The sequence below is a fragment of the Paenibacillus sp. UMB7766-LJ446 genome (assembly GCF_030226665.1).
Lineage (GTDB): Bacteria > Bacillota > Bacilli > Paenibacillales > Paenibacillaceae > Paenibacillus > Paenibacillus vandeheii.
The window spans coordinates 576,714-634,384 of sequence record NZ_JASOYM010000002.1; the positions used below are offsets into that span (position 1 = coordinate 576,714).

49 protein-coding genes, 3 pseudogenes and 1 riboswitch (1 of these 53 only partly in view) are annotated in these 57,671 nt (G+C 45.1%); of the genes and pseudogenes, 41 read left to right on the forward strand and 11 right to left on the reverse strand.

Annotated features, from left to right (window positions below; genetic code table 11):
• The 4 genes in view from QP794_RS07355 to QP794_RS07370 are tightly spaced (at most 55 nt apart) and all read left to right on the forward strand, a layout consistent with a single transcriptional unit that may run on beyond the window.
• A protein-coding gene (locus QP794_RS07355) for a type 2 periplasmic-binding domain-containing protein (protein WP_285075620.1) crosses the window boundary here: on the forward strand, positions 1-570 show its 3' portion. Its footprint begins 1,170 nt before the window's first position; 570 of the gene's 1,740 nt are visible here — the last part of the coding sequence; the start codon falls outside the window, past its left edge; it ends in the stop codon at positions 568-570.
• 55 nt (positions 571-625) lie between these two features.
• A complete protein-coding gene (locus tag QP794_RS07360) occupies positions 626-1,534 on the forward strand; it encodes an ABC transporter permease (RefSeq protein WP_285075621.1) in 909 nt (302 codons plus the stop codon).
• A 15-nt stretch (positions 1,535-1,549) separates the two neighbouring features.
• Positions 1,550-2,443: a carbohydrate ABC transporter permease gene (locus tag QP794_RS07365; RefSeq protein ID WP_285075622.1), complete on the forward strand. Its 894-nt coding sequence runs from the start codon at positions 1,550-1,552 to the stop codon at positions 2,441-2,443.
• 44 nt (positions 2,444-2,487) lie between these two features.
• Entirely contained in the window at positions 2,488-4,431 is a 1,944-nt protein-coding gene (locus tag QP794_RS07370) for an endo-alpha-N-acetylgalactosaminidase family protein (protein ID WP_285075623.1), read from the forward strand.
• Positions 4,432-4,587: 156 nt separating this feature from the next.
• Here the strand turns inward: QP794_RS07370 and QP794_RS07375 are convergent, their stop codons facing one another.
• On the reverse strand, positions 4,588-5,442 hold the full coding sequence (locus QP794_RS07375) for a helix-turn-helix domain-containing protein (protein ID WP_285075624.1): 855 nt from the start codon (positions 5,440-5,442) through the stop codon (positions 4,588-4,590).
• A gap of 206 nt (positions 5,443-5,648) precedes the next feature.
• Here QP794_RS07375 and QP794_RS07380 point away from each other — a divergent pair, with 206 nt between their 5' ends.
• From QP794_RS07380 to QP794_RS07410, 7 genes are all read left to right on the forward strand, one after another.
• On the forward strand, positions 5,649-6,125 hold the full coding sequence (locus QP794_RS07380; RefSeq protein ID WP_285075625.1) for a glycoside hydrolase family 2 protein: 477 nt from the start codon (positions 5,649-5,651) through the stop codon (positions 6,123-6,125).
• Positions 6,126-6,460: 335 nt separating this feature from the next.
• Entirely contained in the window at positions 6,461-8,896 is a 2,436-nt protein-coding gene (locus QP794_RS07385) for a X2-like carbohydrate binding domain-containing protein (protein ID WP_285075626.1), read from the forward strand.
• A 121-nt stretch (positions 8,897-9,017) separates the two neighbouring features.
• Positions 9,018-10,256 carry an extracellular solute-binding protein gene (locus QP794_RS07390; RefSeq protein ID WP_285075627.1) on the forward strand — a complete coding sequence of 413 codons (1,239 nt, stop codon included), beginning with the start codon at positions 9,018-9,020 and terminating at the stop codon, positions 10,254-10,256.
• Between the two features lie 27 nt (positions 10,257-10,283).
• Positions 10,284-11,564, forward strand: a complete 1,281-nt coding sequence (locus QP794_RS07395; protein ID WP_285075628.1) for an alpha-L-fucosidase — start codon at positions 10,284-10,286, stop codon at positions 11,562-11,564.
• A gap of 150 nt (positions 11,565-11,714) precedes the next feature.
• Complete coding sequence (locus QP794_RS07400) at positions 11,715-13,397, forward strand: extracellular solute-binding protein (protein WP_285075629.1); 1,683 nt, start codon at positions 11,715-11,717, stop codon at positions 13,395-13,397.
• A gap of 67 nt (positions 13,398-13,464) precedes the next feature.
• Positions 13,465-13,641: a hypothetical protein gene (locus QP794_RS07405; RefSeq protein ID WP_285075630.1), complete on the forward strand. Its 177-nt coding sequence runs from the start codon at positions 13,465-13,467 to the stop codon at positions 13,639-13,641.
• Positions 13,642-13,659: 18 nt separating this feature from the next.
• A complete protein-coding gene (locus tag QP794_RS07410) occupies positions 13,660-14,424 on the forward strand; it encodes an alpha-L-fucosidase (RefSeq protein WP_285075631.1) in 765 nt (254 codons plus the stop codon).
• Positions 14,425-14,525: 101 nt separating this feature from the next.
• Here QP794_RS07410 and QP794_RS07415 read toward each other — a convergent pair whose 3' ends face one another.
• On the reverse strand, positions 14,526-16,166 hold the full coding sequence (locus QP794_RS07415; RefSeq protein WP_285075632.1) for a response regulator: 1,641 nt from the start codon (positions 16,164-16,166) through the stop codon (positions 14,526-14,528).
• Positions 16,163-17,908 carry a sensor histidine kinase gene (locus tag QP794_RS07420; RefSeq protein WP_285075633.1) on the reverse strand — a complete coding sequence of 582 codons (1,746 nt, stop codon included), beginning with the start codon at positions 17,906-17,908 and terminating at the stop codon, positions 16,163-16,165. The genes QP794_RS07415 and QP794_RS07420 overlap by 4 nt, the downstream gene beginning before the upstream one ends.
• A 114-nt stretch (positions 17,909-18,022) precedes the next feature.
• Between QP794_RS07420 and QP794_RS07425 the strand changes: the two genes are divergently transcribed.
• The 9 genes from QP794_RS07425 to QP794_RS07465 all read left to right on the forward strand — a co-directional run bounded on the left by QP794_RS07425 (position 18,023) and on the right by QP794_RS07465 (position 28,037).
• Positions 18,023-18,979, forward strand: a complete 957-nt coding sequence (locus QP794_RS07425) for an ABC transporter permease (RefSeq protein ID WP_483311878.1) — start codon at positions 18,023-18,025, stop codon at positions 18,977-18,979.
• A gap of 12 nt (positions 18,980-18,991) precedes the next feature.
• The gene (locus QP794_RS07430) at positions 18,992-19,870 is read left to right on the forward strand and encodes a carbohydrate ABC transporter permease (protein WP_285075634.1); all 879 of its coding nucleotides are present in this window, start codon (positions 18,992-18,994) and stop codon (positions 19,868-19,870) included.
• A 65-nt stretch (positions 19,871-19,935) separates the two neighbouring features.
• Positions 19,936-20,715 carry an SDR family NAD(P)-dependent oxidoreductase gene (locus QP794_RS07435; protein ID WP_285075635.1) on the forward strand — a complete coding sequence of 260 codons (780 nt, stop codon included), beginning with the start codon at positions 19,936-19,938 and terminating at the stop codon, positions 20,713-20,715.
• A gap of 23 nt (positions 20,716-20,738) precedes the next feature.
• Positions 20,739-21,836 (forward strand): mandelate racemase/muconate lactonizing enzyme family protein, encoded by a 1,098-nt coding sequence (locus QP794_RS07440; RefSeq protein WP_285075636.1) that lies wholly within the window; start codon positions 20,739-20,741, stop codon positions 21,834-21,836.
• A gap of 22 nt (positions 21,837-21,858) precedes the next feature.
• On the forward strand, positions 21,859-22,632 hold the full coding sequence (locus QP794_RS07445; RefSeq protein ID WP_285075637.1) for an SDR family NAD(P)-dependent oxidoreductase: 774 nt from the start codon (positions 21,859-21,861) through the stop codon (positions 22,630-22,632).
• 29 nt (positions 22,633-22,661) lie between these two features.
• Positions 22,662-23,561: a fumarylacetoacetate hydrolase family protein gene (locus tag QP794_RS07450; RefSeq protein ID WP_285075638.1), complete on the forward strand. Its 900-nt coding sequence runs from the start codon at positions 22,662-22,664 to the stop codon at positions 23,559-23,561.
• Between the two features lie 37 nt (positions 23,562-23,598).
• Entirely contained in the window at positions 23,599-24,438 is an 840-nt protein-coding gene (locus QP794_RS07455) for an NAD-dependent epimerase/dehydratase family protein (RefSeq protein WP_285075639.1), read from the forward strand.
• Positions 24,439-25,849: 1,411 nt separating this feature from the next.
• A complete protein-coding gene (locus QP794_RS07460; protein WP_285075640.1) occupies positions 25,850-27,040 on the forward strand; it encodes a glycine C-acetyltransferase in 1,191 nt (396 codons plus the stop codon).
• Positions 27,041-27,077: 37 nt separating this feature from the next.
• Positions 27,078-28,037: an L-threonine 3-dehydrogenase gene (locus QP794_RS07465; protein ID WP_024630055.1), complete on the forward strand. Its 960-nt coding sequence runs from the start codon at positions 27,078-27,080 to the stop codon at positions 28,035-28,037.
• 622 nt (positions 28,038-28,659) lie between these two features.
• Here QP794_RS07465 and QP794_RS07470 read toward each other — a convergent pair.
• Positions 28,660-29,559: pseudogene (locus QP794_RS07470) on the reverse strand (AraC family transcriptional regulator).
• A 196-nt stretch (positions 29,560-29,755) separates the two neighbouring features.
• On the opposite strand from QP794_RS07470, the gene QP794_RS07475 reads away from it, so the two are divergent.
• Entirely contained in the window at positions 29,756-30,595 is an 840-nt protein-coding gene (locus QP794_RS07475) for an SDR family NAD(P)-dependent oxidoreductase (protein WP_285075641.1), read from the forward strand.
• Between the two features lie 74 nt (positions 30,596-30,669).
• Here QP794_RS07475 and QP794_RS07480 read toward each other — a convergent pair whose 3' ends face one another.
• Entirely contained in the window at positions 30,670-30,972 is a 303-nt protein-coding gene (locus QP794_RS07480) for an alcohol dehydrogenase catalytic domain-containing protein (RefSeq protein WP_285075642.1), read from the reverse strand.
• An 83-nt stretch (positions 30,973-31,055) separates the two neighbouring features.
• Here QP794_RS07480 and QP794_RS07485 point away from each other — a divergent pair.
• From QP794_RS07485 to QP794_RS07500, 4 genes and pseudogenes are all read left to right on the forward strand, one after another.
• A pseudogene (locus QP794_RS07485) lies at positions 31,056-31,823 on the forward strand (cytochrome P450); the annotation flags it as partial.
• Between the two features lie 7 nt (positions 31,824-31,830).
• On the forward strand, positions 31,831-32,073 hold the full coding sequence (locus QP794_RS07490) for an alpha/beta hydrolase (protein ID WP_285075781.1): 243 nt from the start codon (positions 31,831-31,833) through the stop codon (positions 32,071-32,073).
• 3 nt (positions 32,074-32,076) lie between these two features.
• Positions 32,077-32,853, forward strand: a complete 777-nt coding sequence (locus QP794_RS07495; RefSeq protein WP_285075643.1) for an alpha/beta hydrolase — start codon at positions 32,077-32,079, stop codon at positions 32,851-32,853.
• Positions 32,819-33,325 carry an S-layer homology domain-containing protein gene (locus QP794_RS07500; protein WP_285075644.1) on the forward strand — a complete coding sequence of 169 codons (507 nt, stop codon included), beginning with the start codon at positions 32,819-32,821 and terminating at the stop codon, positions 33,323-33,325. Before QP794_RS07495 ends, QP794_RS07500 begins: the two co-directional genes overlap by 35 nt.
• 655 nt (positions 33,326-33,980) lie before the next feature.
• Here the strand turns inward: QP794_RS07500 and QP794_RS07505 are convergent.
• The 3 genes from QP794_RS07505 to QP794_RS07515 form a co-directional block, all read right to left on the reverse strand.
• The gene (locus QP794_RS07505) at positions 33,981-35,093 is read right to left on the reverse strand and encodes a GerAB/ArcD/ProY family transporter (protein WP_285075645.1); all 1,113 of its coding nucleotides are present in this window, start codon (positions 35,091-35,093) and stop codon (positions 33,981-33,983) included.
• 231 nt (positions 35,094-35,324) lie between these two features.
• Positions 35,325-36,518, reverse strand: a complete 1,194-nt coding sequence (locus QP794_RS07510) for a Ger(x)C family spore germination protein (RefSeq protein ID WP_285075646.1) — start codon at positions 36,516-36,518, stop codon at positions 35,325-35,327.
• Positions 36,519-36,526: 8 nt separating this feature from the next.
• Positions 36,527-38,113 (reverse strand): spore germination protein, encoded by a 1,587-nt coding sequence (locus QP794_RS07515; RefSeq protein WP_285075647.1) that lies wholly within the window; start codon positions 38,111-38,113, stop codon positions 36,527-36,529.
• A 186-nt stretch (positions 38,114-38,299) separates the two neighbouring features.
• Here QP794_RS07515 and QP794_RS07520 point away from each other — a divergent pair, with 186 nt between their 5' ends.
• From QP794_RS07520 to QP794_RS07565, 10 genes are all read left to right on the forward strand, one after another.
• The gene (locus QP794_RS07520) at positions 38,300-38,467 is read left to right on the forward strand and encodes a hypothetical protein (RefSeq protein ID WP_179283166.1); all 168 of its coding nucleotides are present in this window, start codon (positions 38,300-38,302) and stop codon (positions 38,465-38,467) included.
• Positions 38,468-38,499: 32 nt separating this feature from the next.
• A complete protein-coding gene (locus QP794_RS07525) occupies positions 38,500-38,949 on the forward strand; it encodes a PTS sugar transporter subunit IIA (RefSeq protein WP_285075648.1) in 450 nt (149 codons plus the stop codon).
• Positions 38,950-39,297: 348 nt separating this feature from the next.
• Positions 39,298-39,388: riboswitch (cyclic di-GMP riboswitch) on the forward strand.
• A 106-nt stretch (positions 39,389-39,494) separates the two neighbouring features.
• Complete coding sequence (locus QP794_RS07530; RefSeq protein WP_285075649.1) at positions 39,495-41,000, forward strand: S-layer homology domain-containing protein; 1,506 nt, start codon at positions 39,495-39,497, stop codon at positions 40,998-41,000.
• 68 nt (positions 41,001-41,068) lie between these two features.
• Positions 41,069-42,040 carry a WD40/YVTN/BNR-like repeat-containing protein gene (locus tag QP794_RS07535; RefSeq protein WP_285075650.1) on the forward strand — a complete coding sequence of 324 codons (972 nt, stop codon included), beginning with the start codon at positions 41,069-41,071 and terminating at the stop codon, positions 42,038-42,040.
• Positions 42,027-43,061, forward strand: coding sequence for a WD40/YVTN/BNR-like repeat-containing protein (locus tag QP794_RS07540; RefSeq protein WP_285075651.1), 1,035 nt, complete (start codon positions 42,027-42,029; stop codon positions 43,059-43,061). Before QP794_RS07535 ends, QP794_RS07540 begins: the two co-directional genes overlap by 14 nt.
• A 622-nt stretch (positions 43,062-43,683) precedes the next feature.
• The gene (locus QP794_RS07545; RefSeq protein WP_285075652.1) at positions 43,684-44,349 is read left to right on the forward strand and encodes a GntR family transcriptional regulator; all 666 of its coding nucleotides are present in this window, start codon (positions 43,684-43,686) and stop codon (positions 44,347-44,349) included.
• Positions 44,350-44,369: 20 nt separating this feature from the next.
• On the forward strand, positions 44,370-46,061 hold the full coding sequence (ilvD, locus tag QP794_RS07550) for a dihydroxy-acid dehydratase (RefSeq protein ID WP_285075653.1): 1,692 nt from the start codon (positions 44,370-44,372) through the stop codon (positions 46,059-46,061).
• A gap of 631 nt (positions 46,062-46,692) precedes the next feature.
• A complete protein-coding gene (locus tag QP794_RS07555) occupies positions 46,693-47,136 on the forward strand; it encodes an ASCH domain-containing protein (protein ID WP_285075654.1) in 444 nt (147 codons plus the stop codon).
• Positions 47,137-47,179: 43 nt separating this feature from the next.
• Positions 47,180-47,620, forward strand: coding sequence for a protein-tyrosine phosphatase family protein (locus tag QP794_RS07560; protein WP_285075655.1), 441 nt, complete (start codon positions 47,180-47,182; stop codon positions 47,618-47,620).
• A 546-nt stretch (positions 47,621-48,166) separates the two neighbouring features.
• The gene (locus QP794_RS07565) at positions 48,167-48,568 is read left to right on the forward strand and encodes a DUF3888 domain-containing protein (protein ID WP_024634414.1); all 402 of its coding nucleotides are present in this window, start codon (positions 48,167-48,169) and stop codon (positions 48,566-48,568) included.
• A 167-nt stretch (positions 48,569-48,735) separates the two neighbouring features.
• Here the strand turns inward: QP794_RS07565 and QP794_RS07570 are convergent, their stop codons facing one another.
• Both QP794_RS07570 and QP794_RS07575 read right to left on the reverse strand, forming a co-directional pair.
• Complete coding sequence (locus QP794_RS07570; RefSeq protein ID WP_285075656.1) at positions 48,736-50,091, reverse strand: PepSY domain-containing protein; 1,356 nt, start codon at positions 50,089-50,091, stop codon at positions 48,736-48,738.
• A gap of 194 nt (positions 50,092-50,285) precedes the next feature.
• Entirely contained in the window at positions 50,286-50,549 is a 264-nt protein-coding gene (locus tag QP794_RS07575) for a hypothetical protein (RefSeq protein WP_285075657.1), read from the reverse strand.
• Between the two features lie 493 nt (positions 50,550-51,042).
• On the opposite strand from QP794_RS07575, the gene QP794_RS07580 reads away from it, so the two are divergent.
• From QP794_RS07580 to QP794_RS07590, 3 genes and pseudogenes are all read left to right on the forward strand, one after another.
• A complete protein-coding gene (locus QP794_RS07580) occupies positions 51,043-51,687 on the forward strand; it encodes a hypothetical protein (RefSeq protein ID WP_285075658.1) in 645 nt (214 codons plus the stop codon).
• A gap of 85 nt (positions 51,688-51,772) precedes the next feature.
• Positions 51,773-52,636 (forward strand): YwqG family protein, encoded by an 864-nt coding sequence (locus QP794_RS07585; protein WP_285075659.1) that lies wholly within the window; start codon positions 51,773-51,775, stop codon positions 52,634-52,636.
• Positions 52,637-52,672: 36 nt separating this feature from the next.
• A pseudogene (locus QP794_RS07590) lies at positions 52,673-52,810 on the forward strand (IS3 family transposase); the annotation flags it as partial.
• Positions 52,811-53,804: 994 nt separating this feature from the next.
• Here QP794_RS07590 and QP794_RS07600 read toward each other — a convergent pair.
• Positions 53,805-54,443: a TetR/AcrR family transcriptional regulator gene (locus tag QP794_RS07600; protein ID WP_285075661.1), complete on the reverse strand. Its 639-nt coding sequence runs from the start codon at positions 54,441-54,443 to the stop codon at positions 53,805-53,807.
• A gap of 182 nt (positions 54,444-54,625) precedes the next feature.
• Here QP794_RS07600 and QP794_RS07605 point away from each other — a divergent pair, with 182 nt between their 5' ends.
• The 3 genes from QP794_RS07605 to QP794_RS07615 all read left to right on the forward strand — a co-directional run bounded on the left by QP794_RS07605 (position 54,626) and on the right by QP794_RS07615 (position 57,441).
• Positions 54,626-55,384 carry an SDR family oxidoreductase gene (locus tag QP794_RS07605; RefSeq protein ID WP_285075662.1) on the forward strand — a complete coding sequence of 253 codons (759 nt, stop codon included), beginning with the start codon at positions 54,626-54,628 and terminating at the stop codon, positions 55,382-55,384.
• A gap of 191 nt (positions 55,385-55,575) precedes the next feature.
• On the forward strand, positions 55,576-56,526 hold the full coding sequence (locus QP794_RS07610) for an NADP-dependent oxidoreductase (RefSeq protein WP_285075663.1): 951 nt from the start codon (positions 55,576-55,578) through the stop codon (positions 56,524-56,526).
• Between the two features lie 45 nt (positions 56,527-56,571).
• Positions 56,572-57,441 carry an SDR family NAD(P)-dependent oxidoreductase gene (locus tag QP794_RS07615; RefSeq protein ID WP_285075664.1) on the forward strand — a complete coding sequence of 290 codons (870 nt, stop codon included), beginning with the start codon at positions 56,572-56,574 and terminating at the stop codon, positions 57,439-57,441.
• Positions 57,442-57,671 lie beyond the last annotated feature (230 nt).

Sequence of the window (57,671 nt, forward strand, 5' to 3'; positions counted from 1 at the left end):
GCTAAAGATCCAGAGGAGATTCTTAAATTGCTTGAGTTTTCAATGACGCCAATGGGCACGCGTTTATTCGGCTGGGGAGTTCCTAATTTACCGGATTCGCTTTGGAATTTCGATGGAAGCAAATGGGATTTTAATACTAAACCGAAACAAGCTTTTATAGATGGAAAGCCGAATTACCCGCTTAATGAAACATTAGGTGGCACGGTTTACTCGCTTGCTTCTCCGATAGGATTATTGAGAGATGATAATAAATCGATGTTTTATTACAATCAAAATTTTAACGATGAAACCAAATGGACCAAGCTGCTGCAGGATAATATGAAAGATACGGTTTACGACAGCACGGATAGAAGAATTACATTTACTCCTGAAAATCCGCTAACGATTAAGAATCAACAAATCGAGGATGCAATTAAAGTTGGCATGGTTAAAGCAATCACGAGTAAAACGGAAGCAGATTGCATCGCTAATTTTTATGCACTGAGAGATAACCTGAATAAGCTGGGGCTTAAAGACATCGAGAAATTCAGAACAGACGAGTATAAAAAGAATTTGGCGTTAATGAAATAATGAGCGAAAGGAAGGTATCCAGTCATTGGTTTGCCTAGAAAGGAGATGTGGTCCAATGGGAGCGATGAAACGCAGACTATGGAAAGAAAGACAAATTTGGATTATAGCCATACCGATGCTAGTTTGGGTACTGGTATTTTGTTATTACCCCTTGTATGGATTAATTATCGCTTTTCAGAATTATGTGCCAGGTCATTCTTTGCTATCAGGTCCTTGGGTGGGGCTTGATAATTTTATTCGTTTTTTTCATGTGCCTGAGTTTAAGCATATTATCCGTAATACGGTAGCCATTAGTTTACTGACGATGTTGCTAAGCTTGCCTGCGCCGATCATTCTTGCTGTATTATTCAATGAAGTGAAAAGCAAATTATTCAAGCGATCGATTCAAACATTATCTTACATTCCCTACTTTATCTCTTGGGTTGTTGTCGCGAGTATCATTAATACGATTTTAGGCAGTGATGGAATTGTTAATGATATTCTACTGAGACTGGGCTTGATTGATAGAGCAATTCTTTTTATGGGAGAGGGTAAATATTTTTGGGGAATTCTTGCATCAGCTAATCTGTGGAAGGAAGTTGGATTCAGCACAATTATTTATTTGTCGGCGATTGCGGGGATTGATGGTGAGCAGTACGAAGCTGGCCGGGTGGATGGACTAGGAAGGTTCGGACTGATTTGGCATATAACACTTCCCAGCATACGTACTACCATTGTTTTACTATGGATCCTTGGACTTGGCAATATTCTCAATGCGGGCTTCGAGCAGCAATTATTGCTGGGCACACCCATGACACAAGATTATTATGAGGTCATTGACACCTATGTTTATAGATATGGAGTCCAGCTTGGAAACTACTCGTTTGGTACAGCAGTTGGTTTGATGAAAGCCATTATCGGGATTGTATTAGTGGTTACAGTGAATAAAATTTCCAAAAAAACCTTGGATACATCGATTTTTTAGAAGGGAGCTCCAGACATGAGCACATACCTTAGACCCACTTTAGGCAGCCGAATCTTCGATGCCTGCAATATTGTCTTCTTACTTATATTTGGTTTTTTGATGGTCTACCCCTTTATCAATCTACTGGCTATTTCTTTAAATGACGGGAATGATGCGGTAAGGGGAGGAATCTATCTATTTCCACGAAAATTCTCCCTCTCTGCGTATCAGTTGCTTTTTCAAAACGACAGCATGCTAAGAGGACTTAAATGGTCCGTACTTCGCGTCATTGCAGGTACTACAACATGCCTATTCGCAACAGGACTACTTGCTTATATTGTTACCATTCGCCATTTTTCTGGGAGGAAATATATCCGTCTCATTTTCTTTTATACGATGTATTTGTCAGGGGGGCTTATTCCAACCTATTTACTCATCATGAATTTAGGGTTGGGCAACTCTTTTTTAGTCTATGTGCTGCCTAATTTATTCAATGTGTATTTCATGCTGCTTATGGCTTCTTATATTCAGAACCTGCCTGAAGCGATGCTTGAATCGGCGCGAATGGATGGTGCTAGCGAGTTTATGATTTATTGTAGGATTATTATTCCTGTCGCTGTTCCCGTCTTTGCAGCTGTCAGTATTTATCTTGCAGTTAACCACTGGAATGCATGGTTCGATGTCATACTTTACAATTCAGACGGCAACTACGACACCATACAGGTTTATTTACGCCGGCTGTTATTAGAGGTTGAAAGCTTGCGTCAAATCAATGATCAGCAAGTGTTATACAACAAATATCAAGATCTTACTCCGGTTACATTAAGAGCTGCGACGACAATGGTTGTTGTATTGCCTATATTAATGGTGTACCCTTTTTTTCAAAAATATTTTGTTGGTGGTCTTACTATAGGTTCAGTTAAAGGTTAGCAGAAAGCAGCAGTTTTTCATCAATTTTATTGGGGGCTTCTTAAATGTTTTTAGAAAATGATATCTTGCGAGTTGAATTTGCTGATTTGCCTATCCCGTTGAATTACTTTCATAAACCGACAGGCAATAAAATAGCGGCTGGCGAAATTAGTATAGTCATTAATAATGAGCCTATTCCTTGGGAGCAATGGAACATTAGCCGCGAAGCTGAAGATAAGCTTTTATATTCCATTCAAAGAGAAGACGGTTTGAAAATCGTTTTTTCATATACGTTAAATGGCTGCGAGCTAGAATATGAAATGGAACATATTTCTGAAGGTGCAGTATTATTGAAATCAATCTCATGGCACGGCGCATTCATTAAGGTGGATGACAGCTATTCTTTTTTAAGAGATAAATATCAGCGGAAAAATTGGGACCAGCAAATTGGCAAAGGTTTATGGGAGCTAAATATTCAAAAAGGGACAGTGTTAGGTGCTTGGCCGGACAACGGTAAAGAGGATGCTGTTCATGCTTGTGCTTATAATGGCAGTGTTTGTTGTTTTATTAAGACGAATTGGCCGATTAATCCGCTATGGACTCAATTGGCTCCTCATGCTGAGTACCCTGGAAGAAGCGGTGCAATTAAACTGGGAATTAATAGCTGGCAATATAGGATACGCGATAAGGTGGCTACATTATTCCGTGCAAGTATCGGTTTTTTGAGTGATCTTAACGAGGATGGTTTGGCCGATGAGTGTGAATATCAGCTAGCTCTTAAAAAGAAGCTGCCAGAGCCTGATCGTTTATATAAAGATGCAATCTGGTACAAGGTTTTCTGTGGATCTCCAAGGGAAGTTAATACTACGTTCCTACAGGCACTGGAAATAGCAGAAAGAATCTCTTTGATATCTAATAGAGCTCCGCAGGTCATGTATCTGGTGGGGTGGCAGTATCAAGGGCATGATACCGGTTATCCGGCTATAGATCAATTAAATCCCAAGCTGGGAACGCATAATGATTTGAATTACTTAATCAAAGAAGCAATGGAAAAGTATAATTGCATTGTTAGTCTTCACACCAATGTCGATGATGCTTATATGGATAGCCCACAATGGGATGAATCGATTATTGGAGAAGATGTGGATGGCAAGCTGATGAAATGGGAAGTATTCAACCAAGTACAGAGCTATCACATAACTCATACCAAGGATGTTGAATCAGGTAGTGTTTTCAGAAGGTTAGATGAAATGCTGACTATTGCCCCTGTACAAAAAACGATTCATTTTGATGCTTATCGGACGATGAATTGGAGCTGGGGAAAGGATGGATTTATCGGTGAAGCTGAAGAATATTACTGTGGAATGCTCCCTATCGTTGAGTATATGAAAGAAAAAGGCATAGATATCACTACAGAGGCTTTAAATGGAATGCGCATCGAGCCTGCAGGTATTTTTAGCGGGTTATGGCATCACAAAGAGTTATTGCCTTTGCTTTACCATAATGTGATATATGGCGGAGGAAGAGGGAGAAATCCATTGGCATGGGTTGCTGGAACAAGCATTAATCATGACTACACGTCAGAAGATGTCCTTGACACAGCTCTCGATATGATAGATCACATTGCGATGGATAGTATGTTATATCGATTTTTACTTCACCATGACATGGTTGAATTCCGATCGGATGGAGACAAATCGGCTTTTGCCCGTTATACAGATGGGATAAAGGCATTTGGAAGCTCAAGCCCTAATAGTCTGAATATCACCTGGAATGAAACGTTGATTGCTGATCTAACAACTAGATTTATTCCTTTCGATAGTTTTATCTATATATACGCTATGGAAAATCAAAGAATTCAGAGAACACTTCCTGAATCATGGCAAGGAAAAAAATTGACTGTCCGCGCATTATTAAAAGACTCCATCCTTCCGCAAATCGAAATCAACAACCATATCCTAAGCATGGATGTGCAATCAAGGAAGCCATTCATTTTATACTGCAACTAAAAGATGAGGAGAAATTTTCGGGGAATTCGATTCATTATTTGTTGCAGGGAGAAATAAACATAAAACGTTGTCCGGACAGCAAGCGAAAACAATTGAGCAATTGGAATGCTTGCAAAGACGACCAGCTTTTCTTCCCTCTGTATGTTGATATATAAGCTAATCCTTGAACTTCGGCGAAAGGTAACGCATTTTCCCTGGCGATGTACCGAATGACTTCTTGAACAAATGATAAAAGTGGCTCAGATTATCGAAACCGGATTCGCAGGAGATTTCGATAATGGACATGTTTGTTGTCAATAATAGGTTTCTCGCGTAGCTCAACCGAAGATGATTCAGATAAGCCGTCGGGGTCATATGGAGATATTGCTTAAATATGCGATTTAAATGGCCGGCGCTTTTATTCGAGAGTGCTTGTAACGGATTGTGAATGCTCGCGAAATTTTCCTTTTTCTGCAGCTCCAGTAAGAGTGAATCCAGCCATGCCGGCATCTTTTTTATGGTATCGTCATGGTCGTCCGCAAGGAAATAGGTCAGTGCATCCGTCAGAACGCTCCTTGCCAGTATCTTGGCTTTCGTCTTATCGATCGTCGTATACACCGGGATAAGCATGCTCTTACGGACCAGCATTTCCGCCTCCAGGTGCGGCAGAATGGTGCAAGGAGGCATCTTTCGGTTCTCCAATTTGCTGGCGATCGGGAGGCTATCCAAATACGAGAAGGCATCTTTCACGGCTTCTTTGTAAAAATTAACATTAATAAACTGACAGCCTTCATTTCCTAATTCATCATAACTGTGCGCATCTTCAGGGCGGATAAACACAATCATATCCTTTTCCAACTCCTGAGTCTCGCCGTTGATATAATGGATACATCTACCGGATGTAATGATAAAAAATTCAAAATAGTCATGCCGATGCAACGGTGTTGTATGTTTGATCGAATATTCGACATGACATGCGGACTGCACATCGGGATCGATTAGATCCGCAGCCTTCAATACGGGAACATGCATCTTCGATTTCCACCTCTGCATCAAAAAGTATAAATGTTACTATAGCACAAAAAGAGAGAAACCGGTACAAGACGCTTCCGACCTCCGAATGCTATGATCATGCCGTCCCCTCGCAGTAGCCTCCTATTACCGTTATAACGGACATATTCATATCGTACAAAGGTGGGAAATAAATTCTGTCGTATACTCTCAATGGTAAATGGAAGATGAAAAGAACCGATGAAGAGGATTGGATCAATGGGATTGTGCCCGGTTCCGTACTGTCTTCGAAAGAAGTAATCGCTCTGGATTTCGGCACGGTTCTCGATACCAGGCAAAAGCGGAGACAGAGCTACCTGGAATTCGACTTTATCGTAGATGGAAGTTCGGTAAGCAGCGGTACAGTCCTGTTTGTGAAACCCAAGCATTTTGATTTTCAGAATCCGAAGATCTCGACCGCTGTCACGGAGACGGACGATTTGTTTGTCGTGGAAGTTCAAAGCGAGGCATTCGCCAAATTTGTGAAGCTGGATCTGTCGAACGCGGATTCCTTGTGGAGCGACAACATCTTTGATTTGTCCGCCTCCCGGCCGAAATCCGTCACCGTTCAAAAGAACAGTCTGATAAAGGCTCTGTCGCTCGTAGAATTCAGGGAGCAACTCATGGTTCACAGCTTGTTCGACACTTACGCGTTATACGGATAAAAAGGAATAACCAGAGCAACTGAGGGAAGGGTGAGAGTCCATCTACTTGGACATCTCATCCTTTTTGCTTTGGTTACGGAGCTGCCTTAAGAATGTATAACTCTTATTAAATTATTCTTCTGTTCGCTTGAGAGTCTCCAAGCTATATTGAAAGTGCTTTCAATTAATAGAAAAAAAATTCGCAGGGCATTAAATGTAACAGCTCTGCGAGGAAAGGAGGAGAGGATGGATAAGCTTTTAGATTCGGCAATACGACTATGGATTACTGATTTCTTGTGAATTTTAACGGGAGGCAAGCAAAAGTCAGGTACAAATAATGTAAAAGAGGAGATGAAATGATGATTTCAAGAATCTGTAAAATGAGTTTGTGTCTGCTCCTGCTCCTGGTTATTGCACAACTTGGCATTCTTCCTCATGTTCAACGTGTAGCTGTCGCAGCGGACAACGGATTAGCACCGAAGCCTTTAATGGGTTGGAGTAGTTTCAGCCTTCAAGTATATGACCCTCCCGGAAACTGGACTTCCGCGGAAGAAATTAAGAAACAATCCGATGCCATGCATGAAAAATTGCAGAAGTACGGCTACGAATATATTAATATCGATGCGGGTTGGAACGGTGAATCGGATGAATATGGCCGACCGACTCCAAACCAGTCTCTATACCCAAACGGATTTCAGGAAGTGATTGACCATGTCCACGCGAATGGTCAAAAAATTGGGATCTACTTAATTCCCGGTTTGGGTGTCGATGTCTACGAAAAAAACTTACCGATATACGGAACTAAGTGCCGGGCGCAAGACATTGTTGTTCAGCCTCTAATAAAAATGGATGCCTGGCAGAAGTATACCTATAAGATTGACTTCACTAATCCATGCGCACAAAGCTATATAAATTCTATAGCTGATCAATTAGCGGAGTGGGGCATTAATTTCGTCAAATTCGACAGTGTCACACCAGGTTCGGGATTCAACAATACAACACTCGACGCAAGAGAAGATGTAAAGGCCTGGTCCGAAGCCTTGTCAAAACATCACATTTGGCTAGAACTTTCCTGGGCGTTAGACCACAATTATGTGGACTGGTGGAAGAAGTATGCAAATGGTTGGCGAATCCATTGGGATGTTGAAGCTTACGATAGCAACAAAGGGATGGTTGAATGGCCCACGATTGCCAGACTTTTTCCGGAAGCCGCAAAATGGTGGCGTGATGCTGGTCCCGGTGGCTGGAATGATTTTGATTCACTGAATGTCGGCAATGGCTTGATGAATGGATTAACCCGGGATGAAAGGCAAACAGCGATGACGTTTTGGGCCGTGTCAGCTGCGCAGCTGTACATAGGCGATGACATGACACAATTAGATCCGTATGGACTTGATCTGCTTACGAATGAAGAGGTGATTGCCATCAATCAGGCAGGCCGGCCGGCACAGCCTGTCTCAACCGATAAGCAGCAACAGGTTTGGTATGCAAACAATGGGGACGGGACCTATACGGTCGCAGTCTTCAACTTAGGAACAAAGGCTGCAAATATAGATGTCCATTGGAGTGATATCGGCTTAAGCGGCGCCGTAACCGTGAGAGATGTTTGGTCGAAGAAAAACCTCGGAAAATTCGAGAGCGGAATCGATGACATCTACGTGGAGCCGCATGCTTCCAAATTATTTAAAGTAACCGCCAAAAAAGGCAGTTCTGCTGTCAACAACGATGATACCAGCATCGGGTATCAAGGAGCTTGGGTAAGGAATGCCGGAAAAGAGATGGCTGCTAGTACACAGGATTTGAAGGTCAAGTTTGTATCGGGCGATCATCCGCCTAGCGTTACAGAGAGCGTTTATGTAAATGATAAAACTACAGTGAATTCGTCAAGCAATGCCAGATACGTAGATCTTAACAATGATGATCCGTCCATTCAATATAATGGTGCCTGGTCCGTTAACGGCAGCCGCGGATTTGGCGATTATATGGATGATGTGGCGTATACTCCGAATAATGGGGATTCGTTTACCTACACGTTCTATGGAAGCGGCATATCCGTGATTACCGAGTTGCATGAATCGCATGGCGTCATGGATATCTATATCGATGGAGAATTTAAGCAGACTGTAGATGAAACTTCCAGTACCGGACGATTGGCTCAACAGACTGTGTACAGCATCAGCGGATTGGCGGAAGGAATTCATACCATTGAAGGCATCAAAAAATCCGGAGAGAATCTGGTTCTTGACGCGCTGCGAGTCGAAATTCCAAATCTGATCGATCCAGTAGAGGATACCTTTGTAAGAAGCGACGCTTCCCAAGGGGACCTTGAAATTACGCTACGGAAAAACCCTGCGACATTCGAAGGCATCTATAACGGCAGTCAGGCACTGCAAGCCGGGATTGATTACGTTGCGAATGGAAATACAGTCGTAATTAATAAAGAGTATCTGAATTCTCTGGCCGGTGAAAGTGTCAGTCTTGCATTTAAGTTTAAGGGCGACTATCGGAATGATATTCACTACACCGAGACAAATGGAGACTATTTCCAGTACGTATTTAAGGGAACCGGTGTCCAATTATGGGGCCCAAAAGGTCCGGATCTCGGCGAAATGGAGATCTATATCGATGGGCAGCTTAAACAAACCGTAAATGCAAACGATAATTTGCGACAGGTTCAGCAGAGCTTGTACGCCATATCCGGTCTACCAAAAAAAGAGCACACGATCAAAGTGGTCAAGAAATCGGGAGATTGGATGATGCTTGACCGAATCGATTATTCGATCTCCAATTAAGTCGTTTGTAAGGTCTGCCCTAATGGCCAGTCAGATCGAATCCTTGATTTGACTGGCCTTTTTTTCGGCAAACGTACCTTAAGATAGTTTAATGGCCATTAAATCATTCTTCTGTTCGACGATGAACGGTCGGACTATATTAATGTTGTCCATAAAAAATATAGGAGTGATTCGTTTGCATACCGTTGCTTTACGGGTTGCGTTGGTCGATGGCCCTTCTTATAGACCTCTATATAAGTGCATGGAAGAATTCGAGCGCATGACCGGAAATAAAGTCCACATCGCATACCGCGGCACGCATCCCGAGCTGAATCGGCATGTGAAGCAACAATTTGAAGCAGACGGGGGCAGCTACGATCTTATATCTACGCATACCAAGTATGCGCCTTCGCAGGCTCCCTTCCTGCTCTCTCTGGATCCTTTTTATGCGGAAGAAGAACTTTCCGATTTTGCTCCTTCGATTATTCAGCTTGCATGCGTTGATGGCCAGTTGAAGAGCGTCCCTCGTAATTTTGATGCGCGGTTGCTGATATACCGGACGGATCGGTTTCAGGAACTTGGACTCGCCGTGCCGCAAACATGGGAGGAACTGCGGGCAGCTGCCGAACGGGCCAAAGCGGCCGGGTATACGGGGTTCGTATTTCCGGGCAAAGAATCGGGCTTGTTCGGCACCTTCTTCGAATTGCTTATAAGCGAGGGAGGGGTACTGTTCGACGAACAGCTGCAGCCGGCTTTTTCCGGCGAGGCGGGCGTTAGAGCACTGCGTTTTTTAAAGGAGCTATACCAGCAGGGTTTGACGCCGCCCGAACTGACCGACATGCACTATGACGAGGTATCCGAGTGCTTTCGCAACGGTCACAGCATGATGGTCACCGACTGGCCGGGTTATTACAAGTTGATGGAGCAACCAGCCTCTCCGGTCTATGAACGGTACGGACTATCGCTAACGCCAGCCGGGTCGACCGGAAGGCGAGCTGTCTACTGCGGAAGTCATTCCTTCGCGGTGACGGCAGCTTCCCGATATCCGGAGCAGGCGGTACAATTGCTAAAATTCATGACATCGGCAAATACGCAAGCGATTGACGCTTTATATGGACATGTCCCCGTACGGGCTTCCATCATGCAACAAATGAAGACTTCACGGCCAGGCGCGCTGAATGCGCTGCGTTGGGCGCTGCTGGAAGAGACGATGGCGTCGAGTGTCGTGATCCCGCCGAAGTTTGCCGAGTATCCGCAGACCGAGGATATTTTGTGGATGGCTCTACGCGAATGCCTATCCGGCAAGTTAACGGAAGAAGAAGCATTGGTCCGGGCTAAAGACGAGATCGATAAGATCGTCAGCAAATATGCCAGCGCTTAAACTAAGAACAGAAATGGAGAGAGGATCATGAAAGCGACACATCCGGAAGCACAATGGTTTGACGAGGCAAGATTCGGTATATTTATCCACTGGGGTCCGTATTCCGTACGGGAAATTGAGGCCTCCTGGCCGCTCATGTCCGATCATAGCCAGCATATCGACGCGGAAACCTATGAAAGCATGGCCGACGAATTCAATCCTGCCCTTTACGATCCCGTTGAATGGGCTCGAAATGCGAAAGAGGCTGGAGCCAAGTACGTCGTGCTGACGGCTAAACACCATGACGGATTCTGTTTATTCGATACGAAAACGACGGATTACAATGCCGTCCAAAGAGGTCCGAAGCGCGATCTGATCGCTCCCTTCGTGGAGGCGGTGAGAAATGAAGGGCTTAAGGTGGGCCTGTATTTTACGACCATCGATTGGCATGATCCTGATTTCGCGACGATTCCGATCGACAAAAACATTCAGTCGCCAAAGCCGAATGTCTACGATCCAGCGCGGTGGTGGGAATTCCATAAGCGTTTTGTGGAGCAGCTGCGTGAACTGCTGACCCATTACGGCCGTATCGATCTCCTATGGTTCGATGTGCCTGGCTTCGGAGCCGACCGCTGGCGGAGCCACGAAGTGAAGCGAATGATGTTGAATCTGCAGCCTCACCTCATTATGAACGACCGACTTCCGGATGCCGGGGATTACGCAACGCCGGAGCAGTTCGTCCCGCTTCATCCGCCGGAAGAGTGGTGGGAAACCTGTATGACGATGAATCATCAGTGGGCCTATCACGCTGACCCTGCAACCTATAAAAGCCCAATCACCTTGCTGAACACCCTGCTGGAAGTCACGGCGAAAGGCGGCAATCTCCTGCTGAACGTCGGCCCTCGTCCGGATGGAACATGGCCGGAGGAGGCGGTAGAACGACTTCGCAAGATCGGGAGCTGGCTGAAACATTCCGGCGAAAGCATTTACGGAACGAAGCGAATTCCAGAGCATTATCCGCCATGCTTCTACGGACCGATGACCGTCAAGGCGAACAGCGTTTATTTGCATGTACGCGACCTTCCGCGTTTCCCGTTGGAGCTGCGCGAGCTCGGCGGAAAGGTGAAGGACGTCAGACTGCTTCGGACAGGGCAGTCGTTAGCTTATCGGACGGAAGTGACGGTTGGCTCCACCGGCGGAATCATGGGAGATCATCATGTGAAACGGCTGTGGATCGACCTGAAGCAGGAGGATTGCGACGAATGGAACAGCGTCGTGGCGGTTGATTTCGAAACGGAGCCCGTATGGCCCGTCTTCCTAAGAAATTAGGCAATACTTGAAGGAGATTTCGGCATGCTTATCCTGCTTAACCACCTTAAAATAGTTTAATCGCCGTTAAATCATTCTTCTGTTTGAGTTCATATCGTCAAGCTATATTGAAGTTGTGTTCAAACAAAACAATAAGATGGGGGATAAGCTATGCAGAAGAAGAAATCAAGTAAATTCGCGTTCTTGACAGCAGTAACACTTCTAGTGGCGTTGTTAAGTGCATGCAGCAGCTATGGCAATCAATCAAGCGAACAGGCTGCAACAGACCCGGCTCAACTGTATAAAAACGGTTACAGCGCTCCGTTCGAAAACGGTAAATATACCGAACCGGTTAAGATGACGACCTATGGCTGCTACGGTGCCGATACGAAATTTAAAAACAGCGACGAAAACTATGAAACGAACAACCCGGCTACAAAGTGGTTCAAGGACCATCTTGGTATTGACATTCAATATGTTTGGACATCCTTAAATGACAATGGTGCCTGCAATACCAAGATGACGCTGGCGATCGCATCGGGCGAAGAATTGCCGGATGTCGTTGCCGCTGGGGATCCGCAAATCGTCAGCCAATTAATTGAAACCGGCCAATTCATGGATGTATCCGAAGTATTTAATAAATTCGCTTCAGAAAAATACAAAGCGATTTCAGAGAAATATCCGGAAATTTGGCTGCAAGCTACAATGAATGGCACGAAGTATGGAATTCCATTGGCTAGCGACCCTTATGGCAACGATAATACGTTATATATCAGAGACGATTGGATGAAGAAATTCAATCTAAGTGCTCCGAAGACGTTAGATGATCTATCCCATATGCTGGATGTATTTACAAACCAGGATCCGGATGGAAACGGGAAAAAGGATTCGTACGGCCTGTCGATCGGGACAAAAGATGGCTTTGTTGCAGGTTTTGCCAGCACGGATTGGATATTTGGCGCTTATGGCACGATTCCGGAAACTTGGATGAAAGGTCCGGATGGCTCGCTTCATTACGGATCCATACAGCCTGGAGCAAAGCAAGCGCTCGCTACGCTTCGGGATTGGTATCAGAAAGGCTACATTGATCCTGAAATTGCGATCCATGATTCGTCGAAGGCAGCTGAAAGTGTTACATCCGGCAAGACCGGCGTGATTTCGGGACCTTATTGGCTGCCGATCTGGCCGCTCCCGGATTTGACGAAAAATGTGCCTGGCGCAACCATTGCCCCTTATCCGCTGCCAGTTGGACCTGACGGGAAAGCGGGACGTACGACTGGAAAGGCTCTTAATAACATCGTTCTCATCAATAAAAAATACAGTCATCCCGATGCTGTCATGGTATTGCTCAATAAAGGGTTGGAAAATAGCGATAGGGATAAGGGGTCGGACGTGGAGTTCGGCTTTCAGGAAGGGTACGACTACACGCTGGATAACGACGGAAAACCAATGAAATCAAACGACATACGCTTTGACAAAATGATGTTTAGCGGGTTTCCACAAAGTCCCGACCGCAATTTGGATTCGCTTGCCTACTTGTCGGGAGGAGGAGCGCCGCGCGATTCCTTCGATTTGGCGAACATGACGTCTCAGGGTGCCTTTAAGCCCGCCGCCGTCATCCAGTCCCAGCTCGATGCCGGCATCAAGAATGAATTTATGGGCTCTCCAACGCCAACGATGAAAGAGAAGAAAGAAGCCTTAAGAAAAATGGAACTCGAAGTATATACGAAAATCATCTATGGCAAAGAGCCGATCGAAGCATTCGACGATTTTGTCGCCAAGTGGAAATCTTCAGGAGGCGATCAAATCACCCAAGAGGTCAACGACTGGTACAAGGCGGCAATGGGTAAATAACATATAACAGTATAAAGGATAGCGAACTTATCGGTTCGCTGTCTTTTAAGATCTCGGAGGCAGACGAATGGATGAAACAAGATTAGCGGATGTTGAACGGCGAACAGCCTGGCTAAGGGATGGGCGATTCGGTATCATGGTACATTGGCTTTCTTCAACGCAACCCAGAACGGGAGTGTCGATCAAGGACTGGAACCGGAAGGTCGACAGCTTTCGCTTGGACGATTTCTGGAGACAGTTCTAATTTACGGGGGCCGACTATTTGATCTTCACGCTTGGTCAAAATACCGGCTTTTATTGCTCACCGAATAAGGTGCTAGACCGATTTATCCCGGATAGATGCTCCAGGCGGGACCTTGCAGGAGAAATCGCGGAAAGGCTTAAGAAATCGGACAAGCACTTCCTGGCTTACCTGCCTTCCGAGGTGGATATCTCGGATGAAGCATTGCGGACAGCTTTAGGATGGGAGATGGGAGGTAACCGGAAGCAGACGTTTCAAAAGCGTTATATGGACGTGATTCAGGAGTGGGCGCGGTCGTTAGACGATCGATTGTCCGGCTGGTGGTTTGATGGCTGCTACGACCAGCATCCATGGATGCGGACCGAGGATTGGGACAATTCGCGCTTCGATTACCCTTTATGGGTCAAGGCCGCCCGTTCAGGCAACTCAGATGCTCTAGTGACGTTCAACAACGGTGTTGGAAGTTTTCTGCCGATATGCGCGCAACAGGATTATACGGCTGGGGAGATGAATGAGCTTACGCATCTCCCTTCCGAGCCGATTACGTTTTATATGCAATGGCATGCGCTTACTTTTCTGGACTGCTTTTGGATACATGCCGAAAAGCCCGGAGAGATTGCACCGCCACGCTTTTCGGATGATGAATTGTTCACCTATGTAAGGAAATGCCGTATCAACGGGGGTGCCGTTACACTCAATGTTGGGATCTATGAGGATGGTACCATGTCGGAGACTACGGTTGAGCAGTTGAGAAGATTGTCTGTTTTTTTATCCAAGGAGCCCTGAGACGCTTGCAGTTACTCTGGAAGGCTGTTAGACAGGGAGAAGAGAGGGGTGCCCCTCTCTTTTTTTGAATTGAAGCAGAAACATAGAGGCTGTACTTAGAATCAACTTTTCTTGTTTTGACTGGGTTCCCGAAACTCTTGGGGAGTGACGCCATAAAACTGTTTGAACACTTTAATAAAATAAGGCGGGTGCTGATAACCGAGCCGTTCGGTAATTTCGTATACTTTTAATTCGGAGTGCAACAACATATCGGAGGCTCTCTGCATTCGTTGTTGCAGAGTATACTCGGTTAAGTTCAATCCCGTTTCTTTCTTGTAAATGGCCGACAGGTAGGCAGGATGAAGACCGACATGATCGGCTACCGTTTGCAACGAGATATCGCTGGCAAGATGAAGGTCGATAAATTCATGAATGCTTCGAATAAGCAACGATCTCTTGGTATTCTGTTCATTCTCGGATTCTTTACGCAGCCGGCCGAGAATTCGTACAGACCATTCTTTAAGCTGTGCCAAAGACTGGAATGTACGAGGATCGTACATTCGATCATAATCGTTACCCGCGATTTCTGACAGCGGTTGTCCAAAGTGGTGAGCGATATGAATGAATGTGGCCGAGAGGATATTACCGGCCTCCAACAAATGTTCTCTGGATTCGGAAAACCGCTGCTTCAGTTCTGCGAAAACATCCTCCAGCTTCTCCGCGCCCTGATCCCACAAGCCGGCTTCCAGGAGGTGGCTAAGTGTCGGAGGCTCATACAAGCGATGTATGCCGCGAATAGAGGATTGGTTTTTCTCATGCTCCTGCACAACGACAATGAAATCGTGCTCCATTCCGACATATTTATGCAACATGGAGAGGAGCTCTTGATACCCTTGTTGGATGCCTTCCGGAAAGCTTCGCCATGATCCGACAAGCACCGAAACCGTCCCCTTTAAATAATGCTCCACGTGAACACGAAGTTGCTCGACGTCCCGGATCAGCCATGAGGTAGCTTCGGATTCTCTAGATCCTGCGTGTTCGTCATTGAGAGTTACTGCCATAATAAGATAACCCAATGGATCCATACAGTACCACACGGAGAAGTGATCTTGGAAAGTTTCCTGAGCAATGTTGGTTAGGCTGTATTCGTATAGAGATTGACTGTAGAAGTCGGCAGCCGCGAGTTCGCCTTCAAGCTTGATTAGCAGAAGCGCAGCTGTACGATCGGTCTTAAACGGAAGCTCAAGCGTGATTAACTGTTTGTCTAAATTAACCAAAGCGCGCGATTGCGATTGAAGGAGGCTTCGCAATAAGTTATGACGGAGCAAAGGGATGTTTTCTCTTAAAGTATATTCGGCCAATTGCCGGATGTGGTTATCTTCCCACTCCTTCTTAATTTGGTCTATGATCGTTCGAAGCTTTTCGCAGAAGGCATGGTTAGCGACAGGTTTCACGATGTAGTCGACTACCTGATTCTGTATAGCCTGTCTGGCATATTCGAAATCCGTAAATCCCGTCAAAAAAATGCATTTGATATACGGCCAACGGCTTCGAACTTGTTCGGCTAATTCAATACCCGATATCTTGGGCATTCGGATATCGGTGACAAGCAGATCGAAGGGGTGTTGCTCCAGCGTATTCAATGCTTCCATGGCGGAGTAGGCAACCTCAACGACATGAACATCCAGCTGTTCCCAAGGAATCACGGCTTGCAGCGTGTCCACAACGGATACTTCATCATCGACTAATAAGACGCGTATCATATGGCATTCTCCTTCTTGTCTTTGATAACCCATTGAATGGTCGAGCGTAATCCCCCGAGAGGAGAAGCATGGAAAGAAAGTCCGGTCTCTTCTCCGAATTCGAGTACGATTCTTTGATGAACATTCCAAATACCTACTCCTGTCTTATCATCCAAAGGCTTCTGCAATTGGTCGTTTAATCGCTTGATTATCGTTTCCCCCAAAGCTTCGCCATTATCGTCGACATGAATGGTATTCAGCCCTTTCACGCTCGTACCGGTAATCTTAATGATCCCATAACCGATGTTTTGTTCGATGCCATGTACGATCGCGTTTTCTACCAAAGGCTGCAAGGTTAGTCTTGGAAGAGGAATGTCAAGCATGGTAGGATCAATGCTTATGTCAAAGCTCAGTCTAGGCATCCGCAGTTGTTGAATTTTTAAATAATGCTCGATAAATTCGGTTTCTTCCGCCACGTTGGCGAGACGTTTTTCAGTCCGGGTCGTATAACGGAAAAATTCGGCAAGGCTCACGGTCATTTGTTCGATCAGATCTTCTCTGCCCATGCTCGCCATGTTTTTGATAAAGTACAGGCAATTATAGAGAAAGTGCGGATTGATCTGAGATTGTAACTGGCGCAGCGTAGCTTCTTTTGAATGAATCTGCTCGCTTAAGACTTTATCCACAAGATCTTGAATTTCGGTTGCCATATCATTGAAGCGTTGATATACAAAATCGAATTCGCTGCGTCCGAGTGACGGAAACCTGACGGTGTAATCCCCTATCTGGACGCGACGTAAACCTTTCACCAATCGGGTAATGGGCACTTGAACGCTCCGATAGAGGAAGACCACCCCGACCAAGCCGAGAAGAACGATAAGAGCTATGCACATATAGAATAAATTCCGGTTAAAAGCAACGGAAGAAAGCGCTTCCTTTAGTGGGATATAGTCAATCAAATACCAGCCTTGAAGGCTTAAAGGCGTGGAGCTAACGAAATAGTTACTGCCATTAATCTTCATTTCGTTGTTCAGAAGGAGGCTTAATTCCGAGTGTTCCGACAAGGTGGAACTCAGACTTTTGATTTGGCTTATTTCTGCAGATCGATTGGTGATTTGGAGTTGACTTTGGGGATTGAAGAGGAAGGGATCCCCTTTATTATTCGATTTAAATTGATCGAGCATGGTCTTGATATTGTTCTCGGAGAATCCCACTTCGACAACATAAGACGAATTGTCGAGACTCCTATTACTTGAAATAAGTTGGGAGAGGCTGCGATAAAACCCACCCTCGTTAACATTAGTCTTCATATGGGGACGGTATGTCCAATTACGATCTACAGCGGTTTTTAATTCGTCGGGTAGGAGAGCCCGAACGTTGCCAGGAGTAATAACTAGCTTCTGCGGGGGGAAATATAAGGAAATTTCGTTCTTCCACTTGTTGGAATATGAGAGCAGTCCCATCTTCTCCTGAACCGTTGCAATGGTCTTGACACGGTCGAATATCTCGCTGTCAAATGAGATGACACTCATTTCCTTGACTGTAGGATCGCGTAAAATGTAACCCGAAATCATATTCAATTGCTCGATGTTCGAGTCGAGCTGTTTGGTAAAGAGGGACAAGCGAGAGGAGGTCGAATCTTCAATCTGTTGACGGATGACCTTATCGGAAACCTCGTTCGTATACGTATTTAAAGCTGCAAGAGGCAGCAGGAGCACGACGATCAACAAAGCTAATTTATAAAAGATCGGTTTTCTTCTCATCGCGAAATGCCCCCTCTCTTGACAGGCTTAAGATATTATAATTGCGCTTAAATGTTTCTTCTGTTATCCCCAACCTGAGCTCGATACAATGAGACCATAAAGAATGGATTGTCGATGGAGGGGACTTTAATAGTGAATGAACCGAGTATACAACAACTTGTACCCAAAAAGTCAATAAAAAGGTTTAGACGATTGTCCTTGTCGCCTTATCACGTCTTACTTTTCCCAGCCGTGGTTTTGACTCTGCTTTTCGCTTACTATCCGATGTTTGGGTTAGTCATGGCTTTTCAGGATTTTAAGCCAGTTCACGGCTTTATGCATTCCGACTGGGTCGGCTTCAAGCATTTCGTCGATCTGTTTCAGAGGGAAGACAGCATTCAAATTATTTGGAATACGTTAATTATTGCCGTTCTGAAATTGATTGCTAATTTGATCGTACCTTTCGTCTTCGCGTTACTTCTTAACGAAATCCGCAACAGTTCGCTTAAGAAGATTATCCAGACAACGGTTTACTTGCCGCATTTCCTATCTTGGGTAATCCTCGGCGGAATTCTGACCGACATCTTGTCCGTTCACGGATTAATAAATCAACTGATTGAATGGTTTGGGGTTAAGCCTATTCAATTCCTGGGAGACGGAAATTGGTTTCGGGCGACCGCTGTTGTCAGCGACGTTTGGAAGGAATTCGGGTTCGGTACGATCGTTTTCTTGGCAGCAATAACAGGTATCAATCCCTCTTTGTACGAGGCTGCCGAAATGGATGGCGCCGGACGATGGAAACAAACACTTCATATTACGATACCAGCAACAATGCCTATCGTGATTGTCATGTTTACCCTCGCGCTTGGAAACGTATTGAATGCGGGCTTCGATCAAATTTTTAACCTTTACAATCCGCTCGTCTATGACAAAGGCGATATCATCGATACTTTCGTCTATCGTGTCGGCCTTATCAACGGAAGCTTCAGCTTCGCGACGGCAGTTGGGTTGTTTAAGTCCGTGATCAGTTTCGTGTTGATCGTGTCGGCTTACTGGATCGCTTATAAAAAAGCGAATTATCGTGTGTTTTAGGAGGGTATTGGATTGTACCATAAATCATTGTCTTATCGCATCAGTTATTCGATTATCGTTACTGTTCTTTGTCTGATGGCACTGCTGTGTGTCCTGCCCATGTTTCATATTCTCGCGGTCTCGTTTAGCGGCAAAGCGCCTACCAGTGCGAACCTGGTCCGCTTCTGGCCGATAGATTTTACACTTGACGCCTATTACAAGACTTTCGGCAACGCGCAATTCGGCAGAGCTTTATATATTTCGGTTATCCGGACGATTGGCGGCGTAGTGATCGGCATGATCCTCTGCCTCATTACTGCCTACCCTTTATCCAAACCTGCCGGTACTTTTCGGGGAAAAAACATGTATACCTGGTTTTTTGTTTTCACTATGCTGTTCAGCGGCGGACTCATACCGGTATATATCGTGATGAGACAGTTTCATCTGCTGAACACGATATGGGTGCTCATATTGCCAACTGCGGTAAACGTATGGAATATTATCCTCATGCTGAACTTCTTCCGAAATATCCCACGGGAACTGGAGGAAGCGGCCGTTGTTGATGGAGCTTCGCAATATCGGACGCTGTTCCAGATTTTTGTTCCTATATCAATGCCGTCCATCGTCACTCTGTCGTTGTTTACGTTGGTGGGGCATTGGAATTCCTGGTTTGACGGCATGATTTATATGACGCAGCCGAACAATTGGCCGCTTGCGACACTTCTTCAATCCATCATCGTTCAGGTTGATTTATCCAGAATGTCACTCGATCCTCATGCGCTCAATGATATCTCAGATCGAACGGTGAAGGCGGCGCAAATCTTCATTGGATCGCTTCCGATTTTAGCCGTATATCCATTCCTGCAGCGTTTCTTCATTAAAGGGATGGTAATTGGAGCAGTTAAAGAATAGTAGATCGCCTTTCATAAACGAATAGATCGTCGGTTGAGTTCACATTGTGGAATGGAGGAACTTCCATGTGTTTAGCGGATAAAACGGTAATAATTACGGGAGGTGGATCCGGAATTGGCAAGGAGTGCGCCCGAATGTTCGCAGAGTCAGGGGCATCTGTCGTGATTGCGGATTGGAACGAGGAGGAAGCGCAGCAAGTCGCCGCCATGATCAATGACCGGTATCCGAAGCCAAACGGGCCCCCGCGAGCGATCGCTGTTGGAACGGACGTGTCTAAGGAGAAAGATGTCGAGCTCATGGTGGCGATGACGCTGGAAACTTACGCCCACATAGACGTTCTGCTCAACAACGCCGCAGTGATTATGCCGAAGCGACTGGAAGATATTGAAGAAGCGGAGTTCGACAAAGTCATAGCGGTCAATTTGAAAGGCGTGTTTCTCGTAACGAAACATTCGATTCTGCATTTGAGACGGAGCAAAGGAACGATCATCAACATGGCTTCGCTGAACGGTCTCGTGGGACAGCAGCAAAATCCCATATACTCCGCAACCAAAGGCGGGATTATCGCCATGACCAAATCGCTCGCATTGGATTTTGCGGCCGACGGTGTCCGCATTAACTGCGTCTGTCCGGCCGGAGTCATGACACCATTGCTACAGGAATGGACGCAGAGGCAGGACGATCCGGCAGCGACAGTTCAGGCTTTGAACGACATGCATCCATTGGGACGTCCTGCGACTCCGGAGGAAGTGGCGCGGGCGGTATTGTATTTGGCAAGCCATCAATCGGCATTTATTACGGGAACCGCACTTCTTGTTGACGGAGGCGCCTCGCTCGGCTATTAAGAATGGGATGAAGGAGAGCCAAGATGAAAATCACCAAAGTGGAAACGTTTGTTTTGCATGTCCCGATCAATCCGCCAATCACCGATGCCATCAACGCGGCAACGCATTGGGGACTGGCTGGAGTGAGGATTTTTACGGACGAGGGGTTTGTTGGTTACGGATATACGGGTACTTGCGCACACGGAGACGATATGATCGTGGAGACGATCGACCGATACTACGCGCCGGAATTGATCGGCAAGGATCCTTTTATGGTAAAAGCGATATGGGACTCGCTTCGTTTTGGAAAGATGCATTGGATCGGTCGCGCCGGCACTACTCACATGGCGCTGGCAGCCGTTGATATCGCACTGTGGGACATCATGGCGAAGGCATCGAACAAACCGTTGTGGCAGTATCTGGGTGGCCATAAGGATAAGGGCATCAAGGCGTACAACACGAACGGAGGCTGGCTGAATTGGTCGAAGGAACGGTTGCTGAAAGATGTTACGGAAATCGTAGGACAAGGGTTCACCGGCGTCAAGATCAAGGTCGGCAAACCGGATCCCCACGAGGATTACGACCGGGTGAAGGCAGTACGGAAGGCGATTGGCGATAAGGTCATCTTCATGATCGACGTGAACCAGCAATGGAATATCAACACGGCCATGACATGGGGCAAGAAGCTCGAGGAGTTCGATTTGTTCTGGCTGGAGGAGCCGCTGAATCCGGACGACATCATGGGGCATAAAAAATTGGCGGACGAGTTGAACGTTCCCATCGCGCTGGGCGAACATGTGTATACCAAATACGCTTTCCGGGATTACATTCATCAAGGTGCAATCGAGTACTGTCAGGTCGACGTCACGCGCGTCGCTGGTATCACGGAGTGGCTTCAGGTGGCGGGACTGGCCGCTTCGTACGACGTTCCGATTTGTCCGCATGTCGGGGATATGGGGCAAATTCACCAGCATCTGGTGGCTGCGACTCCGGGATCAATTATGCTGGAATACATTCCGTGGATTCGGGACATCTTCGTCGAGCCGGCCACCGTCCGGAACGGCATGTACATCCTTCCCGAAATGCCTGGCGCGTCCACCGAAATCATTCCAAGATTTTTCGACGAATATAGGATTCGATAACGTAGAGTGGGGGGATTTCCGTATGAGGCTGAAGGGTAAAGTTGCGCTTATCACCGGAGCGGGTTCGGGCATCGGGCGGGCGACTGCGGAGCGGTTCGCCTGTGAAGGTGCCAGTGTTATCGTGAACGACCTGGACGAAGCCAAGGGAAGAGAGACGGTCCAGCAAATCGCATCGTCTGGCGGAAAAGCGTTGTTCATTCATGCCGACGTGACCGATGCCGACTCGGTCCGTTCTATGGTGGAGGAAGTGATCCGGACATTCTCCCAGATAGACATCTTGTTCAATAACGCAGGCATAAGCGGTGTAGGAGCAATCCATGAGATTGAACCGGAGGCGTGGGACCGCGTGGTCCGGGTGAATATCCGGGGCGTCTTTCTTCCCAGCAAATATGTGCTCCCTTACATGATGGAGCGCATGTCGGGCAACATCATTAACATGTCATCCTGCATCGCCGAAATCGGCCTCGCGCGCCGTGCATCTTACTCGGCGACGAAAGGCGCGGTGCTCGCTCTCACCAAGTCCATGCAGGTCGACTACGCCAAATACAATATCCGTGTCAATGCCCTTTTGCCGGGCACAATCCTCACGCCTTTCGTAGAACAGTACCTCATCTCCTCTTATGAAGATCCGGATGCTGCTCTCGCCGCCATCAAATCTAGGCAGCTCAGCGGCGAGCTCGGCAAACCGGAAGACGTGTCGAATGCGGCATTGTTTCTGGCATCCGACGAATCGAAATTCATGATGGGCTCGCCTCTCTATATCGACGGCGGCGTCATCTTCGGCAAAGACGCTTAACGGATTCGGAAAGGAAGTGGAAAATCTACATGAAGCTGCTTATGATCGATCGTAACGGGGAATACGGACTCGGTGTGAAACTGGACGACCGTATTGTAGATATTCGGGCGGCGCTCGAGATATGGCCGGATCCGAGGGTGCCATCGGACATAATGGACCTCATCGGCGGAGGCGCGGAAGCGCTTGCCGCACTGAAAAACTATTTGCGGCAGTTGACATCCTCTGAGAAGGCAGACATATGTATAACCTCCGAGCATGACATACAGTTCGGACCTTGCGTGACACGTCCGAATAAAATCATCTGTATCGGTTTGAATTACCGCAAGCATGCAGCCGAAACGAATGCAGCGATCCCGGAATATCCAATATTGTTCAACAAATTAAATAATACGCTGACGGGACATCTCCAGGACGTTCAACTTCCGGAACGGGTCAGCTCAGAAGTGGATTATGAGGCCGAGCTTGTGATCGTCATGGGAAAAACCACGAAGTACGCGGAAATCGACGAAGCTCTGGATCATGTGTTCGGTTATAGTTGTGTAAACGATTTGTCCGCCCGGGACCTGCAATTTAGGACGCATCAGTGGCTGTTGGGGAAGTCCTGCGATGGCTTTAGCCCGCTAGGACCGTATCTGGTTACTGCAGACGAGGTCGAGGATCCGAACAACCTGTACATTAAATGTTTGATAAACGGAGAAGTCCGCCAGCATTCCAATACTTCGGATATGATCTTCCGTTGCAGCGAGATCGTCAGTTATGTTTCTAGGCATATGACGCTCGACCCTGGGGATATCATTCTGACAGGTACGCCGGAAGGGGTCGTTCTCGGCTATCCGAAGGAGAAGCGGGTGTATTTAAGAGCAGGCGACGTGGTCACCGTCGAAATTGAAAAGCTTGGCAGACTCACGAATCGTATGGTAAGCGAATGAAGGGGTCGATTGCAGTGGAAAACGGGGGGACCGTAAAATGAACATTTTGGTTACCGGTGCAAGCGGCTTTATCGGCAAAAAATTGGTTCACCGTCTGTCAGACCGCCATACAGTCATTTGTTTGTCGCGGCATCCTGTAAATGAAAACGTAACGTTCGTTCGGGGATCTTTTGATCGTTTTGAAGATTTGGAAGGGTTGGACCCCTATCGGATCGATGCGGTCATTCACTTGGCTTCTGTTACCGGCGGCTGCACGGAAGAGGACGGACTGGCAGTCAATGTTCTCGGTACGAGAAGGCTTTACCGGTACTTGCTTGGTCGCGGGTGCCGTAAATTCGTGACCGCGAGTTCCATTGCCGCCGCGGGCAGCCTGAGCGATGAATTTATTCCGCTTCAACTGCCGATACAAGATGATCATCCTTGTCTGGCAACGGACGCCTATGGGCTGAGCAAAGCGATGGTTGAGGAACTAACCCGTTATTTTTATCGGCAGAATTCGGACACGGAATTCATCAATTTACGTTTAGGGGCGGTGATGGACGACGATTGGATACCGTCTCGGATGAAGAAGGATGCTAAGTTATCGGTTCCGTTCGTTGTCTTAGCGCATGTGTATGCCGGCGATGTCATCGAGGGAATCGTGACGGTTATCGAAGCATCGGTCCGAACGGGCGTCAGAAATTATAATCTTGTCGGACCGGATATTAGCAGTCAAATCCCGGCGTCAGAAATTATTAAATCCCTTGTGGGCGATCAGTTCGACTTAGACTTTTATAAGATTCCGGGCCATGAATTTAACCCGTTGTATGCGATGGATCGATTCATGGTCGAATATGGCTTTGAGCCTCTCCATTCAACACGTGTTGCCGACGAATAATTACAGTGAAAGTTCATTCAACGAAATGATTTCCAGCAGCAAAAAAAGAAATCCGGGCATTTTGACTGGATTTCTTTTCATTTTATCGGTATAAGTTCGTGTCCCGAGCCTAAGACAACCCAAGCTGAGGACAAGAACTTAGTCCGATTACCGAATAGGCATATATTTAAATATTTTTTCTTTTGTAAATCTAATGGGCAAAATAGTCTTAATATCCAGTCCAATATTAAGAAAATACAAATACGAGTGGTCAGTGATACGAACCAAAAAAGAAATGTGATGCTCTAGAAAGAGTACACAGAATTTATAGGATTTAATAAATATACCCGGGTGATATTGATATTCTGTGTTTTTACCCGTGTATAATCATCATAAAAGAGCTGTAAAGAAGGAGGGTATATATCTATGTCACTATCAACGAAATGATCTAGTAAAGCAGGTCCCATTGGTTCAGCAAAATACTGCGTAGGCAACCGGATTATAATGACATGGAATACGCAGCAAATGTTGAGGTCGACGGGGGGTGATGCTGTAGACTTTGTATGGGCGATTTGTGTCCGCGTACGAGTAAACGCTGCATTAAAAAAAGATCTACACCAATGTTGTAGGTCTTTTTTTCACCATTTCAAGGTAGAGCTGTTACTTCATTGGTAATATTAATGAGCGTATAAGTGCTTCGCCGTTGTCAGCCCTTCGCGATGCTGACGACACCTTCATTGATATTCCATTGGGACTGCTGCATGATTTTTTTTGCTAAGGCAGTATCCCTTTGCGCAAGGGCTTGAAAAATAGCTTCGTTCAAGGAATGCGTGCGTGTCGGGGCTGCGCGACAATGTGTTGCCGCCGATGGTGTCGAACACGAGATCGACTCCGCGGCCACCCGTTTCTCGCATGAAGGCGTCGACATTTTTCGGAAGAAACGAGTGTCTATTATATTGAAGAGGCAGCTTTTGCTACAGGCGAACATGATGATCCGAACAGCGCTGTTGGCATGGGTAATGCTAGCACCTTAAGGAGTTTGTAGCTATGGAACTATAGTGGTCAGGAGAGCTTAACCTCGGCAAGCGCTTCCGTGCGGAGTCATCTCATTGCGTTTGCCGCGGAAGAATCCCGTTTGAACCGGGGTAAATCGATTAATTTAAAGGAATAAGCAAAAGAAATAATGGCTGTACAAGAAGTTACCGAGCAGCAAAAGATATAAGCAAAGATTTAGTAGCGATTGCTTCCGGGGATAGGGGAAGCAATCGCTATGTTTTTTTGCGGATATTTTTATTTTTTGTCCGCCACATGTGTACAAAAAATAAAAAAGATGATACATTGAAATTAGTTTAATTCCTTTATATAACAGGCTTTTTTGGAGAAATACTATGTCTCCTGTACGAGGACATACGTATATCGAGGAGGGAATGGAATGTCAAGTCAAGCATTGGACCAATTTTTAAGTTCGAACATCGAAGATCTAAAGACTAAAGGTCTATATAACGTCATCGATACGCTGCAGGGTGCAAATGGTCCTGTTATTCGTATCGACGGAAAGTCCCTAATCAATTTGTCTTCCAATAACTATTTGGGACTGGCAACAGATTACCGCCTGATTGATGCTTCAGTTAAGGCGTCGCAGACATACGGGGCAGGCGCAGGGGCTGTGAGAACAATTAATGGTACGATGGATCTTCATATTGAGCTTGAAGAAAAACTGGCCCGTTTCAAAAAAACGGAAGCCGTTATCGTGTATCAATCGGGATTTAACTGCAATATGGCTGCTATATCCGCGGTAATGGACCAGCATGATGCGATTTTATCCGATGAGCTGAACCACGCTTCGATTATTGATGGCTGCCGCCTGTCGAGAGCCAAAGTGATTCGCTTTAAGCATTCGGATATGAATGATTTAAGACAGCAGGCGAAAGATGCCAAGGAATCCGGTCAGTACCATAAAATTATGGTCATCACCGACGGGGTTTTCTCCATGGATGGTGATATAGCAAAGCTGCCCGAAATCGTGAAAATAGCAGAAGAATTCGATCTGATTACTTATGTGGATGATGCCCACGGTTCGGGCGTTCTCGGTGCAGGTGCGGGAACCGTGAAACATTTTGGATTGTCCGACCGCATTGACTTTCAAATTGGTACTCTTTCCAAGGCGATCGGCGTTGTCGGCGGTTATGTGGCGGGTAAAAAACAACTGATCGAATGGTTGAAGCTGAGAAGCCGTCCGTTTCTGTTCTCGACATCGCTACCTCCGGCTGCAATCGCTTCTTGCAGCGCTTCTGTCGACATTTTGATGAATGACAAAGAGCTGATCGAGAAGCTGTGGGAGAACGGCAATGATTTGAAAAATGGCTTGAGCCGACTTGGATATAATGTAGGCCAAAGCGAAACGCCGATCACACCTTGTATCATTGGCGATGAAGTAACCACCCAACAGTTCAGCAAACGGCTCTATGAGGAAGGTGTTTACGCCAAGGCAATCGTGTTTCCGACGGTTCCCAAAGGAACCGGAAGAATACGCAACATGCCGACAGCTGCCCATACCAAGGAGATGCTCGACCAGGTGATCTCCGTTTATGAGAAAGTTGGCAAGGAAATGAAGCTGATTTAGCTGCATTCGCGGGAGTATATTTCGGGAGGAATGTCTTATGAACAAGATTTTGGTGACCGGAGCACTGGGCCAAATCGGTTCTGAGTTAGTTGTTAAATTACGTGAAATTTATGGTGCGGATCACGTCGTTGCTACGGATCTCAGGTCATCAGCCCACGAAATTACCCGATCCGGGCCATTCGAGCTGCTGGACGTGACGAATGATAAGGCGATGTTCGAAATCGCCAAGCGGTACGAAGTTGATACCGTCATCCATTTGGCTGCGCTGCTGTCGGCTACCGCAGAGGAGAAACCGCTGCTTGCCTGGAATTTGAATATGGGCGGATTGATGAATGCACTTGAAGTATCCAGGGAGCTCGGCTGCCAATTTTTCACTCCAAGCTCCATTGGATCTTTTGGTCCTTCGACTCCGAAAGACAATACCCCGCAGGATACGATCCAGAGGCCCAATACGATGTACGGCGTGAACAAAGTGTCCGGCGAACTGCTTTGTGATTATTATTTTCACAAATACGGCCTGGATACCAGGGGGCTGCGATTCCCGGGTTTGATATCTTATATGACGCCTCCCGGCGGAGGAACGACGGATTACGCGGTGGAAATTTATTACGCAGCCGTGACGGCTGGCCGGTATACATCTTATATCGCCAAGGACTCAAACATGGACATGATGTATATGCCGGATGCCCTGAACGCTATCATCGAATTGATGGAAGCGGATTCTTCCCGGTTGATGCACCGAAATTCATTTAATGTCACCGCAATGAGCGTGGATCCGGAGGCAATCGCTGCAGCGATTCGGGATGAGTTTCCCGGCTTTATCCTCGATTATGACGTTGATCCGAAGAGACAGGCGATTGCCGATAGCTGGCCGCATTCCATTGATGCGACGGCAGCGAAGACAGAATGGGGATTTCATGCCCGCTACGACCTGAAGGCCATGACGAAGGATATGCTTTCACAGTTAAGCGAGAGACAAATGCTTCGCAAGGCTTAAAGTTATTATGAATTCGCTGTGCAAAGCAAATAGAAATACAAAAGAAGCTACATCAAGAGGTTTGGCGTTACCCGGACCTTTTGTTGCAGCTTCTTTTTTCATCCTCCAGCCCAGACATTTCCGTGGTCTGTGGCTTATCAGATCAAGAACAGTTATTTTCCTGATTAAAGGCAAGAACTCTGTTTCCATTGTTGAAAAGGTTAAGAACGAACAAGGTTTTAACGTCCATTAGTATAAGTATCTGTTTCATTAAGCTAACGGGCAGTTTAGTTGAGGATTAATTAGGGGGTACCTTATCATAAATAGGCCGAAATTTTCGTTTTGGCGCTGAAAATAGCATTCAAAAAGCACATGAAAAAAGGTTCACTAAGCGGGCTCCCACTATTCTGAGGGTGCCCGCTTTAATTTTTGGACGATTTTAGTTGAGGCTTAGGCTACATCAATAGGGAAGATGAGGAAGTGCTGCAAGCCATCAGCTACCATCAAGGCTCGGCTGTAAGTCCGGCTGCCCCCTTATTCTATTGAAAATTGAGGTTGCAAATGCCGCCATCCCTATTATGTGGCCTTGATTCGTTGGGGGGGAGGGTAGCTACGTAAAAGGTCTGGATGCAGCTTGATCTTATTAGCTGAACCGCTTGATATCACTCACCGGAGAGAAGCCGAACAGGCGCGCATATTCTCGGCTGAATTGGGAAGGGCTTTCATAACCTACCTCAAACGCGATATCTGCTACGTGGGTGGATTCGGTTAACAGGCGACGGCGTGCTTCCTGCAATCGAATTTGCTTCTGATACTGTACCGGAGTCATGGTAGTCACTTCTTTGAAGTGACGATATAACGAAGAGGAGCTCATGTTCGCCAGATCAGCTAATTCTTCGATGCGCAGCGGATGGTTGTAATCCCTTTTGATCCGCTCGATCACCTCTGCAATGGAGGCGTAATTGCTTCCAGCCATGGCAATTTGCTTGAAGACATCCCCTTGATCATCGCTAAGGAGTCTGTAAATAATCTCACGTATGATGAGGGGAGCCAGTGCGGGAATGTCCTTCGGCGTCTCTAATAAGCCTACCAGTCTAACGGCTGCATCGAGTAGGGTATTATTCATTTTGCCTACGAATAGCCCTCAGTGATATCTATTGGTGCTGTCGGGAAGCAATTCTGTCTCCTTCATGATTTGAAAGATTTGGCTGGCCTCTAAATCTAGACGAATCGCTAAGTATGGAGATTCAGGTGAGGGCTGAGTGGCCCGGCCGGTTATAGGTACATCTAGGGACACCGCAAGGTAATCGGATACCCCGTATCGGTAGCGCTCATCGGCGAGCATGATAACCTTCTCGCCTTGGGCAACAATGCATAGCGAAGGTTTTTGAATTCTGCATATCGGAACCTCAGAGTGAGAATCGCGAACCAGATGTAAAGAGGGGATTAGGGTAGCGTGGTCGCCATCTGCACCAGAGAACTTTTCGATGAGTTGCGCAAGCTCCAATTGTTTATAGTATGTTTTTTGAGCGCCATCTAGCATGTGAATCCCTCCCTTTACTGTGTTCCATTATAAATTCTTGAACTGTGTTTGTTAAGCTGGGTGAGAATAATAGGCAAGAACGTGAGAGTAATAGTCTAACGGAATATTGCCTGGCAGGAGCATAATAAGGTTGTTCCAACAGAACCGGCGGCAATCGCCAATTACGCAATAGTGATTATTCATTGGAGGAGAAAATATGTCACATGATAAAGTATGGTACGTGACCGGTGCTTCGAAAGGACTGGGACTATCCTTAGTGAGAAAATTGATTGAGCTCGGATATAGAGTCGCTGCAACTTCACGTAATATAGAAGATTTAAAGCAAGCTGTTGGTGAGGCGCCAGAAGGACAATTCCTGCCCTTAGCGGTTGATCTGACCCAAGCGGATTCGATTAAGGCGTCTGTGAATAAAACGTATGAACAGTTCGGGCAAATAGATGTGGCCGTTAACAATGCAGGCTATGGCATCGGTGGTGCGATCGAGGAATTGTCGGAGAAGGAAATCATGGCCAATTTTGAAGTTAACGTATTTGGACCGATTTATGTCATTCAAAGTGTACTGCCCTATATGCGGAAGCAGCGCTCAGGGCACATTTTCAATATCGCGTCAATCGCTGGCTTCGCTCCGCATATGGGCTGGAGTGTGTACGCAGCGACGAAGTTTTCGCTAATGGGGTTGACGGAAGTGCTTGCCCAGGATGTGCATTCTCTGGGGATCAAAGTGACGGCAGTAGCACCCGGAGGCTTCAGAACGGAGTTCAATAAGTCTAATTCCCTGGTTTTATCCTCTAGTAAAATTGAGGATTACGGCGAGCTCCATGCTGGGCACAAGCAATTCGTAGCGCAAGATGGAAAGCAGCTTGGTGATCCTGAAAAAGCGGCAGAGGTGTTCATTGATCTGGCGAAATCGCCGAACCCTCCGGTTCAATTGTTTATAGGCAGTGATGCTTACCGGAGAGCGTCCGAGAAGTTGGATCAATTGCGTGAAGAGTTGGAAGCGTACAAGGACATCAGCTTCCGAACTGATTTTGAATAAGCGGGATCACTATCCTGTGAAGAAGGAAAAGAGGTCGGTGTTCTACCTTTCCAGGGTGTTTTATCTTTGGTTTATCAGGAAACAAACTGGTGGGACAAGAGCCTGTAAGTGAATTGTGGTATCCAGGCAGCTTCGGCTCCTGCTTTAATTGTTGCCGCATCTTCAAAAGTGAGATTTTCAGGCATTTTTATCAGCTCTTGGGCTTTAGCAACTCCATATTCCGCATAAGCGCCTCTGATCATACCGAAAATACGATCTCCAGGCGTGAACTCCGTTACACTTTGTCCTACCTCTTCGATAGCGCCTGAAGCGTAAACCAGGAGGGTAGGGCATAGGAAAAACATTTTGAAGCCAACCGTTACGAATTTTATAGTCAAGTGGACCCAATCCTTAGAATAATATTAGCATGATTTCGTCAAATTAAAGCATAACTATATTAAGTACAACGGAGGGTATCGCAATGACGACAATTTCACAACCTAAAACTTTTGGCCCTCTCGGTAATCTGCCCTTAATCGACAGGGATAAACCCATTCAATCTTTCGTCAAGCTGGCAGATGAATTCGGTCCTATTTTCCGCTTTGATCTTCCGAACGGAAGTGCCATATTTATTTCAGGACCCGACTTGGTTGCTGATGCGTGTGATCAATCCCGGTTTGATAAATTTTTAGCCCCAGTGTTAAAGGAAAGTCGTAAAGTTGCAGGTGATGCCTTGTTCACAGCGGAAACGCAATAACCAAATTGGCAAAAGGCACACCAAATATTACTTCCAAGCTTTAGCCAATCCGCAATGCGCGGCTACCATGATATGATGGTCGATATTGCAGTACAACTCATTCAAAAGTGGGCACGCTTAAACGAAGACGAGACTGTAGATGTTCCAGAAGATATGACTCGTCTGACACTCGATACCATCGGATTATGCGGATTTAACTATCGCTTTAACAGTTTCTATCGCGACTTACCGCATCCCTTCATTCAAAGCATGGTAAGGTCACTTTCAGAAACCATGAGTAGAGTGCAGCGCATGTCAATTCAAAATAAATTGATGGTTATTAACAATATGCAATTCAATAAAGACAAACAAACCATGTATTCGTTAGTAGATAAAATAATATCTGAAAGAAGAGCATCTGGTCAACAAGATGAGGGCGACCTTCTTTCGCGTATGTTGTACAGCGTAGACCCGGTGACAGGCGAGAAATTGGATGATGAGAACATACGGTATGGTCAAATTGGGGGGGACAGCGGGTGGAGAACAACTTTTTGCCCCTAATTTTAAAACATGGTCCTACGACGATCTGGCCTTGTCTAAAAAGGAAAAACAATATCCGGTTTTATTCTTTTCTCATGGAGCAGGCGCTTACCCGCAGCAAGGCACCTTGTTCTCTCAAGACCTGGCAAGCGCCGGCTATATTGTGGTATCAATCGGGCATCCGGGGAGCGGTGTGTCCAAACTGAAGGATGGACGAACATAGGGTATGACAAATGAATTTTTGGACGACATCGTAAAGTATACCATGGAATTTGCCGGCTTAATCACGCCCCAAATATCGATCCTGACTGAGAAGCTTGGGGAAGAACAAGCAATCGAGGTTTCTCGGCAGTTGACTTCCGCGCCTGAAGCCGTCAATTTTGCGAAATATGCCGTTTTACAGAGCGAGGATATTAGCTATGTCGCAGATCGTTTATACGAAATGAACTCAGGTGACATTGATTCCATATTTAAAGGTAGACTGCAGCTTGAAATCGGTATGGGTGTGTTTGGGCATTCTTTCGGAGGAACGACAGCGGCACTCGTTAGCCGTGACGATGACCGATTTGTCGGAGCTGTAAATCTTGACGGCAATATGATAGGCGCGCTGGATAGCGACTTTAAGAAACCTTTCATGCAGCTAGGTACCGTACTTGCCTATAATACGAATGCTTTCCTTCTTGAATCGAACAGTAAGGAAACGTACTTTGCCATTATTGATAATGTGGTTCATAGTGACTTCTCCGACTCGTTGTATACTGGGGGAGAGGCTCCCAGAGGAACCCGGGACGCTATGGAACAACGCACCATTATTTCCTCTTATACAAAGGCGTTTTTTGATAGATATTTGTTAAAAAAGGAAGCGGAAATTGAAAACCTGACCTTTGACGGCGTAGAAATGATTAAGAGGTCTCAAACATTTGTGGACATCCAAAATTATGGTTGGGCGCGGGAGGCTATAGAGTACTTTGTCTGCGCGCGGTGTCATCACTGGTGTAATTGAGAACCGCTTTAGCCCATCGGCTTCGGTTACTCGGGCGGACTTTATCCTGATGTTGGTCAGGGCACTTGGCCTTAATGAGTCAGGAAACGGTTGGGCTACGGATACCGGTATCAGCTTCTCAGATGTGGATTCCGATTCTTACTATGCCGATGCACTGCACATTGCAAAGAGCATGGGGATAGCAAATGGCCAGGATAATAATCACTTCCGCCCCGAGTCCGAAATATCTAGACAAGATATGATGGTGCTTATTGAGCGAGCGCTTAAGCTTGTCGGCAAGGATATGGATAAGGGAAGCGAGAATCTGTTGGAACGTTTCTCGGACTGGTCTAGCGTAGCCGAATATGCGCAGAAAAGTATCGCCACACTGGTTGCTAATGATATTATTACCGGAGATGGGACAAAATTGAAGCCTTTAGCATCATCGTCCCGGGCGGAAGCAGCGGTGATGATTTACAGAGTCATTCACTAACTCGCTGCAGTCCTATTGTTATCAGAAAGCCGAGAGTCCTTGATTAATAAGATTTCTCGGTTTTTTTGTCACTCCTAGAAGTTCTACGAGTAAACTGCCTTAGGGTCTTAAGTTAACGTTAGAATTTATCATGCAACAGATCTCGAATTACGAAAATCGGGGTAATGAAGCTGTCGTAGAGGCAAGTGTACCTCAATGGAACGAAATTGAACAAATAAGAGATAACAGTTTCCCGAATATAGCAATAAAATATATTAAATGTGAAAATTCTTCATCAAAAAAGGTCTATATGAACTACTTCGCAATGGTCTCAATAACATTAGCAATACCAAACTGGATACTAAGCTTCTTTTTGCTGCACTCAATCCTGAAAAAGAAGGAACATTCTCAACTAATTTTCTAATTAATTTCTACAACGTAAATTCAGAAGTGTCGCGGGACAAGAACATTGTTCCATTCAAAGTCGCTATTTTAGCGACTTTTCGTATTAACAAACCAAAGTATATTTTAGAAAAAAATAAACAACCGTTCCCCGGCTGAATACCGAGAAGCGGTCTGCTTAAACATCTTTTAGTCCTATCTCCTTGGCAGGGGTATGACCAATTTTCAGTTTTTTTGTAATTACAATATCGAAGTACTTCTAAACAGGTATTCTTTAACTGTCGGTCTCTGGCTGATTAGTGTTCTTCTTCAGCTTACCAAAACGAATCCGGTCCACCAGATAATATAAGACAGGAGTCACTCCTGTAAAAAGAAGAAATGCCGTCTCACTCCGATTGGTGACATCCTCCAAGTGGGCTGTAGATTTGAACATATTAATCGACATGATCACCATGGCAACAGACATAATGTAAGAAAACGGTTTATGATCATTCATTCCAACTAAGTGAGCAAATCCCTTTACGGATATAAGCAGGAAGAGAGATATCTTCAGAAATATACTAAACAGCCAAAAGACAATCAGCAGCGGATCCAAATTTTCCAGGAAAACCCCCGCATGAATATAACGAATCAATTCTAATGTCGGATAGGTTAGATTTGCTGTTAGTTCTGAACCAAATAACAATAAGCATACTAGAAGGACAGCAAGTATAACCACAACAGCTGTAGCCATAGCCCCTATTAGTGATTTCATTAACTTGTCAGTACCAACAAAATACGGAAATAGATACACGATAAAAGCCATTTCGCTGAATAGGGCCACGACGATCATTGTACCATTCCATATTCCAGCTGGCTGCCCAGCTGTAACCAATGCAACGGCCATGTCTATATTTATCTCTTTCGAGGCGAATAGGGGGAATGCCAGGACTGAGATTAAGCTTAAGAAGAACACGCCTTGAGCGCTTTGAAATAACGTAACTGGGCCTGAACGAACCCCTCGGGCTACACAAAAACCGAATAAAATTGCTACAGGCCAGTCAGGTGTCCCAGGTAAGTATATTTGTACGACAAAATCAATAAACTGGCGCATGATAAATGCGGCTGAGAACAGATTGACAAAGATGACGATCAGAAACAGCGGATAATGGATCCATCTGCCCAAGATGTCCTTACCATACTGTCCTAGAAAATGTGTAGGTCTGCGAAGACATAACCTATAAGTTAGATAAGCTATGAGAAGCCCGATTAGACTTCCGAGTAATACCGACACCCAAGACAAATATCCGGCATTTTTAACCAAGGGACCGATAAAGAACCCGATCGTACTTGAGAAAAGGAATTGAGTAAAGAACATGTACACCTGAAGCGATGTTATTTTTCCCATGGGGCCTCCTTCAATCTCCGATGAATAAGAACCTCTGTATGGGCTCAAAAATAAACGAGATAATCAGCCCAAGGGACCACCGATCCTTTAAGGCATAAGTAACTTCCATCCCGATGAACATGACTAGCCATAAACACGACAGAATTATGACACCGCGCATAGAACGTTTATTTTTCCTTAGATATCTCCATTCTAAAATACCTACTGCACCATAAATAATGGCTATCAGAATCATTTGTCTTCCTCCGCATCCGGCAGGATTCTGTTCCACTGAGGTCTCTGTGACGTACCGAACCATTTAACAGAAATATTAACCCTAGGATCTACTCTCACCTGGTCAGCGTAACGCTCTCCCCACTCGTGCCTAAGGTCCTTCCACCTTCCCGGATATCTCCATTTAATATAATCTGCGAACTGAAAAACATCTGATTTCAATTTCTTAGATACGGCCACAGCTCGGCGGATGCGGTCTTTGATTTTCTCATTTAGCAGCAGTTCAAGCTTTCGAAGCTCAGTCGGTTCAGTGACATCTATAGCTGATTCTGTTCCCAGAATGCCCGCCATTGCTTTACATTCAATTTGAATTGAAATGTCGTCACCATGAACTTGTGCCTTTAAGTGAGTCCTAGCATTCCGGATTAAAAAGTTGACCGGCTTGTTATCCGTAGGAGAATTAACATCATACAAAGAATAGTTTAACTGCTTGAGAACCCATAGAGCGCCTTGAGTTTCCTCGTCAGTTAATTTGCCTATCATTTTACCGTTCCTGATAACTCCCGCCCCATCCGTACCCATCCAGTTCTCTTTATTTTCTTCAGATTCAACGCCTTTTCTACCAAAAACAAGCATGGGAATAACAAGATCACCGCGATTAAAGGCAGACATCAGCATATCCTTCACTGTGACCATTATTGTCTGACGCTCCTTGGCAAATTGCGTGAGAATGTCTGTCGGGAATTCTTCGAACGTAACAGGAATGGAGGTTATACTTTTCGCTTTATCCTCGCTAATGAACAGGTAAGCATTAATATGGATCGCGAATTCACGTGCAGCGAAATCGACTACAGGCTTTATCCCCGACTGGGCAAATTCCTTGCCCATTACAATATGTCTCAGTTGACCGAAGGTAACTCTGCGGGACAAATCGGCTTGTATTTTCTGAAAAGCTTCTCCAACATCTCTCCCTGTTTTTGTTACAAAAGTAAACGGTTTAGACGAAGACCCTCCGCCCCCGGCTTTAGAAGTGCTTGACAGTCTGTTCGGCAACGGAAATCCCAATGTCATTTCTATACCCTCGTTGGTTCTATCAAGCAACATAACCCTGGCGAATGCTCTGTCATTTATTTCAATCTTGGACCAACAACCGCATAAAATAAATACAGGGATACATGCCAAAAAAAGTTTCAGGAGCTTTAACATATACATATCTATTTTCACTCCTCCTCTTCTCTTGCATGCCCCCAATTTCGGGTCTTCAAACGCTTACTTCGACCTTTCCCGTCGAAGAAAGAAGGTCTATTCTTCATCCCCCACCATGGGGCTCTTACAATTGTATCCTTAAGATCATTCGTATGAAGTGGTGCTATTGGGGATAAATAGGGCAGGTCAAAAGAGCGAAGTTCGAGCAAATGAATATAGATTAGAATCATTCCGCAGGCGATGCCAATCAATCCAAATGTGCCAGCCAGAATCATGATGGGAAACCGGAGGAGTCGGAAGGCAAGCCCCAAGTCAAAATGGGGAATGATAAAAGAAGCGATACCGGTTAATGCCACAATAATCACCATTGCAGCTGAAACAATACCCGCTTCAACAGCAGCATTGCCGATGATCAAGGCTCCAATAATGGACACGGACTGACCGATTGATTTAGGAATTCGTACCGTTGCTTCTCGCAGAGCTTCGAAAGACAGCTCCATTAGAAAGGCTTCGATCAGTGCGGGAAAGGGTACAATTTCCCTTGAAGAAGCTACCGTAATTAACAGCCTTTCTGGTATTATAACCGGGTGAAATGTCGTTATAGCTACGTATACAGATGGCATTAACAGCGAAATGAACAGAAAGAGCAGTCGAATAGCCCTAATCCAGTTCGCTGCAACAAACCTCTGGTAATAATCTTCTGCTGACTGCAGCATCATGAAGATAGTGACTGGTGCAATAAGAGCAATAGGCGTACCGTCCACAATGATGGCTACTCTTCCTTCCAACAGCGCGGCACTGACCACATCCGGCCGCTCAGTAGACTGCAATTGGGGAAAGGGGGAGAAAGGATAATCTTCTATAAATTCCTCCAGGTAGCTGGAGCCGAGAACGGAGTCAATCTCGATTGCAGATAGCCTCTTTTTCACTTCGTCAACTAAATCCTGCTTGCACTTCCCCTGTAGATACACGATGGCTACGGAGGTCTGAGTCTCCGTGCCAATATGCATCAGATCCATCTTGAACGATGGGGTTTTGAGCCTTCGGCGGATCATGGTTAGATTGGTATCCATACTTTCTATAAAAGCTTCACGTGGCCCTCGAATTACTGCTTCGTTAGGAGCTTCCTGAATAGATCTCTTTTCAAAGGCAGTCACGGAGAGCGCAAGCATGCGGGCCTCTCCGTCCATAAGCAGTAATGCTCCTCCCTCCAACAGGCTTAGGTAGGCTTCCTGCATACTGAAGTGAACACTTTGATGAGCGATTGGGAGCCGCTTGTACACAAAGATATGCATGCTGATATCCTCAGCTGTCCAGGATGGGTCGAACTCTCCCACCGTATTCAGTACGTGCTGTTCGATGGCTTTTAGATCGATCATTCCTTTGATATATAGTAGGGCACATTTCAACCCCGCTCCGGCGACAAAGGTATGAATGGCAAGATCTGAAGAATTCGAGAGATGCTCGCTGAGCCAGTCTAATCTTAGATCAAGATCGACTGTAAGCGGCTCCGTTCTCTGCTGAGTTGTTACAGGTGTGTCGGAGTTTGGAAGGATAATCTCCCAGTTTTTCAATTTCTTCTTAAGCCATTTAAATTGCATTATAGTAACCTCGATAATCAATTTTCACTTATTTTCCCTCGATACCATTTTTTTATACACCTTACTGGGGGAAGAATCTCTGATATATTTAGGACCCTAGCAAAGAACATTAAACATCACATTGGGGATAAGCGAGAGCGCCTGTTCAAATAAATTCTGCTCAGGATTAACTTCAGTCTCATCAACATGGATTCGGGGTTTTACGGTTATGTGTTGCGAATGGTCGCGGGTCTCGTGGTCGGTTTTGTCCTGACCTATATGTGGGGATACCAAACCCGTATGAAATCCGAGGAGTTAACAACACAAGGTACAAAGGATTCCGCAGCTCTTTCTGGTATTGAAGAACTTTGGTAAAAACTCAAATCCATCAATTTTCGAAAGCAGGGATGACTGTGTATAGCCCTGTATCCGGAGAGGTCCTTGATCTTGCATGTGTTGCAGATGAAGCGTTCTCCAGTGAAGCGATGGGCAAAGGGGTCGCGATTATTCCTTCAAACGGAACGATCATATCTCCTGTTGGAGGTGTAGTAACCACGATAACTAAATCGAGACATGCGATTGCGGTCATTAGCAATGATGGTGTGGAGATACTGATTCATGTTGGTCTGGATACGGTCAAGATGAAAGGAGAGGGGTTCTCTCTCAAAGTACAGGAAGGCGATTCGGTGAAGGTTGGTGATATCCTGATTGAAGTGGACTTGGCCAAAATCAATGAAAGAGGTTTTGAATTGATTACTCCGTTGATCATCACGAACTCTGACAATTATGTATCAGTAAGTGGGGTCGCGGCACAAAATATTTCTGCGGGTAGTCCAGTAATTACAATAAAAGTGTAGAGGCAACTCCTTATGTTCCTTAACTTAATGAAGATGATAACAGTGTTTATTATTGGAGATATGATCAAATTGATAATTCAATTAAAATCAATTCTTACGACTGCAGCAGAGGAAGCCCGATTTGGAACATGATTATCAGCATTTGATTGCTTTCTTTGAATATCCTGATAACTTCAGTGGATCATTATGATGCCTCTTACTTAATCTGTTGTAGTATAAGCTCCAGAGAGCTATATTTTTCTTAGTAAAGGAATTGTTATAATCAATCTTCTACTGCAAATTTTCAGATTAGGTTTTTTTATATTCACCTTTCGTGCTATACTGTTCACAAAACTTACATATATACGAGAGATTTTGGGGCAAACTGGTTGAAAAGCCGGGACGCAAAGGCATGGGTCGTCGATTTCAACCGGGAAATAACGATTGCCAGTCTGCATTCATTCAGACTAAATGCTTATTTTTAGTGCATTCAACCCCAAACTTCCTTACTTTAAGGAAGTTTTTTTGTCTATCTCATTAAGAGGGACGAAGAGAGGAAAGAACACATGAGGAGATCGATTAAGCATCTATTGCTTCAAACGGCTGTAACTTTGGCAATGGTCAGTTTCCCCGTACAGGGCGCCCTTGCAGACAATCAGCAGCAGCAGCAAGCCCCATTTAAGGACTTGAAGTCCCACTGGTCAGCTGACAGTGTTGCCTGGGCGGTTAGCAAAAATATCGTCAGCGGTTATGACGACGGCACATTTAAACCTAATAACGCGGTGACAGAGGCTGAGTTACTTTCCATGCTCATTCGTAACTTTAGGCCGGATGTCCGGAAAGGTATTATAAGTTGGTCAGAACCCTACTATGAGCTCGCTTTGTCCTTGAATTATCCTGTCGATCTGTCGGACACGGAAGAGCATAACAGCCCGATCAGCCGTCTTAGCGTTGCGGAGCTGATCGCTTCGACGCAAGGTGTGCACTTTGATGGGGACGATTCCATTCGTTATATGTACAGTAAGGGCCTCGCTAAAGGGACGGACGACCAGCCGACAATTGCCGGATTTAACGGTTCGAAAACACTTACACGGGCTGAGGCCGTGCAATTTATCAAGAACCTGTCTGATTTCGGGGCAGAGGAATCGTTGCTTCCAAGGCCAACACTGAGTTCCAATGCCAGTGAGCTGCCAGACATCCCTTTATCTAACCCTACTTATAAGGTTAGTCATAACGCATCTAATGATGCACCGGTTATTAAGCTTGATAACAAGCCCATTCATTTCGAAACACAACCAGTTAAGATGAACAACATTTACTATTATCCGATTCAGGAGATCTGCTCAGCATTTGGAATCATCTACAATGAAAATAGTGATGGCACCGTAACTACAATAAATATGGAGGAAACGAACACATTTAGAGCTGGAGATCAAGAGGGCTTTACGCATTATAATCCGGCTAGCTCGAGTTTTGCCGAAGAAGAAATCCCCTTCGATGGACTAAAGCCGATGGAGAAAATCAACGGGGTTTTTATGATGCCCTCAGAATCTATAGATGAACTTTGGTTTGCAGTAAACCAAGCGTCTAAAAAGTTTGCAAACGTGCTGGTTGTAACGAATGGACAAGAGGACAACAGAGAACTCATTTTTTACAGCTATAAACAGTATGTGTTGTCAGACAGCGAAGATATGGATGGAGGAAACAAGTCGCCGGGTGGTGAAGGGGAATTTGAGGGGAACGGCAGAGTCTACAGAAGAGTTTGGGTTAGGGAATATAAGCTTCCAAGCATCGACACAACCGTGTACGCTACCTTGAGATGGAGTTATAAAGATAGCCTTGTTTATAAGTCAAAAGAATTCCAGTTTAACGGTAAAATCCTTAACGGTGTGGCAACAGGAACTTTAAGCTTTAAAGGTGATATGACCTATTTCCAAGAAAACGACCGGGAAGAGCAACTCGGTAATAAGACTATTTACGACGTTAAGCTGCCGTTCAGTAATGGCAACATCCAAATGACCTGGAAAGAAGCCGTGGGGATATTTTCAAAACATAAAATTACTCTTCCTTAATATAGAGCTTTAAGAAAAGGTTGAATAATTAGCTTGAAACAGCAGGAATCTAACATCAGGAGGGTAATATGAGAAGAAGTAGATTAATTGCAGGGATTCTTTGTCTGACATTGGTGTTGTCGGTGCTGGGGTTTAATACTAAGGCTATGGCGCTTGAGGAATACAAGGAGATTGACTCCATCACACTTCAAGAATCCCCACATTCAATCGGCGACGGATGGACAGAAGACTTTACTTTCAGCTCCAATGCCCCTTATGCATTAACCCAGGGCAAAAATAATGAGTACTTAGCAGTAGGCCCTTACGGAACCGTAATAAAGTCTAAAGACGGAGTAAGCTGGAGAGCATTATCCAAGTTCGGTAATTACCATCTGACCGCAATCGCATGGGATGGAAAAAGGTATGTCATGTTTGGTACAAATACAACGTATGATATGGACATTTACAAACAGCCATCCGAAGCATTTATCTCTCAGGACGGTCTTTCTTGGACTAAGGTTGACTTTGCCCCGGGTGAAACAATAGAACAATTGAAGTGGGGGGGGAACGGTTTTGTTGCTTTAGGCACCAAGCATGTCTTTACTTCTAAAGATGGCACCAACTGGGCCACTTCGTACACCTTAAAAAGTCAAAGGGGATCGAACGGGCTGCACGCGGTCAATAATACTTTCTTTGTAAGCAGCTATGATAACAAATATGTGCTTGTTTCCAAGGATGGTGTTACATGGTCCGCCAAAACCTATAATGCTTCCGCGGCGATTCGAGATTTTATCTGGTCCGGCAAGCAGTATATCGGAGTTGGCAACGGGATATACACCTCTACAGACGGAGTAAACTGGAAGAAGCAGAGTAAATCGCCCAACGGCGTTCAACTCAAGACGGTCCTATACGGCAATAACACTTACATTGTGACCGGTTCATCGAACTTGGATGGGGGGGGCGAACTCCAATATCGCCTATTCATCGAAAGACGGGGTTACTTGGAAGAAGATAAACCTGTCTTATCTTCAAACGAATATTTATACCATGTATCCGGTTAAGGACGGATTTGCCGGTATCGGTTCTAATGATAAGCAGAATTCCCCGGATGGAACTTACTCGATATATACAAAAGACGGTTCAACCTGGAGTTACCGATTGATCGGAACGGCGACAAGCGGTGATTTTAATGCCCTTGCCACAAATGGAAAGAGAACAGTAGCTGTAGGCAAGTACGGAAGTGTCGTTTATACGGATGACGGGAAAACCTGGAGAACCAGCAATCCTTTTTCTTATAGAGAGAAGTTTGGTAGAGCCAGCCTGTTTGATGTAGCTTGGGGTGCAAATAAATTCGTAGCCGTCGGCAACGGCGGGGTCTATTATTCCACGGATGGTTCAAGCTGGAAACAGGCCAAAGTATCTTTCAAAGATCAGCTTGGGGATTTAACGAACATTATTTGGGCTGGGTCGTTCTTTGTAGCTTCTGATCAGGTCTACGGAACGTATACATCCAAAGATGGAGTGAATTGGACGCGTATCGCCAGTGTAAGCAAAGATTGGCTGACTTCAATGGTATGGGATGGAAAAAAACTGCTAGCGTCCTTCCGTGTTCATAACTTTAATACCGGAATAGGTACGACGAAGCTTATGCAGACAACGGATGGCGTTCATTGGAACCTGGTGAAGATCCTGGATTTGAATGAGTCTTATCTGGCTTGGTCAGGTACCGCTTATGTGGCCATTGACCCTTATGTAGCTGGAAAGGTGTGGGTATCGAAAGATGGCCTGAATTGGATGAAGAAAACTACAAACTTAATAGATCATACTTCTGGTTTTAATTTTTTGACCTCATTCGACGGATCCTTCTTCGCCATGAATCACACCTATAGCGAAACCGACGGGGAATATGTTTCCTCTGATCAGTATTTTGTATCTAAGGATGGCATCCAGTGGAAGAAGGTCGCAATGCCGGAAAAACATCCTGGGGTGCAGGTATTCGGTACCGAGATGATGAAGGACGGTATTAAGATGTACGGGAAATTTATCTTTGTTGGAACCTATGGGGAAATCATGTACCGATAAGCTTAAGCTGTAGGAACCTTTCTCACCAAAAGAGAATGGTCATACTCATGCGGTTAAACTTGTGGATGTGCTGGCGAATAAGGAGTAATAGAGCCGTTAATCTGTGATATGATGATTAACGGCTTTTTTGTTTTATCGGTACAAGTTCTTGTCCCGAGCCAAGGACAAGAACTTGTACCGATTGCCGAGGGACAAAAACATAGTCCGATTACCGATTATCTTACACACCACAAAAAGTTGCGATGCTTATCATGAACAATCCCATGTAATAAGCATAAGATGCTCCAAAAAAACAGTCGAGACATATGTAAAAAATTTAATTCTTGAATCCGTTAATCTGAAAAGATCAACGGTTTTTTTGTTGTATAAAGGCAAGCAGGGTAAATTGAGAATGAAAAGGGGAAATTGCCGAGGGACAAGAACTTGTACCGATTACCTTATTGAGCAAGATAATACCGGTTATACATGTATCTAATTGATCTTACCCGTTAATTCATTAAGCTAACGGGCAGAAGAGATATATTTTTTGAGAAAAAATTTAATTTTGATATAATCCGTTGCATTCAATATATGTATGCGATATATTGCATATAGGAAAACGAAAAAAGTAAGGATGATAACAATGCCAATACCTAAAAATTTTGCCTCGCCTGCGCGAATGTCCGCAAAAGAAAGAACCTTCTCCCAGCTTCAAAGATGGATTATCGATGGTACGCTGCAGCCAGGTGAAAAGCTTATCGACGCTGAATTGGCGGATTCGCTTGGAGTTAGCCGGACACCTATCCGGGAAGCATTTCAGTTACTCGAAGTACAAGGTCTCGTTTCCACGCATCCTGGAAAAGAAACAAAAGTAACGGAAATCGAGAAAGACGATATTTTTAAAATGTATTCAACTATGGCTGCTCTTCAAGCATTAGCAGCTGAGGTTACCGCAAAGATTATTGTTCCAGAGCAGATTGAGCAACTGAGATTAATTAATCTAGAATTTGCAAGTGCCATTAAGAGTGGTCAAGCTTACCAGGCAATGGAGACGGATGAACAATTTCATAACCTTATCGTGGAGTATTCAGATAATCCTTATGTGACTTCATTCAGCGCATCGCTTCAGATTCACATTCGGCGATTTAAATACGTGTTCTTAAAGCAGCCTATTACTGCTACACAAGCTTCTGTCGATGAGCATGCTTCGATTATTAAAGCTTTCGAGAGGAAGGATAGTGATTGTGCTCAGGCATTAATGAAACAAAATTTCATCCGTCCGATGCAGGAGCTGCAAGGAATACTTTAAACTGAGAGGGGCAAGGGAAAATGGCGAATGGAAAAGATCTCCGTATTCGAAGCAAGGTAATCAGTGAAGGCGCAAACCGGGTACCGAACAGGGCGATGCTGCGTGCAGTTGGTTTTACTGATGATGATTTCAAAAAGCCAATGATTGGCGTAGCAAGTACTTGGAGTGAGGTAACCCCGTGCAATATGCACATAAATGAACTAGCTATTCAAGCCAAGCAAGGGGTACGTAACCATGGCGGCGCTCCACTAATTTTTAATACGATTACAGTTTCAGACGGCATTTCGATGGGTCATGGAGGCATGTTGTTCTCGCTGCCAAGCAGGGAAGCCATTGCTGATTCTATTGAAATTGTAGCTGGGGCCGAGCGTTTTGATGGTATTGTAGCGATAGGTGGGTGTGATAAGAATACCCCTGCATGTTTGATGGCTATCGGACGGTTGAATATTCCTTCCGTTTACGTATATGGCGGAACGATTCAACCTGGCAATCTCGACGGCAAAAATGTTGATATCGTTTCGGCTTTCGAAGCAGTCGGCCAATATCATGATGGAAAAATGACGGATGAACAACTTCATAAAGTAGAATGCAGCGTCTGCCCGGGTCCGGGGTCTTGTGGTGGTATGTATACCGCCAATACTATGGCCGCAGCGGCAGAAGCAATGGGCATGTGCTTACCCGGTTCCTCTTCTACGCCAGCCATTTCAACTGATAAAGCAGCTGAATGTGCAGCAGCAGGTAAACAGGTCATTTCACTACTTGAACAGGAAATCTACCCAAGAGACATTATGACGAAGAAGGCTTTTGAGAATGCGATTACGGTTGTAATGGCTTTGGGTGGTTCAACAAACGCGTTTCTTCATTTGCTGGCCATTGCGCATTCGGTAGAAGTTGATTTAACATTAGACGATTTTGAGCGAATCCGCTTGCGTGTTCCCCATTTGGCAGATCTTAAGCCAAGCGGCCAATATGTCATGCAGGATTTGAATGAAATTGGCGGCATTCCGGGGGTTATGAAGTTATTGCTCGCTGAGGGACTTCTTCATGGTGATTGTCTTACAGTCACCGGAAAAACCTTGGCAGAGAACCTAGCCAAAGCAACTCCGCTTCAAAATGGCCAAGAGATTATTCGCCCATTGGGTAAGCCACTAAAGCCGAATGGACCATTGGTTGTGCTTAGAGGTAACCTCGCTCCTGAAGGCGCCGTTGCCAAAATGTCAGGTATGAAGAAGCAGCAGTTTTCCGGTCCGGCAAAGGTGTATGACAGCGAAGAGGACGCGACAAAAGCTATTATGAAAAATGAAATTCAACAAGGAGATGTATTGGTCATACGCTATTGCGGCCCAAAGGGCGGACCGGGTATGCCGGAGATGCTATCCGTTACAGCGTTAATTGTAGGTAAGGGTCTTGGCGGGGAAGTTGCCCTTATAACGGATGGTAGGTTCTCAGGTGGTTCGCATGGATTCGTAGTTGGCCATGTTTCACCCGAAGCACAGGTAGGTGGACCGATCTCAGTGCTGAGGAATGGGGACATAATCACCATTGACAGCGAGAAACAGGAGATTATGTTTCAAGTGACAGAAGAGGAGTTGGCAGCTCGGGCGCTAGCATGGGTACAACCTCCACTCAAAGTAAGTTCGGGCGTACTAGCCAAATATGCAAGACTAGTTTCCTCTGCATCGAGGGGTGCAGTAACAGATATTTTTGAATAAAATATAAACCGTTTGTCAGAATTATGGTTAAGCTAACGGGAAACGATAGCTTTATAAACCAAGGAGCAGCCGACCAACGCGATCGGCTGCCTTTGTTTAACTAACGGGCAGAATAGCGTCCCTCGCTAATTTTATTCCTCGACGGGGATGCCGGATGTCGAGGGACAAGAACATATTCCCATTGAAGTCGCTATTTAAGCGGCTTTTTTTATTTTATCGGTACAAGTTCGTGTCCCGAGCCAAGGACAAGAACTTGTACCGATTGCCGGAATTGACAAGAACATGTTCCTATTACCGAATAGATGTATATCTAAATTATAAAATTAAAACCTTGGTAAGTACGGTAATAAGCTTCGGGATGGCAGTCTTACACATGGGTATAAGGCGGTAGAGACAAGGAGATGGTACGAGGCGATCCAACTCATGGCATCTGACTATTATCTGCTGATTGAGCAACTGGTTAACAACCCTTGGTTGATCCGTTGTGCTCTGAAGAACAGGGTGGCCTGTGAGGATGGAATTCGGTGGTCAAAGCAAGAATTACACTAGAGTCGCATCATGCGGGTATGGAAAGTCTCGAGAATGTTTGGGGAATAGTAATTCATTATGAACAGAAATGGAGCTTAGAGGAATGAAAGTATTATCTATGATTCAACCATGGGCGACTCTGCTTGTCCAAGGCGAGACTCTCTATGAAACAAGATCCTGGAAGACCCGGTATCGCGGTCCGTTGGCCATTCATGCAAGCCAGAAAGTCGATAAGCAGGCCTGCAAATATGACCCCATACGTTCTTTACTCACCAAGAATGGCTATACGGAACAAAACCTCCCTACGGGGGTTATCCTTGCAACTTGCGAGCTTTCAAATTGTTATCAAGTCATCGACGCTAATCATACGTCAGCCATTCTGGATTGCGGGAAGGTTGTGTCGGGTGAGGACTTCCTGTTAGGCGATTACAGTCCAGGTTATTTTGCGTGGGAAATAGCGGGTTTCCGTCTGCTGAAGCCCTATATTCCAGTGAAGGGAAAACTGGGACTATGGGAATATCCGATAGACGAAGAGTTGATGATATGATCTATGTAAACATTTAATTAATGGGGGTTCTGACATTATTAACATGAAAAAAAACTATCATGAACTGGTTAAAGGCAAAGTATATATCGGAGGAGCAGATGCTGCTCTAAGTGCAATTAAGGAGCAAGGTATAACGGATGTATTTGATCTCCGAGATGATGGTAATGCGCAAGAGGGGCTTCCTGTTTCAGCAAACCGACATCACTATCCAATTGTTGAAAATCGGAATGATCAGGAAGAATCTATCAAGTCCGCCATTCAAGCCGTGACTGAAGCTGTCCAAGAGGGCAAAAAAGTATCCTTTCACTGTGCTGGTGGCCGGAACCGTACTGGAACAGTAGCTACAGCTCTTTTAATGAATTTGGGTGAAGCTACTACGGTTGAAGAAGCTGAAAAACTGGCCATGGAGAGACGCCCGGATATCTCAATCAAGCCCGAAATGCGTAATGTGCTGAAGAATATGTATGAAGCAAATAACAGTTAATATCATTTTGAGCCCGCTGTTCGTGAGATAATCAGAGATGACAAAGATGTCAAAAATAAAACACTTCAAAAATCAATTAAGGCTTATGTCAAAAAACTAAGTTTTTTTAATACCCGTTAATCTGTGATATGATGAGATGTCGCGGGACAAGAACATTGTTCCATTCAAAGTCGCTATTATAGCGGCTTTTTTGTTTTAAGGAACCAAGTTCTTGTCCCAAGCTGAGGACAAGAACTTGTTCCTTTGCCGAAAAGGACAAGAACATTGTGTCATTTCGGATTAGATAGTTATCTAATATTATTATGACAGAACTGATGTGGCGAGATAAATAAACAATTTCCTTATTTAAAGATTTTTATATTAGGAAACAGGTTCTTGGGATGTAGGCAAGAACTGAGTGTCATTGCTGAAAAGATTGAAAATAGGGTACCATTGTCGATTAGAACATTTGTCTGTTTTATTATGCTAACGGGCAGGATAACATAATAAATTCTCCTCATTTAGTGAAAGCTACCCTTAAAAATGCTGAGGATGAGGGTTTTAGAAATGAAAATATGTATCGGATCACTGCTAATAGTCATCATTTTCTTTGTAACAATACAGCCCGTTTGTGCAAAGCCAAACGATGAACCATTGAAACGGCTTGTACTTACTTTGTTAGCTCCAAAAATACAGGAACAGATTAACCAATACTATACAAGTAAATTAACTGTATCACCTACGTTTGCGCCTTTTTTGGATGGAACTGATGTAGACGTTAGATATCATTCTTCGCATATTGATGTTCAGGTTAAAACAATCCCGTACGTAGGACCTCATTTGGATGTTGGACTCGACTCGATGAGGTTTAGTATAGATAACTCCGGATTGGTAGTGGTTTTTGAGTATAAGCACATTAGGGATTATGACTTGCCTCCTAACTGGCAAGAAATTATTAAAACTCGTTAAACTAACAGGAAACGATAGTTCAATACTCTAAGAAGGTAAACGATTCTCATTTTTTATGTTGGGCTTTCGGTGACATAAGTATGTAACAAAGAAGGTGAGCCAAGATTGACAAAAAATTAAAGCAGCCCGCAGCAAAGGTATTCGTGGGGCTGCCTTTTCAATTGTGGTTATAAGTTGTAATTAATGCCTTCGCCAGCGCCTGTGCCGGCGTTGATGTATACATGAGTAACGCCTTCGATCCCAGTGACGGGAAATGCATATACGAGCTTGTCGTTGCGGAGCTCCAGCTTTGGCTTACCCGAAACGTTAACCTTTGGACCAAGCTTCGCTGAGGCTTGCTCCGCTGTAAGCTTCGGGTGAATGGGGAAGGTTTTATTGTAATGGGTAAAATACTTAGACGCATCAAAGCTCTTTAACGCACCGGTACGGCGATCAAATTGCCATACGACTTTCATCTGTGGAATGGAAACTTGCTCCCGGACCGGAATATACGTGAGATAAATGGAGGTTTCTTTTATCTCTTTCGCTACTAATGTCAGACGTTCGTCAGACCAGCGAGCCATCCAGGTGTCCGTAACCGCGACAACCTGCTTTAAGTCCATAGATTGCTCTACATCTCCTTTTTCGGAGATCGAGCCTTTGCGTCTCACTTGGAGCACGTGTCCGCTTTTACTCAGTGTTGCAATATAGGAGCTGGTTGGTTTCCCATCGGTGTCCGATAAATTGAAATCCATGACTTCTCCGAACTCGGGGCCGATCCCGCCGGAGGACATGTGGACGATTTGCTTACCTACTCCTTTATTCCAAGCCTCGCCCATGAAAATTTTCGCTTTGGCCGCAAGCTCCGTAGCCTTGTAGGTGGTTTCCCCGGCGAACACGGTTCCTGGCTTCAGAGGTATATAAGGATTCTGGTTGTACAGGAACTCGTTAAAGGCTTTATTGCCGGACGTAAAGACCGAGTCGAGTTGAGACAAGGCCTCTTCCATTTCGGTCGAAATCTGTTGTATATCTGATAAAGAGGAATCAACAGCTTTCTTTCTCATCTGCTCGAGATACGGTAGGGCGGTCCTCGCGAACGTTCTCAAGCGCTGAATTTGTTCTAATTGATCCGGGTTGAGCGACATTCCCTTCTCGCTGGCGGGATAGGCCAAGTAGCGGCGGCCGTCCGTGATAAATGACTCATACGAGGACCAAGATGGAAAGTTCATTGTAACGGATCCGATCCTTACATATTCCAAGATAAAATTGGCATGTTCAATTGCAGATTGAAGTGCTGCTTGCCGATCTGCAATCGTAGATGCCGCAAGAGCCTCCGCAAGCGCATAGTCGAAATCGCGCAGGTAGATCGCTTGCATATGCGACCAGTATTGCGTATTCCGTTGTTGTTGCTGCTTCCATTGTCGATTATCCTGATGCTCGGTATAACCGAAATACGCGCCTGCTAATGTCGTCACGCAAAGCAGGCCGATGATGGATTTGGTGCGAATGTTCATGTCAATTAAAACTCCCGTCTTTGTCTTCATAATGCTTATCCACTTTAACAAAGATGAGAACACAGTTTAATGAGTAAATTTTACCAATACAAATCGCTAGTCCATTGCGCCAACTCTTCATGCATGAGGCTGATGAAAAGCACATCATAGGTGGGAAATAGTATCATTAAGGCGTTAGATTCCTATTTTTGAATTATCTCTTCAGGAACGCCTACAGTGACGACTTAAAGTGTCTCATAGTTAATGAGGAGGAACACTTCTGTATCTTTATCTTCTGTAAAATGTCCATATAGCCCAACGTCCGTCCCGAGATCGGGAGGATTTAACTTGTGGCGTGTAAATTCAACGTTGAGATTGTATTTTTCTTTAAAGTGTGTTTCTCCTGCTTCTATAGCCTTGTTGATCGCTTGAGTATTTTCGCGTGAAACAGATACGAAACTACAACATCCCATGATTAGGACAACACAAACAAAAATTAATACATTCAAAGATTTATCTTTTCGTATAATGTCCATCCCTTAGATCTATCATGATATGGGTATATTACTATATTTTAAGTTTGAGCGTACATAGAGGAGACGGATGTGACCCCTTACACGTATGCAATGATTCACGGACGGTAATCACCCAGAGCCTTTGACAGTCATGGCGAGCACGACGCAGGAGACGATCGAATAGATTAATAAATAACTCCGCATACCCACTACATTTAGGGATATCGGAGTTCTTTTTAGAGTCAACCCTGTGGAATGCCTAATTCATAAGTTTTGTAGATGTGAACAAGCTTCCTCCTCACATTGTAATCATTCTTTATGTAGAGGTAATTCTTTACTAGTCTGTACCTTAAGACGAGAAGAATCATCTCCTGACACGACTGGGTAATAGCAAACACCGCCACTCCTAACATTTTACAAAAAAGAGAATTTATTTTGGTATAATAAAGACTTGCTTGTTCATTACTATGTTCAAAGGAGAGTAATAATGAAGTTTCGATGGAAAGTTGCTTTTTATGTCGCCGTGTTCTTGCTTGTCTTATTTATGAGTTTAAATGGGTATTCGAAAATCCTGACCATAGGGGTTGGTATGGGTGCAGCCCTTATTGCGTTTATCATCCACTACTTTTATCCGTTGGCCTTTGAAAAGCGTATGGATCGTGTGGAGTCCTTTTTACTTATTCAGAAAAATACGCCTGAACTTTATATTAATTATGTACTTGCGAATAGATTCGAGGATGAATCAAGAATGGTTATGGAGCAGATTATGAACAAACATAAGAGGGAAAAGGCACAAGCAGTGTACAAGGCAGCTTATGGGGTTCACCGCAAGGATATGAATGATGTTCGGGAAGCTGTGCCGCATATCCGCTTTTCGGATTACCGTGCATATTACGAAACCATTTTATTATCGGAGGATGAGAAAAGTACTGAGGCAAGAGAACGTCTTAAGTCAATCAAAAAGCGTTGGATGAGATCTGCGTTACTCGCGGAAATAGAAATCAAAGCAGGTCACCACGAAAAGGCCATCCAGCATGCTAGGGAAGCAGTTGATTCTTCAAGAGGTGTCCATCGTTACGTGTTACATAAAGAATACGAGAGAATATTGCCGGAAGCTGTTGAGTCTATATGATAAACGCAAAACGTTTAGCCGGAAATGTTCTGTGCATCGATGATTTATCCATGCACAGAAGAAAGTACCTTTTTGGGGGCTTATAATGAACAAAGAAAACGTAATACAACAGCTCGAACAAGTGGGTCTAAAAGAATACAGCAATGCTATTGCTAACTGGATTTTCCCTACGGCTCAATTATTCCTGAAGCCTATTTCCGATTCCGATATTTCTTTGGGAGGAAGTAAGGTAGGGGGTAATCCAGATCTTCCAGAAGACCTAGCATGGCCAAAATGGAAAGAATATGATATGACCTTTATCTCGCAAATTAATTTGTCAGATTGCCCACAACACATGTCTCTTCCTACGAGTGGTCTAATATCATTTTTTTATGCTGTAAAACCTATGTATGAAGATATGGAATTTCATCATGATCCCTCCACATGCCGAGTGTTCTACTTCGACTCTGACCTTCTTCAAAAATTAGTACGAAGAAACACACCCGAACGTTTAACTGACTTAGAAAAATTAAAGCCCAACGAGATTGTATTTGAATCCAAATTTTCAGTGCCAGCCTCTGAGTCAGCTTATCTAGAGAGTTTGGGGCTCGGCTGGAATGAGAACATCGAGGATTTTGTGAAGTATTGGAGATTATTTTTACCGAATTGGAGTACAAAAGGGTATATTAACCGACTTATGGGCCATCCGGATCAAATTCAGGGAGATATGCAAGTTAGTTGTGAGCTAACTTATGGACCGCATAAGTGGATTGAAAACAATAACCTAGAGATTCAAGATCAAGTTATTCAATCTGCACTAAAGTGGCGATTACTTCTCCAAATTGATTCGGAAGAAGAAAAGACGGGGATGATGTGGGGAGATGTTGGTAGAATTTATTTCTGGATCCATGAAGATGATCTTGCGAATTTATGTTTTGAACGTGTAATTTGTGTGATGCAATGTACGTAAGGTAATAAAAGCTCAATAAAAATATTAGGACAATGATCAGCAGAACACCATAAAAAAGTTTTGAATCCAATGGTGAAGAGCTACATGGATTACTACAATCACAAACGCATCAAGTCAAAATTAAAAGGCATGAACCCGGTACAATACCGAGCTCATGCCCAACATGTTGCATAAAAATATTTGTCTAACTTTAAGGGGTCACTTCATTCGATCGGCTGCTTTTGTTCAACTAACGGGGAGGTTAGTTGAATCACAACCAATGGACGTGTTGCCGAAAACCAAAGAAGCAAGGAGATTTTCCGTAGTGCTGCAACATTAGGGGAAGTACTTGCCCGCCAACAGTCGGAGGCTATAAAGCAAGAAATGGCAGCGCAGGCAGCAACTGAAGCTGATCATTTTCGTAATATGCCGTAACGAAGACGTTCCAACCGTCATTGAAAAGATTACAGAGAATGCCGAACGTTGGTGAGTAATATGGTTTGCGCGATTCCGCTAACGGGTAACGTTAGTTCAATGAAAAAGCGACAGTCTAGGACTTTATTTTCTCGTCCATGGTTGTCGCTTTCTCGATTTCAAGGGTCAGTCCAATACTTATTTTATGATGGCTGCCGTATGGCAATTCTAAAAGCCGCGTGGAATCAAGACATCCAATCTAATACTTTATTTTCTACAGACAACAGGACGACATCCTGCGCAAATATCAGCTAACCTTCCGCGGGCCGGACTGGATGACCGACTCTACTTCCTCAGCCTGCTCACCCTCTTTGGCGCAGAACATCCACTTGGCGGAATCGTTGGACAAGAGGTCAAGGAAACAACGGACGAAAAGCCAGAACGAGTCGCCCTTATCGAGCGGGTCACATGGGCTCACCTTCGTCATGCACTCGATATTGAGCAATCCAGCTGGTCGGCAGTAAAAAAAATTTGTTTGAGAGGGCCAATTCAATTGGTTGAATATTGAATTGAGTCCAAACGAATCACTAGAAGTGCACTATCAATTTCGTTGTTTTCAGTTTTAGCGTCCGACCACATTTATCATTGGAGGTTACATTCATCAAGGTGCTCATTCTTCGTCTGTTCACGTTCAGCGTAACACTCAACTCTTATGGGAAGACGTCTACTTGTTTAGCAATGAAGTCCACAACGGAATCGGATATGGACGCTTCACTTATGAAATGGCTTGCAAAATATTAACGATCTTCATTTCAATATTGGAATTGTCTATGATCTTCAGATATTCAGGTTTTAGCAATTGATACTGCTTCATGTAGTAGAAATCCATAATCGCTTGTTTCAAAGTGATATCATACTGAATCGAAAATGACGGCTCGATAAAGCGTCGCAGCACAGCGTCATCTTGAACCATAAACAACACGGCATTCAATCTGTTGAAAATCTGTTGATTCATACCAGACTCAAAAAAAGTTTGTAAGCTTTTATTCCGATTTTGTAGGGCAACGGACAGATTCTCAAAATGGTGTGGATAGAATTCCTTAAGATCTTGCAAGAACAAATCAGAGATATACGCGGCACACATCAAAGATTGTAGAAATGTTAATTGAAAACGATCCAAAAAAGAGACGGAATCGTCTTTGACAACGGTGTCAGCTCTCTTCGAATAATCAATGTAATAATCAACGACTTGTTCGATGATGTCGTCTTTGGAGGAAAAATGCTTATAGAGTGTCACTTTGCTGATATCCATATATTTAGCGAGATCGTCGACTTTCAGTTGGCTGAATTTTGTTTTTCTTATAATGGGTTTTATTTTTTCCACATATGTATCTACACTCACAGCTTTTCTCACGGATAAGTACCTCCCTTTGATGCCTATAAAGCATATTATAACAAATTTGCTGTCCTTTATGTATTAAATTAATTAAATGAACTAATTTAACTAAATTGGTTTACTTATTAAATTTATTACTGTATAATCGCTCCTGTACCTAATCATCCGATTACGGATTATACAAAGGGAGGACGATTTAAATGGAACTATTCAGTAAGGGCAAATTCTCTGACAAAAAGGTCGTGATCACGGGAGGTAGCAGCGGAATCGGCCTTGCGACGGCGAAGTTGCTAGTGGATGAAGGCGCACACGTTCTGATTACTGGACGTACTCAGGCGACGCTGGATGCGGCTCGTGAACAACTCGGCAACAACGCTGTCACATTGCTGAGCGACGCCGCGTCGTTGACGGATATCGAGGAGTTGGTCGACCGGGTCAAGGCCGAGTTCGGCATGATCGACGCACTGTTCGTTAACGCCGGTATCACGCGCTATGTCCCCTTCGAGTCAATGTCCGAAGACGTGTACGACGAGCTACTTACAATCAACGCCAAAGGTCCGTACTTCACCGTGCAGAAACTCGCCCCATTGCTAAGCGCAGGAAGTGGCGTGGTGCTCACCACCTCTATCACGAACGTATTGGGTATCCCGATGATCAGTGCGTACGCAGCCAGTAAAGCAGCGCTGCGCTCCATGACTCGCAGTCTGGCCCGCGAGCTGTTACCGCGGAAGATTCGCGTCAACGCGGTCAGCCCCGGCCCCATTGACACCGACATCTTGGAGAGGTCGATGCCGAAGGAAGCTGCAGAACAGACCGGGGCGCAGATAAGACAGCAGATCCCGATGCTGCGTTTCGGCGATCCAGTCGAGGTCGCCAAAGCCGTAGCATTCCTGGCATTTGAGGCCACCTATACCACCGGGGCTGAGTTCCCTGTCGACGGAGGCGGTTCCCAGATCTGAGCGCCCTCAGTTCGCACACATTACTTTTATAGCGCGGGTAGGAGAGTCATGAATTTTCATGTAGCTTTCCCCTCAAGACACCCTGCCTTCTAGTGAACTTTATAGTTTAGGGTTTCGTTGTTTTCCTTGGAAGATCGTTCGAAATCACAGAGAACACGACTTTATCAGAGCAAAATGGAGGGAACATCACAATGGAGAATACCATGCGGACAATCCGGTTCCACGAATACGGAGAACCAACTGATGTCTTGTGCTTGGATGAGGTTGCGATCCCAGAGCCAGGGCCGGGACGCATTCGCGTGAGAGTACGCGCTTGCGGCTTAAATCCGGTTGACTGGGTGACGTGCCAAGGCCACTTTGCCGGCCAACTGCCCTTGCCTCGCGGAATCGGGCTGGACGTGGCAGGTATTGTAGACGCAATCGGAGAGGGCGTAACCGATGTTGCCATCGGCGATTCCGTTCTGGGTGCCGCAGACTTCATGAATGAATCGAGCGCCGGTGCGTCGGATCAAGCGATTATGTACTACTGGTTCCGCATGTCGGCCGGACTCGACTTTGTTCAAGCTGCAGCGTTGCCAATGGCAGTCGAAACCGCTTATCGAGGCATTGATACTCTTGGGGTGAAATCGGGTCAGACCGTACTCGTGCACGGAGCCGGCACCACGGTAGGGTTCGCCGCCGTTCAAATTGCCCTCATGCGCGGTGCCCGCGTAATCGCAACCGCTGGTCCCACCTACGCCGACAAGCTCCGCTCAATGGGGGCGTTGGTGACCTCGTACGGTGATGGAATGGTCGAACGAGTGACCGAACTGGCAAAGCAGCCGGTTGATCTCGTCCTGGATACCGCGCCAATCAGCGGTTCATTGAAAGATCTGGTCCAAATTGTCAATGGGCATCCCCAGCATGTCCTAACCGTCAGCGATTTCGCCGCAGCCGCTGAACTTGGCGTTCGCACCAGCTATGGAGAACTACATACCGCACGTTATGACGTTGTCGGCGATTTTGCCCAATACGCAGCGGACGGCAAGTTCACTATTCCGGTCGCGAAGACTTTCGAATTCGAAGAATGGCGTTCAGCTGTCGAAATCAGCCAGAGCGGGGGCGCTCACGGCAAACTGATCCTTCTGCCCGACTCCGACTGATAAGCACATATAACCGATGAAATTCAGAATGAAGGAGGACATACATTGAGTAAGAACCAACGAGAACATATTGCACTGATTACAGGCGCAAGTAATGGGATCGGGTTGGCATTGACCCGGAAAATGCTGTCGGAGAACTGGCAGGTGGTTGCTTTGAACCGGTCGGATTTTCCAGCGGACGATAGATTTCTCCAAAATCATCTCAAGGACGGACGGATCCGAGCCTATAAAGTGAAGGATCTCACCGATTATGGCAGCTTGAAACACTCTTTGGAAGAAATCAAAAGCAAGGAACAGCGGATCGATATTTTGTTTAACAACGCCGGAGGAGGCTTAAGTGAGCTGCGCTATTCGAAACAAGGCCGCGAATTGCATTATGAATTGTTGACGGTCGTTCCTTATATTATTCTGATGGAATTGAAGGAGCTGTTGAAGAACGGCAGCTTAAAAACGGTGATTAACACTTCATCGCAGGTGTTTAGATTTACGAAGGAGTTTACGATCGAAAAATTGGAGCACCCCAAAACCTTCCGCAAAATGTATGGACCATATGCGACTTCAAAGCTGGCTCTTTCGTTGTGGACCCAAGCCGTCGCACCGCAGCTTGTCAAGGAAGGCATCAAGATCCGCAGCGTTGACCCGGGCATTAACAACACGCTAAGAAAAGGAAAAGATTCCGGACTGACCGCGGGGTTTGAACTGTTTATGAAATTATTTTCCTCTCCGCCTACTCATGGAGCCAACCTATTATATGAGGGAGCTCTGGGCAAAAACAGCAATGAGACCGGCGTGTTTCTGTTCAAAGATCGGGTTGCGGACTTGAAATTTACAGAAAATGCGCAGCGTGTGCTGGAAAAAATCTCCGATATATATAGCCATGAATTTCTTGGCGGACGTTTTCAAGTTAATGGCTAAGTTCCAGAAGATTGTTGCTTACAAGGCCATCTTCTGAAGTTCGTTCTCACATTAGGCTGGAAGAGTCTATCCAGTTGTTTCTATGGACTGCTGGATCGCTTGGTGAAAAAGTTCTTTGGTTAGCGTAAGCGCCGACAGCGAGGTTGTTCCATCAATGAAATACTTCGTAGTCACATCGCTGAAGAAGTGGAAGAAGGCATTGAATCGATCGAAATATGCGTCACGTTATG

What these genes read in the sequence shown, in the direction of transcription:
- QP794_RS07420 (WP_285075633.1), bottom strand. Translation starts at nt 17,908, where the DNA reads ATGAGAAGAAAACCGATCTTTTATAAATTAGCTTTGTTGATCGTCGTG.
- QP794_RS07450 (WP_285075638.1), top strand. Translation starts at nt 22,662, where the DNA reads ATGAAGCTGCTTATGATCGATCGTAACGGGGAATACGGACTCGGTGTG.
- QP794_RS07460 (WP_285075640.1), top strand. Translation starts at nt 25,850, where the DNA reads ATGTCAAGTCAAGCATTGGACCAATTTTTAAGTTCGAACATCGAAGAT.
- QP794_RS07505 (WP_285075645.1), bottom strand. Translation starts at nt 35,093, where the DNA reads ATGGGAAAAATAACATCGCTTCAGGTGTACATGTTCTTTACTCAATTC.
- QP794_RS07395 (WP_285075628.1), top strand. Translation starts at nt 10,284, where the DNA reads ATGAAAGCGACACATCCGGAAGCACAATGGTTTGACGAGGCAAGATTC.
- QP794_RS07385 (WP_285075626.1), top strand. Translation starts at nt 6,461, where the DNA reads ATGATGATTTCAAGAATCTGTAAAATGAGTTTGTGTCTGCTCCTGCTC.
- QP794_RS07400 (WP_285075629.1), top strand. Translation starts at nt 11,715, where the DNA reads ATGCAGAAGAAGAAATCAAGTAAATTCGCGTTCTTGACAGCAGTAACA.
- QP794_RS07465 (WP_024630055.1), top strand. Translation starts at nt 27,078, where the DNA reads ATGAACAAGATTTTGGTGACCGGAGCACTGGGCCAAATCGGTTCTGAG.
- QP794_RS07375 (WP_285075624.1), bottom strand. Translation starts at nt 5,442, where the DNA reads ATGCATGTTCCCGTATTGAAGGCTGCGGATCTAATCGATCCCGATGTG.
- QP794_RS07605 (WP_285075662.1), top strand. Translation starts at nt 54,626, where the DNA reads ATGGAACTATTCAGTAAGGGCAAATTCTCTGACAAAAAGGTCGTGATC.
- QP794_RS07555 (WP_285075654.1), top strand. Translation starts at nt 46,693, where the DNA reads ATGAAAGTATTATCTATGATTCAACCATGGGCGACTCTGCTTGTCCAA.
- QP794_RS07425 (WP_483311878.1), top strand. Translation starts at nt 18,023, where the DNA reads ATGGAGGGGACTTTAATAGTGAATGAACCGAGTATACAACAACTTGTA.
- QP794_RS07435 (WP_285075635.1), top strand. Translation starts at nt 19,936, where the DNA reads ATGTGTTTAGCGGATAAAACGGTAATAATTACGGGAGGTGGATCCGGA.
- QP794_RS07525 (WP_285075648.1), top strand. Translation starts at nt 38,500, where the DNA reads ATGACTGTGTATAGCCCTGTATCCGGAGAGGTCCTTGATCTTGCATGT.
- QP794_RS07520 (WP_179283166.1), top strand. Translation starts at nt 38,300, where the DNA reads ATGGATTCGGGGTTTTACGGTTATGTGTTGCGAATGGTCGCGGGTCTC.
- QP794_RS07530 (WP_285075649.1), top strand. Translation starts at nt 39,495, where the DNA reads ATGAGGAGATCGATTAAGCATCTATTGCTTCAAACGGCTGTAACTTTG.
- QP794_RS07565 (WP_024634414.1), top strand. Translation starts at nt 48,167, where the DNA reads ATGAAAATATGTATCGGATCACTGCTAATAGTCATCATTTTCTTTGTA.
- QP794_RS07545 (WP_285075652.1), top strand. Translation starts at nt 43,684, where the DNA reads ATGCCAATACCTAAAAATTTTGCCTCGCCTGCGCGAATGTCCGCAAAA.
- QP794_RS07495 (WP_285075643.1), top strand. Translation starts at nt 32,077, where the DNA reads ATGACAAATGAATTTTTGGACGACATCGTAAAGTATACCATGGAATTT.
- QP794_RS07390 (WP_285075627.1), top strand. Translation starts at nt 9,018, where the DNA reads ATGAACGGTCGGACTATATTAATGTTGTCCATAAAAAATATAGGAGTG.
- QP794_RS07455 (WP_285075639.1), top strand. Translation starts at nt 23,599, where the DNA reads ATGAACATTTTGGTTACCGGTGCAAGCGGCTTTATCGGCAAAAAATTG.
- QP794_RS07580 (WP_285075658.1), top strand. Translation starts at nt 51,043, where the DNA reads ATGAAGTTTCGATGGAAAGTTGCTTTTTATGTCGCCGTGTTCTTGCTT.
- QP794_RS07570 (WP_285075656.1), bottom strand. Translation starts at nt 50,091, where the DNA reads ATGAAGACAAAGACGGGAGTTTTAATTGACATGAACATTCGCACCAAA.
- QP794_RS07440 (WP_285075636.1), top strand. Translation starts at nt 20,739, where the DNA reads ATGAAAATCACCAAAGTGGAAACGTTTGTTTTGCATGTCCCGATCAAT.
- QP794_RS07540 (WP_285075651.1), top strand. Translation starts at nt 42,027, where the DNA reads ATGTATCCGGTTAAGGACGGATTTGCCGGTATCGGTTCTAATGATAAG.
- QP794_RS07370 (WP_285075623.1), top strand. Translation starts at nt 2,488, where the DNA reads ATGTTTTTAGAAAATGATATCTTGCGAGTTGAATTTGCTGATTTGCCT.
- QP794_RS07360 (WP_285075621.1), top strand. Translation starts at nt 626, where the DNA reads ATGGGAGCGATGAAACGCAGACTATGGAAAGAAAGACAAATTTGGATT.
- QP794_RS07365 (WP_285075622.1), top strand. Translation starts at nt 1,550, where the DNA reads ATGAGCACATACCTTAGACCCACTTTAGGCAGCCGAATCTTCGATGCC.
- QP794_RS07445 (WP_285075637.1), top strand. Translation starts at nt 21,859, where the DNA reads ATGAGGCTGAAGGGTAAAGTTGCGCTTATCACCGGAGCGGGTTCGGGC.
- QP794_RS07585 (WP_285075659.1), top strand. Translation starts at nt 51,773, where the DNA reads ATGAACAAAGAAAACGTAATACAACAGCTCGAACAAGTGGGTCTAAAA.
- QP794_RS07535 (WP_285075650.1), top strand. Translation starts at nt 41,069, where the DNA reads ATGAGAAGAAGTAGATTAATTGCAGGGATTCTTTGTCTGACATTGGTG.
- QP794_RS07405 (WP_285075630.1), top strand. Translation starts at nt 13,465, where the DNA reads ATGGATGAAACAAGATTAGCGGATGTTGAACGGCGAACAGCCTGGCTA.
- QP794_RS07515 (WP_285075647.1), bottom strand. Translation starts at nt 38,113, where the DNA reads ATGCAATTTAAATGGCTTAAGAAGAAATTGAAAAACTGGGAGATTATC.
- QP794_RS07510 (WP_285075646.1), bottom strand. Translation starts at nt 36,518, where the DNA reads ATGTATATGTTAAAGCTCCTGAAACTTTTTTTGGCATGTATCCCTGTA.
- QP794_RS07415 (WP_285075632.1), bottom strand. Translation starts at nt 16,166, where the DNA reads ATGATACGCGTCTTATTAGTCGATGATGAAGTATCCGTTGTGGACACG.
- ilvD (WP_285075653.1), top strand. Translation starts at nt 44,370, where the DNA reads ATGGCGAATGGAAAAGATCTCCGTATTCGAAGCAAGGTAATCAGTGAA.
- QP794_RS07610 (WP_285075663.1), top strand. Translation starts at nt 55,576, where the DNA reads ATGGAGAATACCATGCGGACAATCCGGTTCCACGAATACGGAGAACCA.
- QP794_RS07380 (WP_285075625.1), top strand. Translation starts at nt 5,649, where the DNA reads ATGAAAAGAACCGATGAAGAGGATTGGATCAATGGGATTGTGCCCGGT.
- QP794_RS07475 (WP_285075641.1), top strand. Translation starts at nt 29,756, where the DNA reads ATGTCACATGATAAAGTATGGTACGTGACCGGTGCTTCGAAAGGACTG.
- QP794_RS07560 (WP_285075655.1), top strand. Translation starts at nt 47,180, where the DNA reads ATGAAAAAAAACTATCATGAACTGGTTAAAGGCAAAGTATATATCGGA.